General features: G+C 54.4%; 57 protein-coding genes (1 of these 57 running past the window's edge). 16 read left to right on the forward strand and 41 right to left on the reverse strand.

Annotated features, from left to right (window positions below):
• Positions 1-327: 327 nt before the first annotated feature.
• A complete protein-coding gene (locus K0B01_04010; protein MBW6485298.1) occupies positions 328-657 on the forward strand; it encodes a type II toxin-antitoxin system HicB family antitoxin in 330 nt (109 codons plus the stop codon).
• Between the two features lie 16 nt (positions 658-673).
• On the forward strand, positions 674-1,663 hold the full coding sequence (locus tag K0B01_04015) for an alcohol dehydrogenase catalytic domain-containing protein (GenBank protein MBW6485299.1): 990 nt from the start codon (positions 674-676) through the stop codon (positions 1,661-1,663).
• A gap of 336 nt (positions 1,664-1,999) precedes the next feature.
• Here the strand turns inward: K0B01_04015 and hutI are convergent, their stop codons facing one another.
• From hutI to K0B01_04055, 8 genes are all read right to left on the reverse strand, one after another.
• On the reverse strand, positions 2,000-3,271 hold the full coding sequence (gene hutI / locus K0B01_04020; GenBank protein ID MBW6485300.1) for an imidazolonepropionase: 1,272 nt from the start codon (positions 3,269-3,271) through the stop codon (positions 2,000-2,002).
• 6 nt (positions 3,272-3,277) lie between these two features.
• Positions 3,278-4,174, reverse strand: a complete 897-nt coding sequence (gene ftcD, locus K0B01_04025; protein MBW6485301.1) for a glutamate formimidoyltransferase — start codon at positions 4,172-4,174, stop codon at positions 3,278-3,280.
• A 74-nt stretch (positions 4,175-4,248) separates the two neighbouring features.
• Positions 4,249-6,297, reverse strand: a complete 2,049-nt coding sequence (locus tag K0B01_04030; protein MBW6485302.1) for a urocanate hydratase — start codon at positions 6,295-6,297, stop codon at positions 4,249-4,251.
• Between the two features lie 485 nt (positions 6,298-6,782).
• Positions 6,783-8,525, reverse strand: coding sequence for a choice-of-anchor D domain-containing protein (locus tag K0B01_04035; GenBank protein MBW6485303.1), 1,743 nt, complete (start codon positions 8,523-8,525; stop codon positions 6,783-6,785).
• Positions 8,526-9,170: 645 nt separating this feature from the next.
• Positions 9,171-9,368, reverse strand: coding sequence for a helix-turn-helix transcriptional regulator (locus K0B01_04040; GenBank protein ID MBW6485304.1), 198 nt, complete (start codon positions 9,366-9,368; stop codon positions 9,171-9,173).
• 74 nt (positions 9,369-9,442) lie between these two features.
• Complete coding sequence (locus K0B01_04045; GenBank protein ID MBW6485305.1) at positions 9,443-10,600, reverse strand: aromatic amino acid lyase; 1,158 nt, start codon at positions 10,598-10,600, stop codon at positions 9,443-9,445.
• Positions 10,601-10,635: 35 nt separating this feature from the next.
• Positions 10,636-12,078 carry an NAD(P)/FAD-dependent oxidoreductase gene (locus tag K0B01_04050; GenBank protein ID MBW6485306.1) on the reverse strand — a complete coding sequence of 481 codons (1,443 nt, stop codon included), beginning with the start codon at positions 12,076-12,078 and terminating at the stop codon, positions 10,636-10,638.
• Complete coding sequence (locus tag K0B01_04055; GenBank protein MBW6485307.1) at positions 12,075-12,626, reverse strand: DUF116 domain-containing protein; 552 nt, start codon at positions 12,624-12,626, stop codon at positions 12,075-12,077. Before K0B01_04055 ends, K0B01_04050 begins: the two co-directional genes overlap by 4 nt.
• A gap of 230 nt (positions 12,627-12,856) precedes the next feature.
• On the opposite strand from K0B01_04055, the gene K0B01_04060 reads away from it, so the two are divergent.
• Positions 12,857-13,789 carry a diacylglycerol kinase family lipid kinase gene (locus K0B01_04060; protein ID MBW6485308.1) on the forward strand — a complete coding sequence of 311 codons (933 nt, stop codon included), beginning with the start codon at positions 12,857-12,859 and terminating at the stop codon, positions 13,787-13,789.
• Between the two features lie 130 nt (positions 13,790-13,919).
• Here the strand turns inward: K0B01_04060 and gap are convergent, their stop codons facing one another.
• The 8 genes from gap to K0B01_04100 all read right to left on the reverse strand — a co-directional run bounded on the left by gap (position 13,920) and on the right by K0B01_04100 (position 20,832).
• Positions 13,920-14,933, reverse strand: a complete 1,014-nt coding sequence (gap, locus tag K0B01_04065; protein MBW6485309.1) for a type I glyceraldehyde-3-phosphate dehydrogenase — start codon at positions 14,931-14,933, stop codon at positions 13,920-13,922.
• A gap of 19 nt (positions 14,934-14,952) precedes the next feature.
• Positions 14,953-15,516 (reverse strand): GAF domain-containing protein, encoded by a 564-nt coding sequence (locus tag K0B01_04070; GenBank protein ID MBW6485310.1) that lies wholly within the window; start codon positions 15,514-15,516, stop codon positions 14,953-14,955.
• Positions 15,517-15,647: 131 nt separating this feature from the next.
• The gene (locus tag K0B01_04075) at positions 15,648-16,631 is read right to left on the reverse strand and encodes an MBL fold metallo-hydrolase (GenBank protein ID MBW6485311.1); all 984 of its coding nucleotides are present in this window, start codon (positions 16,629-16,631) and stop codon (positions 15,648-15,650) included.
• A 32-nt stretch (positions 16,632-16,663) separates the two neighbouring features.
• Positions 16,664-17,422 carry a 2-hydroxyglutaryl-CoA dehydratase gene (locus K0B01_04080; GenBank protein MBW6485312.1) on the reverse strand — a complete coding sequence of 253 codons (759 nt, stop codon included), beginning with the start codon at positions 17,420-17,422 and terminating at the stop codon, positions 16,664-16,666.
• Between the two features lie 46 nt (positions 17,423-17,468).
• A complete protein-coding gene (locus tag K0B01_04085) occupies positions 17,469-18,203 on the reverse strand; it encodes a J domain-containing protein (protein MBW6485313.1) in 735 nt (244 codons plus the stop codon).
• A gap of 141 nt (positions 18,204-18,344) precedes the next feature.
• Positions 18,345-18,689: a hypothetical protein gene (locus tag K0B01_04090; protein ID MBW6485314.1), complete on the reverse strand. Its 345-nt coding sequence runs from the start codon at positions 18,687-18,689 to the stop codon at positions 18,345-18,347.
• A 269-nt stretch (positions 18,690-18,958) separates the two neighbouring features.
• Positions 18,959-19,117, reverse strand: coding sequence for a hypothetical protein (locus K0B01_04095; protein ID MBW6485315.1), 159 nt, complete (start codon positions 19,115-19,117; stop codon positions 18,959-18,961).
• 83 nt (positions 19,118-19,200) lie between these two features.
• Entirely contained in the window at positions 19,201-20,832 is a 1,632-nt protein-coding gene (locus K0B01_04100; GenBank protein ID MBW6485316.1) for a peptide chain release factor 3, read from the reverse strand.
• Between the two features lie 237 nt (positions 20,833-21,069).
• On the opposite strand from K0B01_04100, the gene K0B01_04105 reads away from it, so the two are divergent.
• From K0B01_04105 to K0B01_04130, 6 genes are all read left to right on the forward strand, one after another.
• Positions 21,070-21,447, forward strand: coding sequence for a cupin domain-containing protein (locus K0B01_04105; protein MBW6485317.1), 378 nt, complete (start codon positions 21,070-21,072; stop codon positions 21,445-21,447).
• A gap of 3 nt (positions 21,448-21,450) precedes the next feature.
• The gene (locus K0B01_04110; protein ID MBW6485318.1) at positions 21,451-22,380 is read left to right on the forward strand and encodes a hypothetical protein; all 930 of its coding nucleotides are present in this window, start codon (positions 21,451-21,453) and stop codon (positions 22,378-22,380) included.
• A 134-nt stretch (positions 22,381-22,514) separates the two neighbouring features.
• The gene (gene pyrF, locus K0B01_04115) at positions 22,515-23,249 is read left to right on the forward strand and encodes an orotidine-5'-phosphate decarboxylase (GenBank protein ID MBW6485319.1); all 735 of its coding nucleotides are present in this window, start codon (positions 22,515-22,517) and stop codon (positions 23,247-23,249) included.
• 71 nt (positions 23,250-23,320) lie between these two features.
• Entirely contained in the window at positions 23,321-24,199 is an 879-nt protein-coding gene (gene rfbA, locus K0B01_04120; GenBank protein MBW6485320.1) for a glucose-1-phosphate thymidylyltransferase RfbA, read from the forward strand.
• A gap of 116 nt (positions 24,200-24,315) precedes the next feature.
• A complete protein-coding gene (locus K0B01_04125) occupies positions 24,316-25,770 on the forward strand; it encodes a HAMP domain-containing protein (GenBank protein ID MBW6485321.1) in 1,455 nt (484 codons plus the stop codon).
• Positions 25,767-27,206 carry a sigma-54 dependent transcriptional regulator gene (locus K0B01_04130; protein ID MBW6485322.1) on the forward strand — a complete coding sequence of 480 codons (1,440 nt, stop codon included), beginning with the start codon at positions 25,767-25,769 and terminating at the stop codon, positions 27,204-27,206. The genes K0B01_04125 and K0B01_04130 overlap by 4 nt, the downstream gene beginning before the upstream one ends.
• A gap of 136 nt (positions 27,207-27,342) precedes the next feature.
• Here K0B01_04130 and K0B01_04135 read toward each other — a convergent pair whose 3' ends face one another.
• The 3 genes from K0B01_04135 to K0B01_04145 form a co-directional block, all read right to left on the reverse strand.
• Positions 27,343-27,783, reverse strand: coding sequence for an MOSC domain-containing protein (locus K0B01_04135; protein ID MBW6485323.1), 441 nt, complete (start codon positions 27,781-27,783; stop codon positions 27,343-27,345).
• A 35-nt stretch (positions 27,784-27,818) separates the two neighbouring features.
• On the reverse strand, positions 27,819-28,199 hold the full coding sequence (locus tag K0B01_04140) for a response regulator (protein ID MBW6485324.1): 381 nt from the start codon (positions 28,197-28,199) through the stop codon (positions 27,819-27,821).
• Positions 28,200-28,489: 290 nt separating this feature from the next.
• Complete coding sequence (locus tag K0B01_04145) at positions 28,490-28,945, reverse strand: PaaI family thioesterase (GenBank protein MBW6485325.1); 456 nt, start codon at positions 28,943-28,945, stop codon at positions 28,490-28,492.
• Positions 28,946-29,088: 143 nt separating this feature from the next.
• On the opposite strand from K0B01_04145, the gene rfbC reads away from it, so the two are divergent.
• On the forward strand, positions 29,089-29,631 hold the full coding sequence (gene rfbC / locus K0B01_04150; protein MBW6485326.1) for a dTDP-4-dehydrorhamnose 3,5-epimerase: 543 nt from the start codon (positions 29,089-29,091) through the stop codon (positions 29,629-29,631).
• A 116-nt stretch (positions 29,632-29,747) separates the two neighbouring features.
• Here rfbC and K0B01_04155 read toward each other — a convergent pair whose 3' ends face one another.
• The 3 genes from K0B01_04155 to murI all read right to left on the reverse strand — a co-directional run bounded on the left by K0B01_04155 (position 29,748) and on the right by murI (position 32,473).
• On the reverse strand, positions 29,748-30,722 hold the full coding sequence (locus K0B01_04155; protein MBW6485327.1) for an alpha/beta hydrolase family protein: 975 nt from the start codon (positions 30,720-30,722) through the stop codon (positions 29,748-29,750).
• Positions 30,723-30,783: 61 nt separating this feature from the next.
• Complete coding sequence (locus K0B01_04160) at positions 30,784-31,611, reverse strand: MBL fold metallo-hydrolase (protein MBW6485328.1); 828 nt, start codon at positions 31,609-31,611, stop codon at positions 30,784-30,786.
• A 40-nt stretch (positions 31,612-31,651) separates the two neighbouring features.
• Entirely contained in the window at positions 31,652-32,473 is an 822-nt protein-coding gene (gene murI / locus K0B01_04165; GenBank protein MBW6485329.1) for a glutamate racemase, read from the reverse strand.
• 343 nt (positions 32,474-32,816) lie between these two features.
• On the opposite strand from murI, the gene aroQ reads away from it, so the two are divergent.
• Positions 32,817-33,290 carry a type II 3-dehydroquinate dehydratase gene (gene aroQ / locus K0B01_04170; protein MBW6485330.1) on the forward strand — a complete coding sequence of 158 codons (474 nt, stop codon included), beginning with the start codon at positions 32,817-32,819 and terminating at the stop codon, positions 33,288-33,290.
• Positions 33,287-34,288 carry an alcohol dehydrogenase catalytic domain-containing protein gene (locus K0B01_04175; GenBank protein ID MBW6485331.1) on the forward strand — a complete coding sequence of 334 codons (1,002 nt, stop codon included), beginning with the start codon at positions 33,287-33,289 and terminating at the stop codon, positions 34,286-34,288. The genes aroQ and K0B01_04175 overlap by 4 nt, the downstream gene beginning before the upstream one ends.
• Positions 34,289-34,334: 46 nt before the next feature.
• Here K0B01_04175 and K0B01_04180 read toward each other — a convergent pair whose 3' ends face one another.
• The 8 genes from K0B01_04180 to mce all read right to left on the reverse strand — a co-directional run bounded on the left by K0B01_04180 (position 34,335) and on the right by mce (position 44,585).
• Complete coding sequence (locus K0B01_04180; protein MBW6485332.1) at positions 34,335-35,846, reverse strand: malonyl-CoA synthase; 1,512 nt, start codon at positions 35,844-35,846, stop codon at positions 34,335-34,337.
• 29 nt (positions 35,847-35,875) lie between these two features.
• Complete coding sequence (locus K0B01_04185; protein MBW6485333.1) at positions 35,876-37,198, reverse strand: TRAP transporter large permease subunit; 1,323 nt, start codon at positions 37,196-37,198, stop codon at positions 35,876-35,878.
• A 255-nt stretch (positions 37,199-37,453) separates the two neighbouring features.
• On the reverse strand, positions 37,454-37,954 hold the full coding sequence (locus tag K0B01_04190; protein ID MBW6485334.1) for a TRAP transporter small permease: 501 nt from the start codon (positions 37,952-37,954) through the stop codon (positions 37,454-37,456).
• 24 nt (positions 37,955-37,978) lie between these two features.
• Positions 37,979-38,983 carry a TRAP transporter substrate-binding protein DctP gene (dctP, locus tag K0B01_04195; protein MBW6485335.1) on the reverse strand — a complete coding sequence of 335 codons (1,005 nt, stop codon included), beginning with the start codon at positions 38,981-38,983 and terminating at the stop codon, positions 37,979-37,981.
• A 393-nt stretch (positions 38,984-39,376) separates the two neighbouring features.
• Positions 39,377-40,027 carry a response regulator transcription factor gene (locus K0B01_04200; protein MBW6485336.1) on the reverse strand — a complete coding sequence of 217 codons (651 nt, stop codon included), beginning with the start codon at positions 40,025-40,027 and terminating at the stop codon, positions 39,377-39,379.
• Positions 40,024-42,228, reverse strand: coding sequence for a PAS domain S-box protein (locus K0B01_04205; protein ID MBW6485337.1), 2,205 nt, complete (start codon positions 42,226-42,228; stop codon positions 40,024-40,026). The genes K0B01_04200 and K0B01_04205 overlap by 4 nt, the downstream gene beginning before the upstream one ends.
• 187 nt (positions 42,229-42,415) lie before the next feature.
• Positions 42,416-43,969, reverse strand: coding sequence for a methylmalonyl-CoA carboxyltransferase (locus K0B01_04210; GenBank protein ID MBW6485338.1), 1,554 nt, complete (start codon positions 43,967-43,969; stop codon positions 42,416-42,418).
• 211 nt (positions 43,970-44,180) lie between these two features.
• Entirely contained in the window at positions 44,181-44,585 is a 405-nt protein-coding gene (gene mce, locus K0B01_04215; GenBank protein ID MBW6485339.1) for a methylmalonyl-CoA epimerase, read from the reverse strand.
• A 493-nt stretch (positions 44,586-45,078) separates the two neighbouring features.
• Here mce and K0B01_04220 point away from each other — a divergent pair, with 493 nt between their 5' ends.
• Both K0B01_04220 and K0B01_04225 read left to right on the forward strand, forming a co-directional pair.
• Positions 45,079-45,522, forward strand: coding sequence for an Hsp20/alpha crystallin family protein (locus K0B01_04220; protein MBW6485340.1), 444 nt, complete (start codon positions 45,079-45,081; stop codon positions 45,520-45,522).
• A gap of 11 nt (positions 45,523-45,533) precedes the next feature.
• Positions 45,534-45,935, forward strand: coding sequence for an Hsp20/alpha crystallin family protein (locus K0B01_04225; protein MBW6485341.1), 402 nt, complete (start codon positions 45,534-45,536; stop codon positions 45,933-45,935).
• Between the two features lie 97 nt (positions 45,936-46,032).
• On the opposite strand, the gene K0B01_04230 is transcribed toward K0B01_04225, so the two are convergent.
• From K0B01_04230 to K0B01_04275, 10 genes are all read right to left on the reverse strand, one after another.
• Complete coding sequence (locus tag K0B01_04230; protein ID MBW6485342.1) at positions 46,033-46,431, reverse strand: hypothetical protein; 399 nt, start codon at positions 46,429-46,431, stop codon at positions 46,033-46,035.
• Positions 46,432-46,508: 77 nt separating this feature from the next.
• Entirely contained in the window at positions 46,509-47,246 is a 738-nt protein-coding gene (locus K0B01_04235; GenBank protein MBW6485343.1) for a hypothetical protein, read from the reverse strand.
• Entirely contained in the window at positions 47,234-47,671 is a 438-nt protein-coding gene (locus K0B01_04240; GenBank protein ID MBW6485344.1) for a hypothetical protein, read from the reverse strand. Before K0B01_04240 ends, K0B01_04235 begins: the two co-directional genes overlap by 13 nt.
• Complete coding sequence (locus tag K0B01_04245; GenBank protein MBW6485345.1) at positions 47,668-48,969, reverse strand: hypothetical protein; 1,302 nt, start codon at positions 48,967-48,969, stop codon at positions 47,668-47,670. The genes K0B01_04240 and K0B01_04245 overlap by 4 nt, the downstream gene beginning before the upstream one ends.
• 373 nt (positions 48,970-49,342) lie before the next feature.
• Entirely contained in the window at positions 49,343-51,868 is a 2,526-nt protein-coding gene (locus K0B01_04250) for a hypothetical protein (GenBank protein MBW6485346.1), read from the reverse strand.
• Between the two features lie 417 nt (positions 51,869-52,285).
• Complete coding sequence (locus tag K0B01_04255; GenBank protein ID MBW6485347.1) at positions 52,286-52,801, reverse strand: hypothetical protein; 516 nt, start codon at positions 52,799-52,801, stop codon at positions 52,286-52,288.
• Positions 52,802-52,846: 45 nt separating this feature from the next.
• Positions 52,847-53,551 carry a SurA N-terminal domain-containing protein gene (locus tag K0B01_04260; protein ID MBW6485348.1) on the reverse strand — a complete coding sequence of 235 codons (705 nt, stop codon included), beginning with the start codon at positions 53,549-53,551 and terminating at the stop codon, positions 52,847-52,849.
• A gap of 85 nt (positions 53,552-53,636) precedes the next feature.
• Positions 53,637-53,735, reverse strand: coding sequence for a BrnA antitoxin family protein (locus K0B01_04265; GenBank protein MBW6485349.1), 99 nt, complete (start codon positions 53,733-53,735; stop codon positions 53,637-53,639).
• Positions 53,736-53,789: 54 nt separating this feature from the next.
• On the reverse strand, positions 53,790-54,134 hold the full coding sequence (locus K0B01_04270) for a type II toxin-antitoxin system PemK/MazF family toxin (protein ID MBW6485350.1): 345 nt from the start codon (positions 54,132-54,134) through the stop codon (positions 53,790-53,792).
• A 5-nt stretch (positions 54,135-54,139) separates the two neighbouring features.
• Entirely contained in the window at positions 54,140-54,412 is a 273-nt protein-coding gene (locus tag K0B01_04275; GenBank protein ID MBW6485351.1) for a hypothetical protein, read from the reverse strand.
• A 292-nt stretch (positions 54,413-54,704) separates the two neighbouring features.
• On the opposite strand from K0B01_04275, the gene K0B01_04280 reads away from it, so the two are divergent.
• Entirely contained in the window at positions 54,705-54,929 is a 225-nt protein-coding gene (locus K0B01_04280; protein ID MBW6485352.1) for a hypothetical protein, read from the forward strand.
• The gene (locus K0B01_04285; GenBank protein ID MBW6485353.1) at positions 54,926-55,219 is read left to right on the forward strand and encodes a PIN domain-containing protein; all 294 of its coding nucleotides are present in this window, start codon (positions 54,926-54,928) and stop codon (positions 55,217-55,219) included. Before K0B01_04280 ends, K0B01_04285 begins: the two co-directional genes overlap by 4 nt.
• Positions 55,220-55,488: 269 nt before the next feature.
• On the opposite strand, the gene K0B01_04290 is transcribed toward K0B01_04285, so the two are convergent.
• A protein-coding gene (locus K0B01_04290) for an ATP-binding protein (GenBank protein ID MBW6485354.1) crosses the window boundary here: on the reverse strand, positions 55,489-55,901 show its 3' portion. 826 nt of this gene lie beyond the right edge of the window; only the last 413 of its 1,239 coding nucleotides appear in the window; the start codon falls outside the window, past its right edge; it ends in the stop codon at positions 55,489-55,491.

Here is a 55,901-nt window from a genome sequence, read left to right on the forward strand (position 1 = left end):
ATGTACACAATGCTTCTATCGGGAATACGGTTTTTCAAGCAGTTAGAACCAGATTATGAACATTAAACTTCGTTTTCCCGCTTAAAATCATTGCGGGAATGACAGAATGTGAGAGTTTTGCAATTGCATCGGATGTTAGATTTTCTGAATTGAGCAAAGTCTGCATTTATTATTTTGGTCAGGCACGGCAGAAAGACGGAAGTCACCATGTTTACAAAACGCCGTGGCAAGGAGATCCACGGATCAACATACAGAATCATAAGGGAAAGGCTAAAGTTTGCCAGGTAAAGCAGGTGTTGCTGGCTATTGAGAAGTTGGAGGTTGAGCATGCCGTTGAAAAATGATCGTTATACGTACCGCGTAACCTGGTCTGAAGATGACCAGGAATATGTGGGATTATGTACAGAATTCCCCAGCTTGAGCTGGCTGGATAAAACGCCGGAATCGTCCCTAAAGGGCATCCGCTTGATTGTCGAGAGCGTTATCAAGGACATGACACATGGTGGGGAAGAGATACCTCAACCGATTGCCTGCAAAAAATACAGTGGTAAGTTTATGGTACGCGTCCCTCCTGAAATTCACAGAAATCTTGCCATTCAGGCAGCGGAATCAGGGGTCAGCCTAAACCGGATTGTTGGTTCGAAGTTAAGTCGATAGAGAAAAACCGGAAACCATGAGAAACAGGAAGGATATCGCCATGCGTGCCATGGGGGCTGCCTTTTTTGACGGCGCATTGACCTATCGGACGGATTACCCCGTGCCCGAACCGGAACCCGGCTGGGCTTTGATCAGGGTAAAACTTGCCGGCATCTGTAAAACCGACATGGAAATCATGAAGGGTTACCTCGGTTTTCAGGGGATTCCGGGGCATGAGTTTATCGGCTTCGTGGAACGCTGCGAAGATGGCGACTGGCTCGGGAAGCGGGTCGCGGGCGAGATAAACGCCGCCTGCGGTCACTGCGACTGGTGTGCGCGGGATATGGGCAGGCACTGCCCGAACCGATCCACCCTGGGAATCCGGAATCTGGATGGCTGCATGGCCCAATACTGCACGCTGCCTGCGGCCAACCTCATCGAGTTGCCGGACGATCTTCCCGACGAAAAGGCCGTTTTGCTCGAGCCGCTTTCGGCGGCTTGCGAGATATTTGAACAGATGCAGGTTCATCCAAACGACAAGGTAGTCGTCCTGGGCGATGGCAGACTGGGCATCCTCTGCGCGTGGGCGCTCTCCACGGTTGCGAAGGATGTAATCGTTCTTGGCCGCCACCCGGAAAAACTGGCGCTGGCCCGCTGGCGGGGTATCGAAACGACGCGCGACGAAATAGCCATTCCGCCGGGAGCGGATGTTGTGGTGGAGGCGACCGGTTCCGGCGAGGGGATCGCGACGGCCATGCGGTTGTGTCGACCGCGGGGAACGATTGTTCTGAAAACGACAGTCGCCGTTTCCGGCAGCGTCAATCTCGCCCCGCTTGTCATCCATGAGCAGACTCTTCTGGGATCGCGTTGCGGCCGGTTTCGCGACGGCCTGAAAATGATGATGGATTTTCCGGATATGCCGCTGGAGCGGCTCATCACGGCGCGCTATCCGCTGGCGCAGGTGGTGGAGGCATTTGAACGCGCCCGAAAAAACGATGCCTTGAAGGTCATTCTCGAAATGAGCTAACACCCCCCTTCGTTTTTTCCCAAAGTTGAGGCTTGACTTGATACTATCTGATACTATACTCCCATGATCGGCAAACATCAAAAAACGCTCTATGCCATATTTGCCGACCCGGTTCGCTCCAAGTTGGAGAAACCCAACGAGAAACCACGGAGAGCGATCCTCGCGAAGGTGGTAGCCGCACTGGGTATTGCTCTTGCCGAACTCGATGTTTAGAAGATTGGGGACTTCAAGGCGATCACCAACGTCGTCTATCCGGTCATCAGCAAATGTCTTGCCCTGGGTGACGGGGCGCGCGCCCTGCCCGGATCGCGGGTATTTTTCGTAAAACAGGCGCTTCTACGACAGCTTGTCGAAAACGACCGTTCCGTTTTTGATCACCTTTTCCACGGCGCTGACACCGATGTGGTAGGGGATAAACCGGTAGGAAGGGTTTTCCAGGATGAGCACGTCCCCCTGCTTGCCGCAATCGAGGCTGCCTGTGACCCCGGCCCGTCCCAGCGCGGCTGCGCCGTTGATGGTGAGCGCCGTGACGATCTCTTCCGGAGAGATATTCATGTACAGGGCCGCGGTTGCCGCCACCAGCGGGATAGATTCCGAAAAACAGCTTCCCGGGTTGAAATCGGTCGCCAGGGCGACCGCGCAGCCGGCATCGATCATGAAACGACCGCGGGCGTAAGGCTCGCGCAGGCTGAAGGCGGTGGCCGGAAGCAGGGTCGCCACCACTCCTGCCTTTGCCAGCGCCCGGATCCCCTCGTCGGAGGCGTGCAGTAGATGGTCGGCGGAGATCGCGCTTATCTCAGCGGCCAGTTGCGCCCCCCCCAGCGAAACGATCTCATCGGCGTGCAGCTTGGATCTCAGGCCGGACATTGCAGCTCTTGCCAACAGACGGTGTGACTGTTCGAGAGAAAAGACGTTTTTTTCACAAAAGACATCGCAGAATTCGGCCAGATGGCGCGAAGAAACCTCCGGCAGCACCTCTGCCAGCAGAAAATCGAGGTAGTCATCCGGGCGGCCCTTGTATTCGGGGGGGACGGCATGCGCCCCCATAAAGGTGGGGACAACGTCAACCGGGTGCAATCGGTTCAGCTCCGCCATGACCTCCAACTGTTTGATCTCGGTTTCGCGATTCAGTCCGTAGCCGCTTTTCCCCTCGACCGTTGTCACCCCGAAGGAGAGCATCGAGTCGAGCCGCTTCAGTCCCGTTTCGATAAGTTCTTCAGAAGAAGCGGCGCGGGTTGTCCTCACGGTGCCAAGAATGCCGCCGCCGCGCTCGAGGATTCCCATGTAGCTGTCGCCCTGGAGCCGCCAGGCAAATTCCTCGGCCCGGTATCCGCCGAAGACGAAATGGGTGTGGGAGTCGACGAAGCCCGGCAACACGGCCTTGCCCGTCGCGTCGATTGTTGCGAAGCGCAAGAGGTCTTTGCCCACCGCCCTCAGCTCCGCCATAATGGCTTCCGTAGGACCGACCTTTGTTATCCGGCCGTCTTCGATGACGATTGCCCCGGCGGCGATAACGCCGAGCTCGGACATTTCCCGGCCCTTTTTTGCGGCAAACCCGGCGCAGGTGACAAGTTCGGCAGCATTTTTTATGATGAGATTTCCGCTCATTCTTCCTTACTCATAGATTTTTGATTCCAGCACCTGCCCGGGGTTGAAGTCTTCGAGCTGGAGATAGTAAGCCGCCGTGTCGATCAGGGCGGCCATTGGCGTCAGGCCGATGATCTCGCTGCCGATTACCGGCGCCCCCCAGCGCTTGGCCTCGATGCGGATCAGCTCAAATACCCGGTAGAGGGAGGTTCTGGTGTAATCGGTCAGGTTGATCGACACCTGGACGAGGCCGCGTTCTTTGAGTTCAATCCCGATCGCCTTGCAGTAGCGCAGCCCGCCGCTGCTATGTCTGATTTTTCGGGCGATATCATTGGCAATAGCGAGCGAGGAGGTGCCGAGATTGACGTTGAAGGCCACGAGCGGCATCCGGGCGCCGATGGCGGCAACGCCGGCCGAAGGGTGAAGCGCGTCCGGGCCGAAATCGGGTTTCCAGCCGGGCTGTTGGAGCTTCCGGGCCATCCCCTCGAACTGACCCCTGCGGATGTCGGCAAGGTTGCGGCGATTTTCCGCCGAGGCTGATTCTTCGTAGAGAAAAACAGGCAGGTTGAATTTTTTCGCAACCTGCTCGGCGACCTGTTTCGATAGCTCGATTGCCTCCGGCATGGTCATGTTTTTCACCGGGATGAACGGAACGACGTCCACGGCGCCCATACGGGGATGCTGCCCCTTGTGGGTGCGCATGTCGATGAGCCCGAGCGCGACCTCCATCGCGTCCATGACGGCCGAAGCCAGCGCCGCAGGTTCGCCTGCCACGGTGACGACGGTGCGGTTGTGATCGTAATCCGGTTTGTAGTCGAGCAGCCGGACGCCTTCGTGCTCCCGGAAAGGCTGGACGATTTTTTCGATCTTTTCCGGATCGCGCCCCTCGCTGAAGTTGGGGACGCATTCGACGATTTTTTTCATTGTTGACATGAAGTTCTCCAGTCTATTGGTGCAGGGGCACGGCAGGCCTTGCCCCTGCCGGCTTTACGTAAAATTCATGATTTGGCTTTTTTCTTGAATTGCCGGGCCACGGCATCCGCCACCAGCCTGTCGTCCGCCAGGTAGGGCAGTGTAATATGGTCTAATCCGGCACGCAGTTTGTTGTAAGCGATACATGTTTCGAGGGCGCCCTCGTTGCGGGCCCAGGCACGGCGGGCTACCCCGCCCATCACATCCCAGGGGATTGCCGTGCGGATTATCGCATCCACCCGCGGGCTTCCGTCCAGCACCAGTCCGAAGCCGCCGTTGATCGCCTTGCCGATTCCCACCCCGCCGCCGTTGTGCAGCGAAACCAGGCTCATTCCTCGGGCGGCGTTGCCGGCAAAGCAATGGGTGGCCATGTCGGCCATGATGTTGCTGCCGTCGTGGATGTTGGCCGTTTCCCGAAACGGCGAGTCGGTGCCGCCGGTGTCGTGGTGGTCGCGGCCGAGCATAACCGGCCCGATTTCGCCGGTTCGCACCAGCTCGTTGAATCTGAGGGCAATTTTCATCCGGCCCTGCGCGTCCTGGTAGAGGATGCGGGCCTTTGTTCCGACGACCAGATGGTTTTTCCGGGCGTCGCGGATCCAGTTGTAGTTGTCGCGATCCTGGAAGCGGTGCGTGGGGTCGATGCACGCCATTGCGGCCTGGTCGGTTTTTTCCAGGTCATCTTCCTCGCCGCTCAGGCAGACCCAGCGGAATGGTCCGTAGCCGTAGTCAAAAAGCAGCGGCCCCATGATGTCCTCGACATACGACGGGAAGATGAAACCGTCGAGTGTATTTTCTCCGTTTTTGCAGACATCTTTAATGCCGACATCATAAACCGCCTTGAGGAAGCTGTTGCCGTAGTCAAAGAAAAACGCCCCGCGCGCGGAAAGGGTTTTGATGAGTTCATAGTGATGGCGAAGCGTGCCATCTACCATTTTCCGGAAGGCGGCGCTGTCGTCGTTAAGGAGTTTCGTGCGCTCCTCAAAGCTTATCCCCTCGGGGCAGTAGCCCCCGTCGTAAACGGCGTGGCAGGAGGTCTGATCCGTCAAGAGGTCTATCGCGACGTCTTTGCCAACCGCGTATTGGAGCAAGTCAACGATGTTCCCGTGAAACGCAATCGCCCGCCCCTGACCCTTTTTTTGCCAGTCGCGCGCGGCGGCGAAGGCCCCGGCGGGGCTGTCCGTCACCTCGTCCACCCACCCCTGGTCGAGGCGGGTTTTGATGCGGGAGGAGTCCACCTCGGCAATAACCCCGACCCCGCCTGCGATAACGACGGCTTTCCCCTGGGCGCCGCTCATGCCGCCCAGTCCCGAGCTTACGAAGAGCCGCCCCGCGAGGTTTCGCTCCTCCGGGATGCCGAGCTTGGCGCGTCCGGCGTTCAGGATCGTGCTGTATGTGCCGTGCACGATTCCCTGGGGTCCGATGTACATCCAGCCGCCGGCGGTCATCTGCCCGTAATTCGCCACCCCCAGCGCCATCGCGCGGCGCCAGTTGGCCTGATCGTCAAAGCAGCCCACCATCAGGGCGTTGGTGATGATGACGCGCGGGGCTTCCGGGGGGGAAGCGAAAAGACCGACCGGATGGCCGGAGGCCACAACCAGTGTCTGCGTGCGGGTGAGCGCTTCAAGGTAGCGTTTGACAAGCTGGTACTGCATCCAGTTCTGGCAGACCTGACCGGTTTCGCCATAGGTCACCAGTTCGTAAGGGTAGAGGGCGACAGCGAAGTCGAGGTTGTTATCGATCATCACCTGCAGGGCCCGGCCTTCGAGGCACTGCCCCTTGTAGTCGCCGACGGGCCGTCCGGTGATTTTCCCGGCAGGACGGAAGCGATAGCCGTAAATGCGCCCGCGTGTCGTCAGCTCCTCCAGAAACTCCGGGACCAGCGTCCCGTGCCACTTTTCCGGTATATAGCGCAGGGCGTTTTTCAGGGCGAGTTCGGTGTCTTTCGGGGATAGATCAAAGTGCCGGGTGGGCGCCCGGCGGATTCCCGGCGAGAACTCCGGGGGCGAAGGAAGCTCGTCAAAGATGGCGTCTATGCGGATCGTCATCGCCTTTACGAGGGAATCGTTTGAGATCATGGCGCCAACCTCCCAATATTTTTGTTCTTGTAGGCGGCGGCGCGCCGCCACGTCCGTTTGTTGCCATTTCGATCAAAAGCCTGCGGGCTGGAGTATAGGAGGCAGCGCCGAGTGGTGTCAAGATAAAATCCTTCTGCCGCCGGGATTGAAAGCCTCTTGCCTCATGTTGCCATTAGCGCCTTAAGCCGGAATCCTGTCGAAGAAACAACAAAATTGATCGGTCCGTAAAAAGTCTGAAATCCCCCTCCCTTAGGCCAGCACCTTGCAAGAAACCACCATTATTTATTGAAGTCGGTAACTGAGGAGGATGAATTTTTGTAGCAGCTTTGTACCCGTAATGCTTAGCCAAAAAGAGATTGCTTTTTACCTCCTTCACCTACTACTCATCAGTCCCAGACGGCCACACAAGATAAAGATTACAGGTAAAAAATGTACACAAAAAAAGGCAGGGCTAAGGACCCTGCCTTTGAAAGGATAGGACTACATCAGGGAATACTCGTGTCAACTAAGTTGTTGCTCTCATCCGATTCAGCAATACTTTTTAGAGAGTCTATAAAGGCAATCAAATGTCTTCCTGCCGGAGATGAAGTTGTCGTGAATCGGATGCTGGTCGCTTTACTGGAATTTGCGCTTAAGACCTTGTATTTATATGTCTTCACCAATAAATCATTGTCACTCAATGAACCATCATCGGAAAGAAAAAAATCAACCTGGACATTGCTGAAGTTCATTTGACTTGCGTTGGTGACAGTGAACGTGCCTGAAACGGTGTAAACACCTCTTTTCGGGCCAGTCCACGTAACATTTGACCAACTGCCCAAAAGGTCCACGGCTGTACCGTCGACGCCCGTTCCTGTCAGAGAAATGTTCAAAGGATTCTCATCGGGATCATTAGATTGGATAGTTATCGTAGCCGATTTTGCACCGGCCGAAAGCGGGGAAAATTGGGCCTGAAACGTACAACTCGACGAGGGGGCTATGGGCGTGGAGCAAGCTCCAGTGATACTGAATTCTGATGTGTCTGCTATGGCGATGGTTCCTATACTGAGGTCAGCCGATCCTGTATTGGAGACCGTAAAGGTTTTCGTGGAAGTGTCGCCGATGTTTATATTCACAAAATTATATGAACCGGGAGAAACGGAGATATCAGGTGTCCTAATAACATTTCCCGCAAGATTCACGATGCTTACGCTCAAGAGTTTCATCCCCGAATAACTGGTACCCCAAATCATCGTATGGTCGTTATTGTCCCAAGTGTCATGAATATAAACCGTTTTTGTGGAATCATCATAACCCACGCCAACGATCGAATGCCCCTGGAGATTTAGCAACACAGGCCGTCCAGCATCGATTTCCGCCTTGAATTGTGCAAATGAAAAGCCCCCGCGTTTGGCATTGTCCGTCGCCTGGGCATAGCAATCTGTAACCGTATATCCCTTCGCTTCATAAAACAGTTTTCTTCCGTAAGTCCCGTCCTCGTCGGCAATGCTAAAACCTTCCATGGCGCTGCAGCTGAGCGGGGTGGCTGAGCTACTATAAGAATAGAAACTGGTTGATCCGTCGTCATTGCCGTAAGCAGATTGGCTGGTTTTCATGAAATCGCCGATCGCATCACCCCAGGCATGTTGGGACCAAGGTTCCGTTATATAAGGATCGTCTTTGCCGCTCAAATAAGAATACCAATAATCATCTATTGAGCCGTAGGTTTTCCTTTCGTCCAATCCGAAATGAGAGGCGATTAACGGGTTGTCAGGATATGTATCTCCAGCCCTATCTGGCCAGATTCCCCAAGCGGCATCTTCAACTATAGGGATCATACCATCATCCGTAGGCCCTTTATAAATGTTCGGAAAGTCGGTTCGGTCATAATACCCGGCGATCATTGCGCCTGAAACTGCCGAGCAGCCAAAAACCCATCTGAATGCGGGAACCTGCGGCAATGAGCCGACCATCGATTCCACACTGATTTTCGGCAATGAAACGTGAGCGCGCTCACGTTCGTACCCTGGAGGTGGCTTCGGCGGGCCGTTAATTATACTACGTTCAAGAACAATTCCGTCACTGTAAGTCGTCGTTTGGGTACTGAAATGCTTGTTAATGATATTCAATGGTCCTTTTTCAACTGGAATCTTCAGGGCAACAGGTTGTCCATAAACCGTCAATGGGGAGGCAAAAATAAAAATTGATAAGACGCTCAATAAGAACAATGGCATCACAGATTTCTTCATGGTAGTTCCCTCCTTTCTATATTTCTTGAAATAAAATAATAACTCAAGGTACCTAAACAACGCCTCGCCCTCTGCTGGTCAATAACGGGGTGCCAAGAATCGCCTCATGGCACCACCCTCTCGTCAAGGGTTAACATCCATTGCGAACCTGCTAAAGTACCCGACGATGGTATAAAGATGGTCCTGTTTTCTCTCCAAGTCAAGAAAAATAATCTTATCGATAGCACTTTAAAGGGTGGATATCTGTCAAAATTACCGGACGCTTGACTACAGGAAGTAGACCTCAAATCGTCATCCCCGCCTTTTTAAAAGAACAATACGCTCTATTTCCGAACGAAAGCAAGCATTTTCCTCAAGGTTGACTTTTTGAGGACTACAGGAAGGAGGCTTCGATCCCGATCTTCCTCCCAAAATGCCATCTTTCAACCCGAACTCGGTAATATCCGTTGATTACCCCAATTGCAACTTGTATTTGGAGGGAATTTTCTGAGGATTTTGACTGAAGAGGGAATTGTATGGTAGTCAACCTTTCCACAAAAAATCTTTCTTGAGGGAAGCACAAGGATTATGTGGATTAAGTGCTGTTCGGCCCCCACCGGATTATTTGCACGATAGAGAATTTATGATAAATTGCCGCCTGATGGATTATGCGGCGACGAACTCGATTTTTACCCGCATTCCCGTTGATCCAGCGATCTTTTCCAATGTCTTGAGAGTGAAGCCCTCATACTCGCCGCTTTCGATCCTTGAAATTGCCTGCTGGCTGGTTCCCATAAGCTTTGCCAACTGCTGTTGCGATAATCCCTTCTTATCACGCAGCTCTGCAATCTTTATCGCCAGCATGAGAGCTTGTTTCTGCTTAACATCATGATACTGGTATTTTTTACCGCAGTACTATCCCGTTACGATTCGGCTCTCTATTTCTTGTCAGGGTGGGTGTTTGCATGTTTGAGCAGGCTTCCGTCACTCACCAGTTTGCGCATGGTTTCGATGTGCGGGTAGAGCGCCTCATCTTTTTCGAGGAACGGGATGTGGCTGCGGATGAGTTCGTAGGCCGGGGCGGTGCCTTTTCCCATTCTGGCTTCCGGACCGAGAATCTTGCGCCTGAAATCGATGCCTTGCGCGGCGGAAAGCAGCTCTATGGCCAGGATTGTTTCCACGTTCGTCGCAATCTCGCGGGCCTGACGCGCAGCTGCCGGCCCCATGCTGACATGGTCTTCGATATTGGCCGAGGTCGGGATGGTGTCCACGCTGGACGGGTGGGACAGCACCTTGTTTTCGGAGGCGAGCGCGGCGGCGGTGTACTGAACCAGCATGAACCCCGAGTTAACCCCTCCGTCGTTGATCAAAAATGGGGGAAGGATGTGATTATTGCTGTCCGCGTCCACCAGCCTCGCGATGCGCCGTTCCGAGATGTTCCCCAGTTCGGCCAGGGCAAAAGCCAGGTAATCCATCGAGATTGCCAGCGGCTCCCCGTGGAAATTTCCGCCCGAAAGCACGGTGGCGTTTTCGTTTTCATCAAAGAAAATCAAAGGGTTATCTGTTGCGGAATTCAGCTCGATGTTCATCACCCAGCGGGCGTAGGCGATTGCATCCATGATCGCGCCATGCACCTGGGGAATGCAGCGCAGCGTGTAGGCGTCCTGCACGTTGAGCGGGTCGTCGGGTCTGGTGAAGGTGGATCCCTCGATAAGCTGGCGCATGTAGGCGGCGCATTCCACCTGACGGGGATGGGGGCGGGCGGCGTGGATGCGCGCATCGAAGGCGCGCGGGGTGCCGTGCAGGGCCTCCAGGCTCATCGCCCCGGCAAGTCCCGCTATATGGGTCAACTGCTCGGCTCTGCAGGTGACCAGCACCCCTATCGCGTTCATCATGGTCGTTCCGTTGGTGATGCCGTAAACGACTTCGCCGCGGGCCACGAAATCCTGAACAGTCCGGGCCGCCCGCCTTACGTTATCCCAGGCCGCCGGGGCAATCGATACCTGAATTGCGGGATTATTGGCAACGGCAAGCACTCCTTCGATGGTCAGTGATTCGCCGTCCAGGACTAATTGGGACTGGTATGAGGTGGACATAATAATCTCCTGTTGTTTATCTTCCGCAATATTTGTTATTCAGGATCAGCGGCATCCTCCGGACGCTGTACGAAGGCGGCCGCCGATTCCCCGGCGAGGTGGCCGGTGGAGAAGGCGGCCTGGAGGTTGTAGCCGCCGGTATCGGCGTCGATGTCCATCACCTCCCCGCAGAAGAAAAGGCCGCCCACCAGCCGGGAGGCCATTGTCCGCGGATCGATCTCGGCAAGAGAAACGCCGCCTGCGGTCACAATCGCCGAGTTCAGCGGCAGCGGCCCCTTGATGGTAAAGCAGAGCCCCTTCAGCAAAGCGAGGAGCCGATCACGTTCCGGCGCCGTGATCTGACTTCCCGTCCGTTCCGCCGGGATGCTGCACATTTGGATAAACGGCTCGATCATCTTATGAGGGAGCAGTCCCGGCAGCAGGTTCCGAAAACTTCGCTTGCCGCCCGCGTCGAAATCCCGCTGCAGGCGGGCGCGCAGCTCCTCGAAGGAAAGGGCGGGTTTGAGATCGATCGCGACGCTGACCGGACCCTCCGCGAGGGCGTCCACCACGGCAAGGCTCATCAAGAGCGTGATCGGTCCGCCTATCCCGAAATGGGTAAAGAGCATCTCCCCCATTCGGCTTTCGATCACCACCCCTTTTTTCCGTATTCGCTCCAGGCCGCGCCCCACATCTTCCTGCGGGACAAAGGCTGGGGAAAAAAGGTCAATCTTTCCGCGAAAGGCGGTAAGCCGGACATTCTTTAGGCTCACCCCCTGCATCGCCTTGGCCTTTTCAATTTCAGCGACAATCAGTGGGACGAGGGCCGGCCTGGGCTTTACGATCTTGTGTCCCACCGCAGCCGCAAGCCGGAAACCGTCGCCGTTCGAACCTGTTTCCTGCCAACTGGCGCCGCCCGCCGCGAGGATTGCCGCCCGGGCCGACAAAAACCCCTTCCGCGTTTGCACCCCCGAAAGCTTGCCGTTTCCGATAACGAGCCTGCTTGCCGGGGAATTCAAGAGCAACTCCACCTTGCCCTCTTGCAGATAGCTCCGGAAGGCCCTTACTACATCCGCCGCCTCGTCGGAAACGGGGAAAATCCGCCCGCCCCGCTCGGTCTTTGTTGCGACCCCGAAACGAGCCAGGAAGGAAAGCAGGTCATCCCGGAAAAAGCGGTGAAAGGCTCCGTGTAAAAATCGGCCATTGGGGCCGTACATGGGCAGAAATTCAGCGAGGCTGCGGGCGTTGGACAGATTGCAGCGGGACTTGCCGCTGATCAGGATTTTCTTGCCCAGCCCCTCCATTTTTTCGAGCAGGACGACCGTTGCCCCCAGCTCTGCGGCCCGGCCGGCGGCCATCATTCCCCCCGCGCCCCCGCCGATCACGATCACCCGATTGCCCTTTGGCTCAGCCACGCCCGGCAAGAAGTTTTTCTGATCCTGTTTGATAATTGCCCGCCCGGATACTGGCTGGACGCGGCCTTGCCTTTCTGCCTTCAAACCCCGTCCCTCCCGGAGCTGATCATCTTGCGCAGCTCTTCCCAAGCGATATCATTGTGAAGACAGTCATAACGCTCCGCCACGATGACCTGGGGGATAAGCCGCCGCCCTTTCAGATGTACGCCTCTGCCGGTTATCCTTGTTGATTTGATGCCCCGTTCGATCTCGTAGGCGCAGGCCGCGCCGATCGCCGCCCGGATATCCTTTCTTTCGGTAAGTCGTTTCGTAAAATTGGTGCTGGGGGAGATGTAGAACTGCCAGCCTTTCTCCTTGCACAAAGCGAGAATCTCGCCGCAGCGGCAATCTCCGCACTTCATGCAGAGAACGCCCTCATTTTTGGAGAAATGGGCGCGGCATTTATCCCCGGTCAGGCAGTGGGGCAGGATGACCGCTTTTTCAGAGGGAGGAAGCCGGTCGAACTCTTCACGATAGCAGGAATTGACGTTACCGGCGAGGTCCAGGCCGATCCCCAGCCGGTTCAGAAAAGCCCGAAAAGGATAGAACAGCAGCGTAAAGAGCAGCCTCGACTTTTTTGAAATACTTGTCATCGGATATTACCCGTCCTCATGGAAAAATTTTTAAACTTGGAGAACCCGCTGAATCATGGACCTGAAAGTTTCACGGGAATAGCATAAAATAAATGGGGAAAGCAATTTTTTTAGCTCTTTATGACTACCATCGGGGCAACATCTATGTTATAGGTGCACCCGTTTACGTTTATTTGTGGCCATTAAGGTCACTATCCCCTTTAAAAGGCCTCGGAGCGCTGAATTTGGACTTGAATTCCAGAAAAATCGTCTTTGTGGTGAATCCCCATTCGGGAAACGGAAAAACGGGCAGGGAGTGGCCGCGGATCAACCGGCTGGCCGAGGAAATTCTGGGTCCGTTCCAAACCTGCCTTACCAGAGGACCGGGCGACGCCACTTGCTTGACAAGAGCTTGTCTTCTCGAGGGAGCGAACATTGTCGTCTGCGTCGGCGGGGACGGTACGCTCAACGAGGTTATCAACGGTTTTTTTGATGATGACGCGCCAGTTCGCACGGGGGTTTCCCTCGGGTTCATTCCCAACGGCACCGGCTGCGATTTTGCCCGCACCTTTCCCGCTGTGTCCGGAATAAGGGCCGCCCTGCAAGCGATAAAAACCGCTTCTACCAGAACGATAGACCTCGGACGCATCCGCTTTCGCAATCATCAGGGCGGCACAACCAGCCGGTATTTTCACAATATCGCGAGTTTCGGCATGGGAGGAGAGGTCGTCGAGCGGGTAAACCGCACGAGCAAGGCCTTTGGCCCTTTTGTCACCTTTATCTGGGGGACACTGCTGACGCTGTTTTCTTACAAAAAAAAGGCGGTCACGATCGGCGTGGATGACGGCAAAAAGTTAACAAAAGACATCTTTCATATCGCCGTTGCCAACGGCCGTTACCAGGGCGGCGGGATGCTGGTTGCACCCGATGCAGTCATGGACGATGGCTTTTTTCAGGTAACGATTATAGGCGCCATGAGCCTGCCGCTTGTTCTCCTGCGCTTGCCGAAGCTCTACAACGGAAAGATAAAAAGCATCCCCCAGGTCTTCGTTACAACCGGCAAGCGGGTAACCCTGTCCTCCGACGAACAGGTTCTGTTCGATATTGACGGCGAACAGCCCGGAATTTTGCCGGCGGTATTGGAAATTGTCCCGGCGGCCATCGCGATGATCGTGAAAAACTGACCAATAACTACCCTTCCCGGAAGACCTTTATGGTTGCCGCCGGCCAGGTTAACTGAGCAGAGCCTCCTGCAAAAACTCACAGGCCACGGCGTCGTCATCGACAACAAGGATGCGGATTGCCTGCGTTTTCTTATCCAAGCCCCTTTTCTCCCATGTAACTTGCCAAATCGGCCACGCGGCAGGAGTAGCCCCATTCGTTGTCGTACCAGGAAACGACTTTGGCCATATTGCCCCGGAGCACCTGGGTGAATTCGACATCGACGATCGAGGAGTGGAAATTCCCCTTGAAGTCCATCGAAACCAGCCCCTGCTCTTCGCAGTCCATGATTCCCTTGAGCTGTTTTTTTGCCGCTGCGCGGAGCGCGTCGCGGAGTTCCTCCGTTGTGGTCTTCTTCTTCAGCTCGGCGGTGAAATCGACGATCGATACCGTCGGCGTCGGCACCCGGAGCGAATAGCCGTCAAAGCGGCCGGCCAGCTCCGGAATGACGAGGGACAGTGCTCTGGCCGCACCGGTGGTGGTCGGGATGATGTTCACCGCCGCCGCGCGGGCCCGCCGCAGATCCTTGTGCGGGGCATCCAGGATGCGCTGGTCGTTCGTGTAGGAGTGAATCGTCGTCATCATCCCCTTTTCGATGCCGAAGGCCTTGTGCACAACCAGCACCGGGGGCGCCAGGCAGTTCGTTGTGCAGGAGGCGTTCGAGACGATATGGTGCTTCTGCGGTTTGTAATCCCTGTGGTTTACCCCCATGACAATCGTGATATCCTCCTCCTTCGCCGGGGCGCTGATAATCACCTTCTTGGCTCCGGCCTCAAGGTGCGCCGAGGCCTTAGGCCCGGTCAGGAAAAGCCCGGTGCTCTCGATGACGATATCTACCCCCGCATCGTCCCACGGGATGGAGGCGGGATCGCGAAAGGCAAAGCTCTGGATTTTCTTGCCGTTAATCAGCAGGGCCTCTTTTCCGGTGGAAACCTCCCCCGCGTAAATGCCGTAGTTGGTGTCGTATTTGAACAGATGGGCGTTTGTTTCGACATCGAAGAGATCGTTTACGGCAACCACCTGCAGGGTGTCGGGATAACGCTCCAGAACAGCCTTCAAAACCTGGCGCCCAATCCGGCCAAAACCGTTTATGCCAAGACGAATCATAAAAACCTCCCTCTTTATTTTAGTTGTCGTCAATCCGGTATTTGTTTTCCACCAGCAGATCGCAGCGCGTCTGGAGCACCTCGTGCATCCGGGCGTTGTCAATGGCGATCGCGCTGAGATTGGCCGCCGCCTTCAGAAACTTGAGTTCATCTTCATTGAACTCTCGCACCCGGTCGGAATAGACGCGCAAAACGCCGATCGCCTTTTTCTCCAGCAGCAGCGGCACGACGAGCACGGACTTGATCCCCTCCGCCCTGGCCTTTTCCCCATACTGGAAATCCTTGTCCGCCTGGACATCCTCTATCCAGGTGATCTTTCCTTTTATCGCCTTGCGGTCCAGGCCGCTCTCCTCGAGGAGAATCGGCCCCTTGTGGATGTACTCCCGGGAAAGGCCGTATGCCGCCCCCAGGACAAGCTGTTTTTTGCGCGCATCCAAAAGGCGGATGTTGCCCGCCTTGACCCCGACTGCTGCAACTACGCTCTGCACGATCTTCTCCAGAACCTTCTTCGTATCCAGAGAGCCATTGATCGCCTTGGCAACCTCGTACAGGGCAGCAAAATAATCGGTATTCCTCTCCTTCATGGCTTCACCTCCCTAAGTTATTCCGCTTGTAGCCCTTTGCTTGCAAACGCGGTTTAATGTTCATAAAATGCGTGCATGAATTTTTGACATACAATGATTCTTCGTTGCTACGGCGTGCCCGAATGAGCGTTTTATTTTGGCAAATGTTCAAAAAGACAGAGCCCGCCGGTACTCCTTCTGCCGATCAAGCCCCTTTTTTCCAGCGTGACAAGATGAACGTAGCTTTCGTTCAGGGCGAGCAGACGGTCAAAAACGGGCAGATTGTCGCCAAAGATAAACCGGGAAACCTGTCTGGCCGTTTTTGCGCCTTTATCGAGGGCCTGAAAGGCAAGCAGCGATCTTTCGGCGTGATGTTTGCGGACGTCGGCAATCCTTCCCCGGAGATTGGTAAAGGGGCGCCCGTGCGAGGGCCAGATGGTCTCTATCTTCAGTTTCTCCACCTTGGTCATGGAGTCAAGAAAGCTCTCCAGCGGATGAAATTTGGAGTCGATCAGATCAGGGCTCAGATTCGGCGTGATATGCGGGAGGATGTGGTCCCCGGAGAGCAAGGCGCGTTCCGCGGGCAGGTAAAACGAGAGATGACCGCGGCTGTGGCCCGGGGTTGCGACCACTCTGAGTTCCCGGTCGCCGGCAACAAGCTGTTCGCCGTCTTCCAGATGGCTGTCGGCGACAAAAGGCAGGGTTGCCTGCTCAAAGGAGGTGAAGGTGCGGGCAATTTCCCCAATCGTGGCTTTATCAAGGCCGTGCTCTTTGCAGAAGGCCTCCATCCGCCAAACGCGGCCGTCGTCCAGCGCAAACGTGCGAATCGTCTGCGCGTCAATTTCCGAGAGGCTGATCTTTGCCCCGGAACGTTCTTTGATGAGGCCCGCCAGACCGCAGTGATCCATGTGAAAATGGGTGATGAAAATCCTGCGACATTCCTCAAGCGTCAGCCCCGTCTGGGACAGCGCTTCCTCAAGCGCCGGCAGGACCCCGGGCAGGTTGGGGCCGGTATCAATCAGCGTGAAGCCCTTTTTTTCCGGGAACAAAAAAACGTTGACATGGGTCAGCCGAAAAGGCATGGGCAGCCTGATCAGAAAAATTTTCTTCGCCACTTCCCGCACCGCTTTATTCAAATGAACCTCCTTGAGGATTGCTCCTGATTTTTCTACAAAAGGGCGGCACCGATTGCCCCCGCCAACTGGGCGTAAGAAGAAACTATCAGCGGATAGCCAAGCGCCTTTTCCAGCGCCTGGACAACCCCCGCATTTTGAGAAACACCGCCGGTCATCATCACCGGCGCCCTGATGCCGATCCGGGTTGCCATTGCCGCCACCCGGGAGGCGATGGCCTCATGGATGCCGGCAATAATGTTTTCCCGAGTTTCCCCCTTGGCGATCAGCGAGATTACCTCCGATTCGGCAAAGACGGTGCAGGTGCTGCTGATCTTCGCCGGTTTTTCGGCGTTCAGGGAGAGCGCGCCGAATTCATCCAGATTGGCCTCGAGGGCGCGCGCCATTACCTCCAGAAAACGGCCGGTGCCCGCCGCGCACTTGTCGTTCATCGTGAAATTTATCATCCGGCCTTCTTCGTCCATGACGATGGCCTTGCTGTCCTGGCCGCCGATATCGATCAGCGAGCGCACCGAAGGATCGAGAAAACGCGCCCCGGTTGCATGGCACATCAGTTCCGTTACCATTTTGTCCGCGATTGCCACGCTCTTGCGGCCGTAGCCGGTCGCAATGATCCGCTCCACATCCGTCTGCGCCAGGGAAAGAGAAGTGAGCAGTTCATCAAGCACCCTGCGTCCCGCCGCCTCGGCGTTATAGCCTGCCGCAATCACGTTGGTTCCCAAAAGACGTCCGTCTTCCATCACTGCGGCCTTGGCCGTATTGGAACCGATATCGATCCCTGCCTTCAAACCCATAAAGCCTTGCGCCCCTTCCAGCTATTTCTCATCGCAAATTCTGTTGTCATTGTCCGCTTTTAGTCAAGAAAGACGGCTGGAACCAGCGTTCCTTGCCGCCTTCGTAGAACCACTTGTCCGGAAATCCGCGGCGGCTGATGAAGCTGGGGTTGTCGGCCCAATTGAGCAGTTCCTCATAGGCTTTGTATATTTTGCGAAACATCTCCGCATCCCCGCCGAGATCCGGGTGATGGATCTTGACCTGCCGCCGGTAGGCATTTCTTACTATCTTGTTCAGCTCTTCGGAACTAAGGCTGGATTTATCAATATCCAGATAAACCAGCGCCGTGGGATTGATATCCGGCATTTGCCGGATATGCGGTTTTACATCCAGCATTGTTACACGATTGCGGACGGCGTTATCGAGAACGTGGAGCGTTGCGAAGTGCCGTTTTTTTGTGCGTTGTTGCTCTTTCCACCATGTTTCTCCCAGAATATTGGCCATCACGCCGAAATCCTCACCGGGGCTTTTCCCTGCCGAACGGGGGTATAAAAAACTGTATATATCCCTCTGTCCCCAGGGCAATATATCCATGATTATCAGATGTTCGGAAAAGTAAAAGGTTGCGTAGCGGGTGTTTAACGCCTGCAAGAGGCCGCAGCGCATATCGAGCCGTTGGTGAAGCTTCTGTCTGCACTCAACGGAGCAGTATCTTTTTCTTCCCATGTTCTCGGTAGTCCCGCAGGACAGGCATCTCCTCGGTTCTTTGTCCTTGTTTGCCAAAACAGCCAGCGCCTTCATGTTCAGCAGCTTTTCCTCCAACCATGAATATTAAAAAGCTTTTTATAAATCCCGATGGCTGCGACGCGGCGCTGCTGTCGGGGGCAATCAGTAATTTGCACCGAGAGGGTCTTTTGGTACCCCCTAAGCATCCGAGACGGATCATCCCTGCCGGGATTGTCTCCGGATGTCATCGGATAGTCGGTACCATTTCTGGACTCCATTTTCGAGCCGGTAGTAATGAATCAGATACGCAACCGCCAGGACAATCAGCAGCCCGGCAAGAACGAAACACAAAACGGAAGGGTATAGCAGGGCATATCCGAGAGAAAGCAAGGCAAACAGGCAAACGAACAGTGTTACCAGTAGATGAACCAGTCTTTCGTGCTGCATCCACTCGATCCTTTTGTCGTGATGCGCAAGCAGTTCCCTTAACGCTTCGGGGGGGAGATTCCTTGCCAGTGCTTCTTGCACAAAGAGTTCATGACGCTTCATGGAGTCGATCATGCCATTCGCCTTTGTCAATGCCGGGGTCCATAATTCTCATTTTCCGGAGCTGATCATAATCCTGATTTGGGATGTTAACGCAACGCGCGATTTTTTGCCAGTCAATCATTGGAGGCAATTGCAAAACTCCCCATTCTTGTCATTCCCGCAACGATTCTGAGCGGGAATCTGGTTCTAACTGCTTGAAAAAACCATATTCCCGATAGAGACATTATGGACATTAAGCTGCGCTTTCGGGAATGACAAATGGTTTTGCAATTGGCTCATTGTCATGTATTTCCTCCGCGCGGGCAGATTGCGTCCAGAATATTCAGTTTTACAGCTACTTGGGCAATAAGCGCTCCGTCAACGCAGAGAGTGCCGTTGTAATCAGAGACGAGATGAAGCAATCTCCGTTGGCCGAAACCGGGGATTGTCAATTCTATCACGATTATTTCCTTATAGGGCCGCCGTTGTAAAAGAGAGAAGCAATGATGAGGCGGCCCGGAAAAAATGGCGGCAGCCTCATGGCTCAGTTGTGCTCGCGGGTTTTATTGAATGTTATTCCGGGCCAGTCCTCCTTGACAAAACCGAGGCGCCATTCGCTCGTGGTCAGATAGGTGAGGTGGCCGTCGGCGTCGAGGGTGAGGTTGTTCTGGTTCTTCTTTTCAAAATCCGCAAGCATTTTTTTGTCGTCGCAGGTCACCCAGCGGGCCGTTGTGTAGTCGATCGTTTCGTAGGAGGCGTCAACCCCGTATTCCGTCTTGAGGCGGGCCATCGTCACGTCGAACTGGAGGACGCCGACTGCCCCGAGGATGTAGTCATTGCCCGCGAGCGGCTTGAAGACCTGCACGGCGCCCTCCTCGGAAAGCTGGGTCAGCCCCTTCTGGAGCTGCTTGATCTTCAACGAGTTTCTGACGAGCACCCGCCGAAAATGTTCCGGGGCAAAGTTGGGGATGCCGGTAAACTGCATAACTTCGCCTTCGGTAAAGGTGTCGCCGGTCTGAATCGTGCCGTGGTTATGGATGCCGATGATGTCCCCCGGCCAGGCCTCTTCGACGTTGGTGCGATCCTGCGCCATGAAGATCGTCGCGTTGGCAAGGACGATTTCGCGGCCGATCCGGTGGTGCATCACCTTCATCCCGCGGGTGAACTTTCCCGAACAGATGCGGAAAAAGGCGATCCGGTCGCGGTGGGCGAGATCCATATTCGCCTGAATCTTGAAGACAAAGCCGGAAAAGGTCTCCTCGAGGGGTGAAACAAGCCGGGTTGTCGTCTGGCGGGGGCCGGGCGCCGGCGCCATTTCGACAAAGGCGTCAAGCAGCTCCCGCACGCCGAAGTTGTTGATCGCGCTGCCGAAAAATACCGGGGTCTGGCTCCCCTTGAGGTATTCCTCCATCGAAAACGGGCTGGAAGCCCCGGCGATCAGTTCGATATCCTCCCGGAGCCGCCCGGCTGAGCTCCCCAGCAGTTCGTCCAGCCGGGGATCGTCCAGATCGGTAATCGTGATTCCCGCCTCCTTGCGGCTGTCCTTCCCCGGGGTAAACAGGTGGAGGGAGCGCCGGTAGATGTTGTAAACCCCCTTGAAGTCCTTGCCCATCCCGATCGGCCAGGAAAGAGGGACGCACTCGATCTGGAGTTTGTCCTCGATGTCGGAGAGGATATCCATTGGCGCCAGTCCATCGCGGTCGAGCTTGTTGATGAAGGTAATGATCGGCGTGTTGCGCATCCGGCAGACCTCCATCAGCTTTTCCGTCTGCGGCTCGACCCCCTTGCCGCTATCGATGACCATCAGCGCGCTATCCACGGCGGTAAGCACGCGGTAGGTGTCCTCGGAGAAATCCTGATGGCCGGGGGTGTCAAGGAGATTGATCTCAAAATTCCGGTAGTGAAACTTCATCACGGAGGTTGTAACCGAGATTCCCCGCTCCTTTTCGATCGTCATCCAGTCGCTCGTCGCGTGACGTCCGGCCTTTCTGGCCTTCACCGCCCCGGCCAACTGGATCGCCCCGCCGAAGAGGAGCAGTTTTTCGGTCAGCGTTGTTTTCCCGGCGTCGGGATGGCTGATGATCCCGAAGGTGCGGCGCTGCTCGATCTCCTGCCGCCGCCGGCGCTCTTCATTGAATGTCGCAGCAGTCTCGGCGGCGGTTTCTTCAATTCCCATATGGTGTACCTGTCCCCATAAAAAATCCCCGATCGCCTCCCGGCACAGGGGACTAAAACATCGTAAATCCGCGGTTCTTCTATATGATGAGGGGAATATTGTCAAGACTTTTTCCTTGCTGCGGCGCTGCTTTCCCTGATCGTGATTTTTCACGGTTGCACAAAAGGCGGCAATGGTCTATTCAACTAAAAATAGGACAGTGAACTGACCCGGGGCGCATTTATTGAGGATGAAGGCATGATTAAAGTCATTAATCTTTTTGACGAAATTCCCTCGGAGCGAACAAAGGAGGCATTTCAGGACATTCTGCGGGCGGAAAACTTGCGGATCGAGCGGATTATCTCCCATGGCGAAGCATCGCCGGAGGGTTTCTGGTACAATCAGCAGGAAAATGAGTGGGTTCTGCTGCTTGCGGGAACGGCGGAACTTTCTTTTGCCGACGGCCAAAAGATCGCGCTTGCTCCGGGTGATTGTCTCCTCATCCCCGGGCACGTGCGCCACCGCGTGGAAAGGACCGATCCCGGGCAGGATACGATCTGGCTGGCTATCCATTTTGGCGGGGAACAGGCGGGGCTTAGTCTATTTGAGGGTGGACAATTCAAGACTGGAAAGTGATAAATGGCACAACTTCCATCCCCAATACTTGTTATCTTTGACTACTCAGGCACTCTGAGCAGCGAAGCGCCCGATTTCGGACGTCCGGAAAATCTTGCCAGCGCTCTTGCAGCAAGCGGTCTGGCTGCCTTCGGCGTTACGGATGCAAACATTTTCTGGGAGAAGATCATTTTTCCGACCTGGGCGGAGGGGAGCCGGACAACAATCGGCTATGCGCGGGTTATAGCAGACAGGATCGCTTCGCTCCATCTTTCCCACCGGGCGCCCGGCGCCAAAAACGAAGTTTCATGTTCTTCAGTTGAAGAGGCGGCGCAGCGTTTTGTAACCATGTATCTCGACCACTCCCGGATGGATCTTCTCTGGCGGCCGCTGCTCGAAAATCTGTATGCCGATCGTAATACTGCCGTCGTGATCGCGACTGACCATTACGCCGAGGCGACCGGCGCAATTATCCGATATCTGCGAAAGTGGGGCATAACGGCAACAAAGGCCGAAAGCAATGCCGCATCACAGCCAGAATCAAAACAGATGGTTACAGCCGCTGCAAGGGGGCGGGAGACGTTCCCGGGCAAATCGGAAAAGGAGGCGCGGTTCAGTTCCTTTATCGTCGCCAATTCCGCAGATCTGGGTTTCTGGAAGGCGGAGCGCCGTTTTTGGGAGCTGCTGGCGGCGCAGTTGTCGGGCAGGTTCCGGTCGGTTCTCATTGTTGACGACTTCGGCTTTAACGAGGCCGATGCCAACGGCTACGGAAAGCTGGCGCTGGTCCGGGACCGCCGGTTGAAGACAAAGGCCGTGCTGCGGGATGTTTTTCAGACCAGCGCATCAACCATCTCGTTCTTCCTGAAAAATGACGAAGGGAGCCGCAAGGGCGACCGGACCAGGAAGATTCGGGCAGCCATAAGGCGAATCAAGGCTGCGGTGCTGTCTTCATAACCGTTGCAGATGCTCGCAGTATATGTTAGAACCCATCGCAGCAATTGAGACATGATACTAAAATGATAAGCGATTTCGCAAATGTTCCGGATTGGCAATAGCTCAATAACAGGCGATGTTTAAAAGGGTGAATGATGGATAAAACGGAAGAAAAAGATTCATTTTTGTCTGAGAAAGATATCCTGCCGCGGGAGCGGCTGATCTTTGCGATGGATGTTTCCTCGGTTGCCGAGGCCAAGGCGCTGGTCGCCGAACTGGGCGATTCCGTCGTGTTTTATAAGCTGGGGCTCCAGATGTTCATGGCGGGCGGCTATTTTGAGCTCTCCGACTGGCTTCGCGAGCGGGGGAAAAAGGTCTTTGTGGATTTGAAGTTTTTTGACGTCCCGCAGACGGTCAAATCGGCGGTAAGCCAGCTTACGGAGCGCGACGTGCAGTTTGTAACGGTTCACGGCAACGACAAAATTATGGAAGCGGCGGCCGCCGCTAAAAAAAACCTGAAGATTCTGGCGGTGACAGCGCTGACCAGTCTCGATGCAGGCGATCTGAAGGACCTGGGGTTTGCGTGCAATGTTGAGGAACTGGTGCTTTCCCGGGCCAGACGCGCCCTGACTGTCGGCTGCGACGGCGTGATCTCCTCCGGTCTTGAGGCGGCGCAAATCCGGTGGGAACTCGGCGAAAAACTGCTGGTAGTAGCGCCGGGAATCAGACCGGTCGCGAATGTTGATGACCAGAAAAGGACGGTCGGGGTAAAAGAGGCATTTCTCAATGGCGCCGATTACATTGTGGTCGGGCGGCCGATCCGGGAGGCGCCGGAGCGCCGCGCCGCCGCCGAAAATATCCAGCAGATGATTGCCGATATTTTTAAATAAATCCCTTGCGCGACGTCTTTCCGTTATGTGAGTCTTACCGGGTTTTTACGAAAGTTTATGGAGAACAAGCTATGTCGGGTATTCAAAAGGGCATTGTCCTTGCGGGGGGTTCGGGGAGCAGGCTCTACCCGCTGAACATGGTGGCGAGCAAACAATTGCAGCCGGTATATGACAAGCCGATGATCTACTATCCACTGGCGACGCTGATGATCGCCGGCATCAGGGATATCCTGATTGTTTCGACGCCGCAGGACACCCCACGCTTCGAGGCCCTCCTCGGCGATGGCTCGCGCTGGGGGCTCAGGATTGCCTACAAGGTGCAGCCCCGGCCGCAGGGGATTGCCCAGGCCTTTATCGTCGGCGAGGAGTTCATCGCGCGGGGGCCCGTTTGTCTGATCCTGGGCGACAATATCTTCTACGGGAAGATGGGGCTCGATGCGATCATCGGGGGATTTACTGCTGGCGCCACGGTCTTTGGATATTATGTAAACGACCCGGAGCGCTACGGGGTTGTCGAGTTTGACGGAACGGGAAAGGCCGTGAGCATCGAAGAAAAGCCGGTTGCTCCCAAGTCCTCCTACGCGGTGCCAGGGCTTTACCTTTACGACGAACAGATAACCGGAATCGCCAAAGCGTTGAACCCCTCGGCGCGCGGGGAGCTGGAGATAACGGATGTCAACATGGAGTACCTGCGACGCGGAAAGCTGCAAGTTGTGCCCCTCGGCAGGGGCATCGCCTGGCTCGATACGGGCACCCACGCCAGCCTGCTGGAGGCGAGCCATTTCATCGGCACGCTGGAGGCCAGGCAGGGGCTGAAGATCGCCTGCCTCGAAGAGATCGCCTTTCGCAAGGGTTTCGTGGACAGGGCAGAGATGCGTAAAGTTATCGACGATACCCCGCGCTCAAGTTATCGCGACTATCTGGAAAGGATCTTCGGGGAGAAAGAGTAGCGGAACGTTATTCAGACCGGCATCCCGGAGCTTTTGGCCTCGTGATATCCCCGGCAAAGCGGCAAATGGCCAAGTCCGATTCCGGCATCCCAAGAGAACGGCGGTAGAACACTGCGATGAAAAAAAAGATTATTTTGGGTCTTTCCATCCTTGCCCTGATGTTTTTATTCGGCGGGCTCTACATCTTCAGGACCACGGAAGCGATCAGCTACGATCTGCATCGCATTACCCGGATGTACCAAACGATGGTTCTTAGGAATAACCTCCTTTTGAGCATCAAGAAAAACCAGGAAAAGATCATTCTCCGGGGCAAATGCTTGGTGCCGGAGAATTTGTCGGGTGCGGCCGGCATGGTGGAAATTGTCGAGAGGTGCGTCCTCTGTCATGCCTCTACTCACACACCCACCTACGGGAAGATGATCGCTTTGAAAGAGGAAATTCTAACCTACAATGCCGCGACGCTTAATGTTTTTGCCGCCGATCCCCTCTCGCCGCTCGCAGGACAGCGGGCGGATGCGGCGCTGACCTTGGGGGATAAACTAATAGGGACAACCGAGAACATGATCAAGGTCACCAGCATCAATCTGGAGAAGCAGGAGCGGAATGTTCTTCGGAGGATAAACCAGCGAAAGTTCACCCTGTTCGTGCTGCTTACTATAGGCCCGTTTTTTGCCGTGGGGTTGGCCTTTTTCCTGATCCGCGGGCTGACCAGACCCGTCAACAGCCTGCTGGACGCCACTCGCAGGCTCAAGGGCGGAGATTTGGAACATCGAATTGAAGGACTGAAGGATGAATTTGGGGAAGTGGCCGAATCGTTTAACGAAATGGCGTCATCCCTGAAAAAGCAGATGCTTGTCATGCAGCGGACGGAGCAATTGCGGGTCTGCGGGGAGATGTCGGCGGGGCTTGCCCATGAAATCCGGAACCCTCTTGCCGGGATGAAGGTGACGATCGAGGTGTTGTTGTCGGAACTGACGCTGGAGCCGCAGGACCGCGAGGCGCTCGAAAAGGTGGTCGAGCAGATACGACATATCGAGCTGCTGATGAAGAATCTTCTCAATTATGCCCGGCCGGCGGCAGCCCAGCCGACCAGCGTCGCTGTCAATAAACTCCTCGAGCAGCAGGTATATTTCATTATGAAGCACCCGTCGTTCGTCTCCGGCAATCCGCGCAAGCAGATAATCAAGGAATTTGCTGAGTCCCTGCCGGAAATTATGGGCGATCCCCAGCAACTGCAGCAGGTTTTTCTCAATCTTTTGCTGAACGCTGCCGACGCCGTCCCGGAGGGAGGAACCATAAGGATAACAACAGGGCAGGACACGCAGAAAAAGACCGTTTCCATCGGGATCAGCAATACGGGAAAAGGCATTCCTGCCGAATTGATGGCGAGGATATTCCTGCCCTTCTTCACAACCAAGGGGAAGGGCTCCGGGACTGGTCTGGGATTGGCCGTTTCCAAACGGATTGTCGAAGAACATGGCGGCGTAATTGAGGTTCACAATAATGTTCCTGATGGGGTTACGTTCACAGTTGCCTTGCCCGTCGGAAAGCAAGTAGAGAGATCAGTATGAAGAACCATGGACGTATTTATCTCGTTGATGATGACGAGCTGATTCTGGCAATGCTTGCCCGAACCCTGAAACGTGAGGGCTACGAGGTGCGCACCAATGCCGGTGATGCAAAACTCGTCGAAAGCATCGTCGAGTGGTCGCCGGATGTCGTTCTGCTCGATGTCAACCTGCCGGGGCAAAACGGCGTGGAGGCGCTTCAGGTTCTGAAAGGTGAAGCGGTTGCGATGGAAGTCATTATGCTGACTGCCGACGATTCGGCGGAGACCGCGGTGAGGGCCATGAAGATCGGCGCCTGGGATTACCTTACCAAACCGTTCAACGTCGATGAGGTCAAGATCGTCATCCGGAATGCAATGGAAAACGTCAAGCTCAAAAAAGAGGTCGAATATCTCAGAAAAATCAGTTCATCATTTTTTGAGAACGATTTTTGGGGTTTTTCCAAGGCAAAAAAAGAGTTGAAGGCGAAGGTGGAAAGGATAGCCGAGGCGCATGTCTCCAGCATCCTGATAACCGGGGAAAGCGGCGTCGGCAAGGAGGTCATAGCGCGCAATATCCACGGAATGATGCACGGACAGGCTATCAGCTCCGCCAGCCCCTTTATTCCAGTCAATTGCAGCGCCCTGCCGGATACCCTCCTGGAGAGCGAGCTTTTCGGCTACGAGAAGGGCGCCTTTACCGACGCCAAAAAAAGCAAGAAGGGGCTTTTTGAAGAGGCCGACGGGGGCACACTGCTGCTGGATGAACTGGGCGAGATGAAGTTGAGCCTGCAGAGCAAGCTCCTGCGCGCCCTGGAGGAGAGAGTGGTAAGAAGAATCGGCGGGCGGGAAGAGAGACCCTTCGACGTGACCGTCGTCGCCACGACCAACAGGGATTTGTCCGGAGCGGTGGAAAAGGGCGAGTTCCGGATGGATCTCTTCTACCGTCTCAACGCCTTTGCCTTGAACGTGCCTCCCCTGCGGGATCCGGACAGACGGGCGGATATCCTTGTTTTGGCCAACAATTTTCTTGCCTCCTTCGCGAAGGAGTACAAAAAGGGCGTTGAGGGGTTTTCTCCCGAGGCCGAGAAATTGATGCTGGCGTATGGGTGGCCGGGAAATGTCAGGGAACTCAAAAACGTCGTGCGGGGAATAGTGGTGTTTCATAACATGAAGCTCATCATGCCTGAACACCTGCCCGTGGAAATCATCGGTTGGGCATATCCCGAGACAAGCCAACGGGAAGAGAAATTCCTTTTGCCGGCGGCGGGGATCTCCCTTGATGAGGTGGAAAAAGACCTGATTGTGCAAGCGCTTGAAATGACGGCGCACAACAAGGCGAAGGCCGCCAGGCTTTTGAATATCAGTTACGATTCGTTTAGATATCAACTCAAGAAATTCGGCTTGGACTGGGGCAGTGAAAAAGAGGCGCACCCCCGGTACATCCCCCGCGAGTTATAAGAAGTTCCCTAATCTCCGTTAATCACAAGCTTGGAAAAGGCCCCGGAGGGAAGGGAGGAGGAGACTCCCCAGCCGGGGCCGGCGGGGAGGGCGCCCCACTTTCATCAGCCACGGTTCAACTTTTTGCCCCTGGTTTTTAGCCGATGACTTCTATCTCATCTTCGGGCTTTATCGTCCCTTCCCGAATAACTATGGCGAAGATGCCCTCGCGCGGCATCACGCAGTCCCCGACAAGCCTGCGGATCTCGCACTCCATGTGGCATTCCTTGCCAATTTGCGTTACCTCAAGCTCCACTTCGCTTCCCACCCGGAGTCTCGTCCCGATGGGGAGATTCATAACCGCAATCCCCACGGTTGTGATATTTTCTGCGAAATCGCCTGGTTGGAGCTGCATCTTAGTCAGCTTTGCCTGGAGCTTATCGATGCTTTCCCGGGCAAGCAGGCTTACCTGCCGATGCCATTTGCCGGCATGCGCGTCGCCTATGATGCCGTGATCGATAAGCAGTTCACAGGAGGGGACGGGATGTTTGCGGACGCCTTTTTCCGAACTGATATTTACCGCCAAGACCTTTGCCATAATCTTCTTTCTTAAGTATATAAAATTATTAAGAACTACTGTTCTTCGATGATTCGTTTCACAAGCATTCTTATCTGCATGAGGTCGAAGGGTTTGGGAACGAACATGTAGGCATTCTTCTCAATGTTTTCCCTCATGTCGTCGCTGATGATCCCCGCGCTCATCATGACCACCTTCGTCGTGGGGGAGACAGCCCTGATTTTTTTCAACACTTCCGTGCCGTCAGTGTCCGGCAGGAAAATGTCGAGGAAACACAGATGGCAGGGCGAAGAGTTAATTTCCGCAAGGGCGCCCTCACCCGTTTCCGCCGTGGCTACCTCGGCGCCCGCCTCCGTCGCATCTTTCTTGATGACCTTTGCCAATCCCTGGAGGATCAAGGCATCGTCATCGACGATAAGAATTCGTTTCCTGCCCATAGCTTTTCCCGATTCGCCGTCTAAAAATAGCATTTTCACACGAGCTGTCAACGGCAAAATGCAATTAACATACCATCGTTGAAGAAAACGTAAACTCCAGCAATAATGAAGCCCCGGGGGCGCAGAACAAAAAATTGGCTCTGCGAGGGGAAGAGATAATGGTTATTTCGCCAAGGCCATCTGGTTATTTAGCCATTTTTTAAGACCGCTGTTCCATGAAAAACGGTAATGAGTCGAATATTGCCAGGATTTGTCCTGCGGGGAGGGCCGTCCCCTCGGGAATGGATAATTTAGCGATTCAAGCCGACGGTTATGCCGTCCGCCTCGGAACCCTGTTCAAGGATTACCAAACGCACGCGGCCGGTCGCGATCAGCCGTTCGCGATCATCCGTTACCTGCCCCTCCCAAACCTGTGAGCGTTTTCCCGCAAAGACGGGCCGGGCAGTGCAGCGAATGGTTCCCGAGCGCACCGCTCGCAGGAAAGAGGTGGAATTATCCAGCCCAACCGCGCTTTTCCCCTCGGAATAAACGCTCAGCGCCGCTCCCAGGCTGCATAAAGTCTCGATTGTGGCGGAGTACACGCCGCCGTGCACTATCCCGTACGGCTGAAGGTGTCGCTCATCAACATCCAATTCGGCAACGTACTCTTCCGGGGTGGCCTTGACGAAACGAAGGCCCATTAACTTCTCAAAGCCGCCGGCAATTTCGTTGATCATCGTCAGGATATTTTCAGGTAATTCATTCATTATTTATCGCTCCTTGCTTGGCATTTTGAAAATTTCCCGTAAGATGAAACGGGGGGAGCTCTCTACTATGGGAAATATTTCTTGACAAGCAAAAAAAGCGCCCCTATACCTCCAGCGAAAGCAATACTTCAGGGGAGGAAGAGATGGACGTTGTTCAGACCGGCATTCCGGGGCTGCTAATTATCGAACCGCATGTTTTCGGAGATGAACGGGGATTTTTCTACGAGAGCTTCAACCAGCGCGTCTGGGAGGAAAAGACGGGACTCAAGACGACTTTTGTCCAGGACAACCATTCCCGCTCGAACCATAACGTCCTGCGGGGGCTGCACTATCAGGAAAAACAGCCCCAGGGCAAACTGATCCGGGTTATTATCGGCGAGGTTTATGACGTCGCCGTTGATATCCGGAAAAATTCGCCGACCTTCGGGAAGTGGGAGGCGGTTATTCTCACCGCCGAAAACAAACGGCTGCTCTGGATTCCGGAGGGTTTTGCCCACGGATTTTTGGTTTTATCCGATGTTGCCGAATTTCTTTATAAAACAACTGATTACTGGGCGCCCCAGTACGAGCGCGCCATCATCTGGAACGACCCCACCCTGGCTATCGCCTGGCCCCTTCAGGGGGAGCCGAAATTGTCCTCAAAAGACGAAGCGGGCAGAAAGTGGGCCGAGGCTCGGTTCTTTTAGCCGAATGCCGAGCGGGTGGATAGGCCGCCGCTTGGCAGAAGGAGCGGCGTCGTTTTTTGCCAGCAGAAAGACAGCATAACAGTACTTTGTCGGTTTCTCTTGCCGGGATAATTGCTCTACAGGTGGGCCAGGGCATTGCTGATCGCCGCCAGAAAATGACGACGATGAAAGAGAAACGCCCCGACATGGCCGGTGCGAATCCATTTTATTGTTGCTCCCGGCCAGTGGGAGTGAAGCAGGGCGGCCGACGCTCGCGGCACGTAGGCATCCATTTTGGCTGCAACAAGATATGCGGCTTCCGGTTTGCGGGGAGCGGGAAACCTTGTAAGATTTGTAAGATCAAGCATTTCCCTCATAAATTCGATAGCCTTTTCACCTTCGCCCAGTTCCCTGTTCAGGACGTCCCAGGCAAGATAACGGCTCAACACCCCTTCCGTGAAAACAACGCTGGCCGAATGGGCGGTAAGGCAGCCGATTACGGCGACCGGCGATTCCTCCAGCACCGCTACCCTGGCGGCGATGCTGCCCCCCATGCTGATACCGCAAACGCCCAGTTTTTTGTATCCCTCTTCCCGCAGCCAACAAAGCAGGGAGCGCCCCTCCTCGGCGGCGGCCCCGCCCATTGTCACCAGGTCGCTGAAATGATTAAGCATCTTTTTCTGCTGTCCAGCCGGTCGGCGTTTTCCGTAATAGGGATTTTCCAGGATCAGCGAACCGATCCCGGATTTTAAGAGCGGCAAGGCAAAAAGCGCGCGGCGTCGGGAAAAACCCTCGTCGCCGGTAGCGGCCAAATGAAGGCAGATCGGTGTTTCCGGGGATGCATCCGAGGGAAGCGCCAGTTCAAAAAAGGCCTTTTTGCTTGCCTCGGGAAGCGGCAGCGCGTTGTATGGGGAGAGAAATGCACCCTGCCGCAGGACAGCCTCCTTCGTCTCCAGCGTCTTTTCCCAGACAACATCTATGGGCCGGGGCGCGCCATTGTCATCGCCTTTTTGCATCAGTTCCCGCAGGCGCGGCAAGTCGCCCCATCCATCCTTGAAAAAAAGGCGCCGATTGGAATGTTTCGCATAGACGCGGTCAAGAATGCTTGTCATCTTTCCAATTTCTCCGGGAAGTCTTCCGCCTGCAGCCGGTCTTTCCGCACAGTAGCGTTGTTTACAGCGCTGCCCCTGTTTGCTTCAGGGAACTGATCACGGAGCGCACCAGGTTTTCCATGCTCACATTGCCCAGACACAGCAGTTTTATTCCCCAGGCTTCCTTAAGAGGCAGGGTTTTCATGATCCGGGAGGAGTCCATCCCCTGCAGCGCCAGCCCGGCTATTCTCCCGTATAAATCCTCAAGGTACTGCAATTTTTTGCCAAGGAAGTCCTTGCCATTTTTCGGTTTGGGGTGATGCGCGCAGAAAAGCGCGTCGAAATCCAGGGTAAGCGCCTTCCTCAGGGACTCGATCTGCTCCTTGATGCGTTCGTCGGCGCGAAAATATTTTATATGGCTGGAGAGGTAAAGATCGCCGGAGAAAAGCCAGCCCTCATCGGGCGCCAGATAGGCGATATGGTCCCGGGAATGACCGGGCGTGGGGATGGGCAACAAACGCAGGCCGAATTCCTCCCAGACATCCGGCAAGATTTTGAGCTCGACGGGAGGGGCGGCGCCCCACACCAGGTGCTGGTAAGGCAAAATCCGGGAGGGCCGGGAGAGCTTCTCTGCCGTAAGTTGCGCCCCGTAAATGGGTATGCCGAAGGTGTCTTTGATGGGCCGGGCGTTGCCGCTGTGATCCTCGTGACAGTGGGTCAGAAGAACGGTTTTGATTCCTTCTTGCTTAACCATCTCCAGCACCGCGGGCCGCATATGGGACAAGGCGGTGTCTATCAGTACCGGTCCGATCCGGTAGCTGCTTACCGTCATCAGGGGATGGCCCAGGGGCGACCATCCGAACTCCCAGCCCCGCACCTTGCCGAATTCATGCTTCTTTACAAGCTTCATAGCGCCTTTCTGACAATTTTTTCTTCCCGATTTCGGGAACCTACCATCTGACTATTTCCAGCGGCGCCAGCGGCCGTTTCAGGAAGCTTTCACCAGTCTGCTGAAAACGGTACGGGGCGTCGGTTACGAAAAAACGATGTTCGGGATTTTCCCGAGGGGGTGCTTCCAGCCCCTTTTCCTTAAGAAGACGGGCGGCCACTTCCGCGACCGCGATCGCCGAATCAACAAGCATGATTTCGGGTCCCGCCGTTTCCTGGAGCAGCGGCTTCAGCAGTGGATAATGGGTGCAGCCGAGGACAAGGGTGTCTATCTGCCGGGCGAGAACCGAAGCGAGGTATTCCCGGGCGATCAGGATGGTTGCCGGATGGTCGAGCCAACCCTCTTCGACGAGGGGCACAAAGAGCGGACAGGCCTTTGAAAATACGCTAATTTCATGATCGCGTCTGTGTATTGCCCGGGTGTAGGCATCGCTTCCGATCGTTGCCGGGGTGCCGATTACCCCGACTCTTTTTGTTTTCGTGGCTGCACAGGCCATCCCCGCGCCGGCCTGGATGACGTCGAGAACGGGAACGGCAGAGAGTTCGCTGATTGCCTCATACGCGACCGCGGACATGGTGTTGCAGGCGACGATCAGCAGTTTTACGTCCCTGGCAAGCAGGAATCCGGTAATCTGCCGGGCGTAACCGATAATGGTCTCCGCCGATTTGACGCCGTAGGGGACACGGGCGGTGTCCCCGAAATAGATGATTTTCTCAAAAGGGAGGCGCTCCAGCAAGGCGCGGACAACCGTCAGTCCCCCGACGCCGGAGTCGAACACCCCGAGCGGATTGCCGGTCTTGTTAAAGGCCGCAGCAGATTTCATCAAACAATTCCCCGCAAAGCATTCAAGCATCCCCCTGCCAAAGTTCCTTCACCCTCTCTTCGCCCCTTCGTTTCTCCTATACGCTTGTACTTTACGGAGCGGCTTTATCACAATCGGAACGGAGGCACAACGGGACCTTTAAAAAAAGTGCCTGCCCGGGCCATTTCTGCCGCTTCAAGGGTTACACCGGCAATGAATAATTTTCATCGGCTTCCGGATAAACCTGCATAATCCAAAAGGGTATGGATTTCCTCATCAATGTACGATATAAACCATCAGGCCCGGCGCAAGCAAAGCGGGGAAGGAACCTGAAGTGTATTTTAATGTAAAACAGAGGTGAAACATGAAAAAAATTATTGTCTTGCACGGGGTTAACCTCAATATGTGCGGGATGAGGGAACAAACCCACTACGGGGATTCCACCCTTGCCGACATCAACCGGCGGCTGGAGGAACTCGGCGCGGAACTGGGGTGCGGCGTTGAGATGTTCCAGACAAATTCGGAGGCTAAGTTCTGCGAAAAAATCCATCAGATCCATCAGGGAAAGTTTGACGCGGTTCTGATCAACGCCGGCGCCTGGACCCATTACAGCTATGCGCTGAGGGATGCGTTAGCCATTCTGCAAATCCCGATTGTGGAGGTGCATATGTCCAATATCCACGCGCGGGAAGAGTTCCGCCATTTTTCCGTGATAGCGCCGCTGGCAAAGGGACAGATTGCCGGCTTCGGCGTCCAGAGCTATCTGCTCGGCCTCCGGGCGGCATTCGCGCTGGTTGAGGAACCCCTTCCCGAAACAGGCAGGATCAAACAACCATGAAAGCAGCCGTCCTCCTGGAACCAGGCAGAATTGAAATCCTCGACGTCCCCATTCCCACCCCCCGCGGGGGCGAAGTTCTGGTGCGCATTGTCGGGGCGGGGATCTGCGGGACAGACTATGCAAAATACAAGGGGGACTTGAAGGGGAATTTCCCCGTCGTGGCGGGGCATGAAGGGGTAGGCCGGATTGTCGCCCTCGGCCCGGGCGCAGAGGGGAGCAGCGTCGGCGACATGGTGGCGATTCAGCCCAATTTTGCCTGCGGAAAATGCGAGACATGCCGGCAGGGGCGGGGAAACATCTGCCCGAACCGGATCAGGCTGGGGCTGGATGTGGACGGTGTTTTTGCCCAATACGCAACTGCCCCGAGCAGATACGTCTGGAAACTGCCGGAAGGCCTCTCCTGGGAAAGGGCGGCCTTGACCGAACCGCTCTCGGTGGCTCTGCATGGAATCGCGAAAATGACGCCCTCGGCCGCAGAGCGGGTGCTCGTTTACGGGACGGGCGCGATCGGTCTTCTGTACGTTCAGTTGGCTGTTCTGAAAGGGGCTAAAGTAACGGCGTTCAATCATTCCGAGGGACGTCTCGCCGCGGCCCGGAGGCTGGGCGCCGAAAAGACGATCAGTTCGCTGCCGCTTTTGGAGGAGGAAGGGGAAAAATTCACCGTAATTTATGAAACGAGCGGTTCCCCCGCCGCCCTCAACCAGGTCATCGGGCTTGCCGCCCCCGGCGCCCGGATTCTGCTGACGGGTCTGCCGGAAAGGGATTCGCCGGTCTCAACGGCGCTCATTGCCCGCAAAGAGCTGCTGATAGCCGGGGCGATGACCTATATAGACGAATTCGCCGTCGCAATCGAGATGCTGCAAGACGGTTCGATCGACTCGGAGGCGATTATCACCAACATATATCCGCTGGAAAATATCCCCGAGGCGCTTGCCGATTTCCGCTCCCCAGCGCGCATCAAGGACTTGGTGCTGATCGATGCCGGCAGTCAGAAATGAAATTCGGACATTTCCGCAAAAACGCTAAATTTGGAGACCTGACCCCCTAACTATAAATTTCCCGAAGGGCTTTTTTCTGGATCTTGCCCATGGCGTTGCGTGGCAGGGCGTCGAGGAAATAGACGCGCTTGGGAACCTTGAATCCGGCCAGCTCGCCCTTGAGGGACGCAATAATTCCCGCTTCGGTAAGCGCTAGTCCCGTTTCGTTGTTCTGGCGGATGACTACGGCGACTACGGCCTCCCCGAAATCGGCATGGGGCACGCCGATTACCGCCGATTCCGTCACCCCGGGGAGCATGTCGATCATCTCCTCGATCTCTTTCGGATAAATGTTGAGACCGCCGCTGATGACGAGGTCCTTGGCGCGACCGCTGATGGAGATGTAGCCGTCTTTGTCAATTTTCCCCAGATCGCCGGTTTTGAAGAAGCCGTCCGCGGTGAATTCCTCTTTGGTCTTTTCCGGCATCTTCCAGTAGCCGAGAAAGATGCTTTTACCCTTCACCTGGATGCTGCCGACCTCGTCCGTTGCCACAGGCCGATTTTCTTCATCAACGATCCTGAGCGACACCTCCGGAAGCGGAAAGCCGACCGTACCTCCCCGTCGCTCGCCCTGGTAGGGATTGGAGGTAAACATGTTGCCCTCGGTCATGCCGTAGCGCTCGAGAATCGTCTGGCCGATTCTTTTCTGAAATTCCTGGAATGTTTCCAGTAAAAGCGGCGCCGAGCCGGAGATGAAAAGACGCATCCCGGAACACAGCTTGCGGGTAAAGCCGGGATCGGCCAGCAGGCGCGTGTAATAGGTCGGCACCCCCATGAATACCGTGGCCTTCGGCAGCAGCGTCAGGGCGCGCTTGACGTCAAATTTAGGTTCGAAAAAAATGGGGCTGCCGTTCAAAAGCGAGGTGTGGATCGCAACGAAGAGGCCGTGGACGTGGAATATCGGGAGCATGTGCAAAAGCGCGTCGCCCGGCTGGAAGCCCCAATATTTGTGCAGCACCTGGGCATTGATGGCGAGATTGCGGTGGGAGAGCATTGCTCCCTTGGAGCGCCCGGTGGTCCCGGAGGTGTAGAGAATGGCGGCCAGGTCGTCGCCGTCGCGGTGAATTGTTGAAAACTGATCGGGCGCGCCCGCCACCCGCATTGTCAAATCCCCACCGCCCTCGTCGTCGAGTTCAAGGACATGGCTTACCCCTGTCTTTTCGGCAAGTTCATTTGCCAACGCCCGGACCTGCGGCCGGCAGACAAAGACGCGCGGCGTCGCATCCGTCAGGAAGTACTCGACTTCATGCCGTTGATAGGCATCGTTCATCGGCAGGTAAACGGCGCCTGCCCGCAGACAGCCCAGATAGAGGAACAGTGCCTGGGGCGATTTTCGGACCTGCACGGCCACGCGGTCGCCCGGTTTTACCCCCAGTGAAACAAGCAGATTGGCACAGCGGGCCGATTCCTCGCGGAGCCTTCCATAGCTGATTTCCGAGCCGTCCGGCAGAATCAGACACGGGGCGGCGGGGTTCTTTGGAAAGCGGGCCTGCAGAATTTCGTACATGTTTTCATTCATAAATCATCTTCTCCCGGTTGTGAAAAAAATTAATTGATCATCATGCCGGGAAGCCAAGTGGCGAGCTGCGGGAAAAAGCAAAGAATCAGCATTCCCAGAAAAAGCAGCAGAATAAAGGGTACTGACCCCCACAAAATGGTGTTGAGCGGGATGTTCGGCACAATCCCCTTGACAACGTAAAGATTCAGTCCGACCGGCGGCGTAATCAGCCCTGCCTCGAGATTCAACGTCATCAGCACTCCAAACCAGACGGGGTCAAAGCCCAGAGCCTTCACAATGGGGTGAATGATGGGAGAGACGATGAGGATGATCGCCACCGGCGGAAGAAAACAGCCCAGCACAAGCAGCAGGATGTTGATCATGAACATGGTAATCCAGCGGCTTACCTGCATGTCCATAATCATGTGGGTCAATGTCTGGGCGATGAAAAGGTTTGTAAGGACGGCGCCGAAAAGAAAAGAGGTGGCGATGATCATCATGATCATTGTACTTTCGCTGGTCGTTTTCAGCAGTATTTCCAGGATGTCCTGCGGACGGTACATTTTGTAGAAGATAATGGCGATGATGAGTATCAAAAAGGCGCCCACGGCGGCCGCCTCGCTGGGAGTGGCCCAGCCGGTGTAAAGGGAGCCCAGCACCATTAAAACTACCACGATAAAGGGCAGCACTTTTAACGTAGAGGAAAATTTCTGCGCTAATGTGTAGATTTCCCCTTTTTGCAGGGGAAAAGCGGCTACATCTTTTCTTCTGCCCAGCGTGTATCCAATGGGCACCCAGGCTGCAAACAATAAAGCAACAAGGAGGCCGGGAAAAATCCCCGCCATGAACAGTTTGCCGATGGATGTTTCCGTTGCTATTCCATAGATGATCATGGTGACGCTCGGCGGAATAAGTATGCCCAGTGTTCCTCCGGCGGTAATGATCCCCGTGGCCAGACCGTCCGGGTAGCCGCGTTTGCGCATTTCGGGAATTCCCATAGTGCCGATCGCTGCCGCCGTCGCCGGGCTCGAGCCGGTAAGCGCCGCAAAAACGGCGCATCCGGCGATGTTGCCGATTCCCAAACCGCCGGGAATCTTGTACAGCCAGCGATGAAAGCACTCGTAAAGGTCTCCGCCGGCGCGGGAGATGGCGACAATCATCCCCATGAAAAGAAAGAGCGGGATGGAAAGAAGACTGAAGTCGTTTACCCCCTCATAGATGGTTTCGGCCATCATCGAGATTTGATAGACATCCATGAAAAGGAAAATGGCGATCAGGGATGTGACTCCCAGCGCAAAAGCAATAGGCATTCCACTGAAAAGAAATACCAAGGCAGTAAAGGTAACGATACCCCCTGTCCAGAGTGGATTCATGATTAACTCTCCCGGTATAATGGCCGCTGCCGTTCTTTTATGCAAACAAAGGAGGCAATTGCAAAACTCCCCATTCTTGTCATTCCCGCAACGATTCTGAGCGGGAAAACGAAGTTTAATGTTCATAATCTGGTTCTAACTGCTTGAAAAAACGATATTCCCGATAGAGACATTATGGACATTAAGCTGCGCTTTCGGGAATGACAAATGGTTTTGCAATTGGCTCAAAGTTATAATTTTGCCCCTGCGCCGCTCTTACGTGTGCCGCTTTTTTACAAGTTCCATGATTTTTATCACATACTGCAGAGAGGTCAGAATCATACCCACCGGAATAATTGCGTAGGGATAAATGAGAGGGGTTGATAAAAGGGAAGAGGAAAGCCAGTTCCCTTCCCAAGCTTCCCACCACATGACGCAGCCTCGCCATGACAGTACAATGCAAAATAGCATCGCAATAAACGAGGTCGCTATGTCCAGTCTGCGGCGAAGTCGAAAAGGGAGCTTATATACGACCATGTCTATATTTATGTGGGCATGGTGCTTGAGCCCGTAGGGCGCGCCCAGAAAGGTGGCGGCGATCAGCAGGTAAACGGCGATCTCCACCTGCCAGATGGTTGCCGCATTCCAGACATAGCGAACCACTACCTGCTCGACAATAATGAGGGTCGCGGCCAGGATGGCAAAGCCGCTCAGATATCCCGATATCTCCGAGAGGCCGCCAATTATCCGGAGAGCCCTATTTTTGACTGGAGCCATCTTGCACCTCTTCCCTTAGGTTTCCTATGGTTTTGTTGCCAAATCCAGGAGCTCTTTGCCGCGCGGCACCTTTTCGGCAAATTGCTTCCAGGCCGTCTCTTCGGCCACCTTTTTCCAGGCCTGCCATTCATCCTTGGTCATCGCATGGACCTTGACTTTATTGGCAGTGAACACCTTTCCAACCTCTTTATTGGCGGCTACAGCGTCATCCCGGGCCTTCTTTTCCATTTCCACCCCCACCTTAAGGACGGCCTTTTGTTGAGACGGGGTCAGGGATGCCCAGGTTTTGGCGCTTATTACCAGTGGTTCTGCCATGTACCAGATGGCGTAGGTTTCCGGGGTGTTGAAATAGTCCAATTGTTCATAAAGGCGGTAGGAAATAAACGATTCCGCCGAGGTAAGGCAGGCATCCAGCACCTTTGTCTGAAGGGCCGTGTAAATCTCGGAGGAAGGCATGCTGGTTATCGAGGCCTTCCGGGTGTTCAGCAGGTGCTCAAAGAACTTGCCGGCGGCCCGGAATTTCAGCCCTTTGGCGTCCTGGGGCAGGATAACCGGTTTGCCGCGGCTGCCGATTCCCCCGCCATACCACAGCCAGGTAATGATCTTCATCCCCTTGTCTTCGGATATTTTGGCGACCCTTTTCCCGATCTCCCTGTCTTTCCAGGCCATCCCTTCATCCACATCCTTGATGATGCACGGCATGAGGGTGATTTCGAGTTCGGGGATTTTCCCCGAGGCGTAGGCCAAGGGAAAAATCGAAAAATCAAGCGCGCCTTTGGCCATGGCATCGTACTGGGCCGTCGCCTTGAAAAGCGCGGAGGAGGGGAAAATCTTGAAGGTAAGCTCTCCGTTGGTCGCTTTTTCCACCCCCTTGGCAAACTCGACGGCCAGGGCGTTGCGGGCGTCTGCTTCGGTGAATTGGTGGGAAATTTTCAGTTCTCGGGCCTCAACTGCACTTACAGTAAAGATTGTGCACCAGAACAACCCGACCAACAAGGCGCTGAAAACACGTTTTCCGAAATGGTTCATATCGCTCCTCCTTTTATTGTTGGAGATCTTGAAAGTATTGAAACATTTTCCGCTTTTTCCCGGGCGCCGCCCCCGGAGCAAACAATCAGGCAAAACCAGAGTTATCCGGTCAGATATAAAACGCTCCCTCTCCCCGGATCGAGGAGATAGAAAACACTCCCTCTCCCCCCGGGAGAGGGTTGGGGTGAGGGCAAAACGGTCCCTGCAATTCCCTAACCGGACAACACTGATTTTTTATATTAAGGCATGATAATCTTCGCTGCCCTTATAAAACGTCAGAGTCCATCCGTCTATCAGGAAAGCTTGATATTTTTGTGCTACATCCTTGAGAAACTCACATTGATGATTGTTGCTTGGCGAAGCGGCGGCAGTGTCTTGAAGGGGCTTTCTGCGTTAGATGGAGGTCAGCCCATGCTGGATGGCGAATTTGACAAGGCCCGGCAGGTCTTTTATCCCGAGCTTCTTCATCAGATGACTGCGGTACGTCTCCACGGTTTTCGGGGACAAAAAAAGAATTTCCGCAATCTTGTTGTTAGGGTTTCCTTCCACCAGCAGTTGGAGAATCGCCCGTTCGCGGGGGCTCAATCTGTCCAGGGGGCTCTTCGCTTCGGCAATTTCCCGCGACCGGAGGTAATCGGTAATGATCGTGTCGGACAGAGACGGGCAAAGGTAGGATTTTCCCGAATTAACGGAGATAATCGCCTGGATCACATCGGCGCCCGCCGATTCCTTCAGGAGATAACCCTTCGCCCCGGCCTTGAAGGCTCGGAAAATATGTTCCGCGGTGGAATACATCGACAACATGATAATGTTGGTTGCAGGACACGCCTCTTTGATCTGGGCCGTTGCCTCGATGCCGTTGAGAATCGGCATGGCGATGTCCATAAGCACTATGTTCGGACACAGGGACGCAACCTGACGGACGGTCTCCCGTCCGTCGCCCGCTTCGCCAACGACGCTGATTTTCGGGTTGGTATCCAGCAATAAGCGAAGTCCTTCCCGGAACATGGCGTGATCGTCCGCCAAAAAAACCGTGATGATCATAACGGCACCTCTACCGATACACGGGTCCCTTTGCCCTGAACCGAAGTTATGTCTCCCGCCCCACCCACCGCGATTGCCCGCTCAACCATCGTGCTGAGCCCCCATCCCCAGTGTTCGCTGCGTTTTTCACGCTCCTGTTGTTTGTACCCGACGCCGTTGTCGGCTACGGTAATGTGCAAATGATTTTCCCCGACGGTGATGGTTATGACCGCTTCCGTTGCCTGCGCATGTTTGATTACGTTGGTCAATGCCTCCTGAACAATGCGGAACATCGCATTTTCAATATGCTGGGAAAGGCGGGGGATCGCATCATTGATCTGGACAACCACCCGGATGTCGGCCCGGGAGGCGCATTGCTCGCCGTACAGGCGGATCGCGGCCTCCAGTCCATAATCGTCGAGGACGGGCGAGCGCAGCTCCTCCATCAAATTGCGGATGCTGTCCGTGGTCTGTTTGACGATTGTCAGCGAGTCGGTTATTCGCGAATGAAGCTGTTCCGAATATTTTTCCGGAAGCAGGGTCTTGAGCATATTGATGTTCATCCCCAGAATCGCCAGGTTCTGCCCTATCCGGTCATGCAGCTCGCGGGAGATGATTTTCCGGTTATTTTCCTCAAGTTCCGCCATCTCCCAGGTTAGCTCGCGGAGCTGGGCGTTTTTTTGCCGTATCTTCTCTACCGCCCGCTTGCGTTCCGTGACGTCATTGAGAACCGTTATCTCGCCTTCCTTGATGAAGATCGTGCGAAATTCGATTTCCCTTGCCTGTCCGTCCTTGCAGGCGACGGTGAATTCCGCATCGCCTCTGCGTCCAGGGGAGTTCTTTTTTTCTCTCCAGAAAGCCCTTACTTTTTTCAGGTAATCACTGTCCGGAAATGCCTGTTTCTGCCACTCCCGGACGACGGCAAAATCCTCGGCGGTATAACCGATGATGTCGGTGACCGCCGGATTCAAATACTGGAAGGCGCCCTGCCGGTCGATCAGGACGATGCCGCTGGGGTCGTTTTCAAGGATCGTGGAGAGGATGTTCCGTTCCTTTTCCAGCTCTCGGTCCGTCCGTTTGTGCTCCAGCAGTTCGTGCTGAAGGCTGGACAATGTTTCGCGCAACTGCTTGGCCATACGGGAAAAGCTGTCTGCCAGCGTGCCGATTTCGTCGCCCCGGGTCCTGACTGCTGAGAGTCGCAAGCGTACTGACTCAAGATCGCTGTCGCTGAAATTGCCGAACGTCAGATCCGTAACGGCCTCGGTGAGGACGTCAATCGGGAGCAGCGCCCACCTTATTGCCCACCAGGAGGCGACAACGAGGATGAGAAGCGCCCCGCAGATGATTGTCAACGTCATGTTCCGGAAGAAAATTATGTTGGAGAGCACTTCCGCTTTTTGCTGCTGCACAACTACTCCCCAGCCATTGTTAAGCAGATCGATCTGGGCGAACCATTCTTTGCCATCCTCTGCGCGGAAGGTGATCAACCCTTTCTCCCCGCGTCTGAGCGCCGTGATCGGCGAGGACGAACTCAGATCCCGGAAACTGTCGAAGAAGGCCGGATCGGGATGGGCGATCACCAGATTCCGGTTATCGACCAGATAGGCCGAGCCCGTTTTTCCGAGGCGGGGGACCTGCACCTGCCGGCTGAGATTGTCCAGATCCATTGCAAACATGCCGACCCCGACGATGCTTGCCGCACCGTTTTTGATCGGCATCGACACTACCAGCCCGGGCCGGTTGATGGTTCGGCTGATTACGCTTTCAAAGGTCACCGGTGCCCCCTTCCTGGCCTGCTGGAACCAGGAGCGGTCGCGATAGTCGATCGGTCTCTTGTCATCGCTGCGGGCGATATTCATGCCGCGCAGGTCGGTTGTGCTCAAAAGATACATATAAGGATAGGCGGCGGCCATCTTTTTCAGCAGCAGCTTTTGCCGGGTCGGGTTCATCCCGATCATGTCATTTTGGGAGATGAAGTACTGGAAGGTTTTTATCTGGGTATCCAGCCATAAAGATACCGAGAGGCCCAACTGGCGATTGGCATTGAGCAATTGCGTCTGGGCGTTTTGCTCCATGATGGACAGGGCGCGGCTGCTGATAAAAATCGCCGAGGTGACGAGAATCAGGACGGCGATTGCCAGCACCATGATGATCAGGCGGGTTTTGAGCCCCGCCTGACGGGAAATTTTGCCGAATGCCTTACGCCGTAAGCCTGAGATCATCCCTGCCTCCTTGGAAATTGCGAAGAAGGATATTTGTAACTATTCAGCGTACCCATCAAGTGATGTTATTCCCGAATGCTTCTATCGGGGATCCATGGTTTTTCAAGACATGAAAGCTGGATTCCCGATTACTAATTTCGGGAATGACAGTCTTTTTAAAGCGCTGAATAGTCAAGGTTATTCTTTGTTAAACCGGAATGTTGCCGTGCTTTTTGTATGGTCGCAATTCCTTCTTGGAACTCAGCATATCAAACGCCCGGATAAGCGTCGGGCGAGTTTCGCGGGGGGCGATGATCGCATCGACGTAGCCCCGTTCGGCCGCGATATAGGGGTTGGAAAAGAGATCACGGTACTCCTGTATCTTTTCCGCCTTTTTCGCCGCCGGGTCTTCGGCGGAATTGATCTCCTTGCGGAAAATGATGTTCGCCGCCCCTTCCGCGCCCATGACTGCGATCTCCGCCGTCGGCCAGGCAATGACGAAGTCGGCGCCGAGGTCCTTGCTGCACATCGCCAGATACGAGCCGCCGTAATCCTTCCGGGTGATCAGCGTGATCTTCGGCACGGTGGCTTCGGAGTAGCACCACAGAAGCTTCGCGCCGTGGCGGATGATTCCCTTCCACTCCTGGTCGCTTCCCGGCAGGTAGCCGGGGACGTCGGCGATCGTCAGAAGCGGGATATTGAAGGCGTCGCAAAACCGGATGAACCGGGTTGCCTTGTCGGAGGCGTCCACATCGAGACAGCCGGCAAGGTATTTCGGCTGATTGGCAATTATGCCGATCGCCCGCCCGCCCATCCGGGCGAAGGCGATGATGATGTTGCGGGCGTAGTACTGGTGCGGCTCAATGATTTCGCCGTTATCGACGATCGCGCGGATTACGCCCTTCATATCGTACATCCGGCGCGGGTTCTCCGGGACGATGCCATCGAGGGCCTCATCCATTCGGTCCGACGGATCCGGCGTTTCGATAAAAGGCGCGGTCTCGGTATTGTTGGAGGGAAGATAGCTCAGCAGTTTTCGGATTTCCCGGAGCGCCTCCGCGTCGCTCTCGCAGGCAAAGTGGGCGACCCCGCTTTTGGCGTTATGGGTCATCGCGCCGCCGAGGCTCTCAAAATCGATCTTTTCCCCGGTTACCTCCTTGATCACCTCGGGGCCGGTGATGAACATATAGGAGGTTTTTTTGGTCATGAATATCCAGTCGGTCATAGCCGGCGAATAGACCGCACCGCCGGCCGTCGGCCCCATGATCGCCGAGATCTGCGGGATTACCCCGGAGGCGCTGGAATTGCGAAAAAAGATGTTTCCGTACCCGGAGAGGGCATCCACTCCCTCCTGAATGCGTGCCCCGCCGGAGTCGTTGATGCCGACCAGGGGCGCTCCGGTTTTCAGCGCCGCGTCCATGACCTTGCAGATCTTTTTTGCATGCATTTCGCCCAGACTGCCGGCCCGGGAGGTGAAGTCCTGCGAATAGGCAAAGACGGTGCGGCCTTCGACCTTGCCGAAGCCGGTGATCACCCCTTCGGCTGGTATTTCGACGTTTGCCATGCCGAAACTGCCGCCGCGATGGCGGACAAACAGATCCAGCTCCTGGAACGTTCCGGGATCAAAAAGCAGGTCGAGTCGTTCGCGGGCGGTCAGCTTCCCCGACTCGTGCTGTTTTTTGATCCCATTTTCTCCGCCCATGGCCTCGGCCTTGGCTTTTCTGGCCTCCAGATCCCTAAGTTTCAACGGCTTTTCGCTCATTTTTTTCTCTCCTGATTTTAATGTGAACTCAATAGAGGCAATTGCAAAACTCCCCATTCTGTCATTCCCGCAACGATTCTGAGCGGGAAAACGAAGTTTAATGTTCATAATCTGGTTCTAACTGCTTGAAAAACCATATTCCCGATAGAGACATTATGGACATTAAGCTGCGCTTTCGGGAATGACAAATGGTTTTGCAATTACCTCAATATCACACCTTTTCGCAGAGCTCCACCAGAACCCCGCCGCTGTCCTTCGGGTGAAGAAACGCGATCTTTTTTCCCCCGGCCCCCATCCGCGGCTTATGGTCGATCAGCCGGAAATTTTTTGCCTCCAGCTCGCGCAGCGCCTCTTCCAGATTGTCCACCGCGAAGGCGATATGTTGGATTCCTTCACCTTTGGCCTCAATGAATTTGGCAATGGGACCGTCCGGGGCGGTGGACTCCAGCAGTTCGATCTCGACAGCGCCAAGGGGAAGAAACGCGGTCTTCACCTTTTGTTCGGCAACCGTTTCTTCGCCTTCCAGCTTGAGCCCGAGCAGCTCTGAATAGAATTTCAAGGACGCATCGATGCTTTTTACCGCAATGCCAATGTGGTCTATCTTGACGGCTTTCATAATTCCCCCCTGTTTTTTTCCGGAAATGCAATTTTTTGATGGCCGGCGAGGGATACCAGAAGGCGCATTTTATGTCAAGCGGGGATAGTCGGCCTTTTCTTTGTTTAAGGTGCCGAAAACACAAATATTATTTTATAACAAAAGAGCCAATTGCAAAACTATTTGTCATTCCCGAAAGCGGAGCTTAATGTACACAATGCTTCTATCGGGAATACGGTTTTTCAAGCAGTTAGAACCAGATTATGAACATTAAACTTCGTTTTCCCGCTTAAAATCATTGCGGGAATGACAGAATGTGAGAGTTTTGCAATTGGCTCAAAAGGCAGATTTTTGGTTTGTGAAACCCCGGAACCCTTGACAAGTTTTTAGTGATGCTTATATTACGCCAGAAAGAGCTAACGCAAATAATAACATGATGTTAGCTCAGTGCCATGGTCGTCTGCCCGGAATTTATTGCCGGGTAGTAATAAAAAACTCTTATGGAGGTGACGATATGTTTGAAACAGGCTTATGGAGATTTGGAGGTTTTGTGGATCCCTCCCGGGACGTGCGGCGTCTGCGGCAGGAGATGGATCGGATTTTTTCTGACTTTGCGCAGCCGGTTTCCCGGGAATTCCCTGCGGTAAACGCCTGGATTGGCGAGGCGGATGCGGTTGTGACGGCGGAGTTGCCCGGTATCGATCCGAGCGCTGTTGAGGTCTCGGTGGTTGGCGATACGCTGACCATAAGCGGCTCGCGCGAGGCGACGCCGCTTATGGAGGGGGAAAGCTACCACCGTCAGGAACGGGGAGTCGGCGGCTTCAGCCGCAGTTTGCAGCTCCCGTTTCATGTCGATGCGGACAAGGTTGAGGCGAAGTACGAAAAGGGGATAATCGGGATAACCCTGCCCCGTTCCGAGGCGGAAAAGCCGAGAAAAATTTTGGTCAAGAACCAATAGGGGGTGAAATTATGAAGAATATTGTTGAATATGAGAAGAAACCTGTTCAGGAGGCGGCCGGGGTGGAGCGCACCCATAACCGGCGGGTTTATGTCCCGAAGGTTGATATAATCGATACGAAAGAGTCCGTTATCCTGTATGCGGATATGCCCGGGGTCGATGAAGGTTCGGTGGACGTGACGATCGACAAGAACGTTCTCAATATTTCAGGCGTTGTCAACCTTCCTGAATTCAAGGGAATGAGCATTGCCTACGCCGAGTACGAGGTCGGCGATTATGATCGCTCCTTTACAATCTCCGACGATATTGACCGTGAAAAGGTGGAGGCGCTGGTAAAAAACGGGGTTCTAAAACTCGTTCTGCACAAGGCGCCGGAGGCCGCCGTCAAGAAGATAACCGTCCGGGCTGAATAGCCGGGCGCGCAAAAAAGCCGGAGGGAAAACCACCCGGCTTTTTTGTGTACGTTCCAGATGCTGACATTCCCCGCAGGTGCAGCCGGCAAAGAAGATATCACTTGCCATTCACCCTGAATTTTGTGACGAAATATACCTTGTCAAAGGTGCGATTCAAGGCTTTGCTCTTGAATTGTTCTACGAACGGCGCCTCGGAATATTCGATTTCGTCGCCGACATTGATCTTGGCCTGCTTGGCGCCCACCCAGATTTTTTTGCCATTTTCCACCACCTGCATAAAGGTGTAAGCGCCCCCGTTCAGGGTGGCTACAACCTTGCCTTTATGGTCTGACGCCGCCGGTTGGGACTGAGGCGCAGCGGCAGCGGTATTTTGCGCCGGTGCAGGCGCCGCGGCCTGCGGGACGGCAGTCGCAGGCGCTTCTTCCTGAGGCTTGTCTTTGCATCCCGCTGCGGCGATTGCCAATACTGCCGCTGCTGTCAACAACTGTCTTTTCATCATTTCTCCTTTGGTACGCTGTATAATTTATAAACGCTTCATGCTGGCCGTCGGCGATTATACCCTCATAAAATCAATCAGTGGCAGGCGCTGCAACCGGAACTGCCGGCGATTATCTGTGAGCCATGACACGCTAAGACACTGCAAGATGAAATGCCGTTGGCTGCAACGTATCCTTCATGCAGGCTGGAATTGTCCGACCATTCGAGCGGATGTTTGGATGTCGGCCCGCCGAGATGACAGTCGCTGCAGGAACGACCGCTTTGAAAAACCCCGTCCAGATTTGCGCCGTGGCAACTGGCAGTCGCGCAGCCGGCAGTGCCGTTCGTCTTGGCGTAGTTCCCGTGCGAGGTGCCGGGCAAGGTCGTCCACTCAGGTGGATGGTAGGCATTCGGCCCGCCGAGATGACAGGCGCTGCAGGAGGGGCCGCTTTGGAAAACCCCTGCCAGGTTTGTGCCGTGGCAACTGGCGGTCGCGCAGCCGGCCGTGCCGTTTGCCTTGGCGTAGCTGCCGTGGAGGGCATAGGCATAGGCTCCCCACTGGGTGGGATGGTAAGAAGCATGGTTGCCGATGTGGCAGGTGGTGCAGGATGTCTGGGCAATACCGCCCTGGTAATCCGCGCCATGACACTCGGCGCATGTTTCCATGTTAGCCTTGGCCGCCGTCTTATGGCCGGTGGGCAGCCAGCCGGTAGGATGCCCCGTAGAAGAATCAAAACTGGACTGGGAACTGGAGCTCCCGCATCCCGCCAGCGCGAAGACGGAAATAAACAGCAGCAAGGCAAAGGTCAAAGAGGTTTTTGTTATCTGTGACATGTCTTGCACCTCTCATTGTTTTGTCTTCCGTGGCATTTCGCGCAGGAAGCCGGGTTGATCCTGCCTTCGATGCGGTGGCGACTCAGGTAATCGCCGCGGTGGGGCAGGTTACGTTCAGGAGAAGTCTTGTATTTATCGCTTGGTTTGAGCTCCTCCTTGTAGGCATGACAATCTGCACAGAAGGATTCACGGTGGCAAGAGGAACATACAGCCCTCTGTCCCCCGGCGTAGTACTTGTGCTTGCGGAAAAAATCATCGGCCTTGTGATTCAAGGCGCCAAACTGATTCTCGTGGCACTCGCCGCAGTTGACAAGCCCCTTGACTTCCTGCGGGTGCTTCCTGGCGAGACTGGCGCCGTTGGCACAGGCATAAACAACCAATCCCATTATAATTATTCCTGCATACGCAAACAGTTTTTTCTTCACTTGCCCCCCCCTCCTGCACCGAACGTCTTGTCGAAAGAATAGGTGAGCTTTATCAGCCCCATTAAATTATGATCGAAATCAATGCTTTTTGAATAGTCAACAGCGACGGCCAATTGCAATTGCTCGGAAATTCCATACCCCACCCCCACCGAGGCACAATAGGTGTTTTTAATGCCGCTGATGGCGCTGTCGTACTTAACATCGAAAAAGTCGGCCATTAGAGATGCTTTCCCTAATGTTTTTGAGGCAAACAGGCGATACTCATCATAGGTCAGCCTGGCAGTTTCCCCGGCCATACGATGGAGGGAAAAGCCGACCATAAATGACTCGGAAGCTGTAAAGGTTGCTTTGCCGCCGAAGTATTTTGCCTCCCCGGCAATTTTATAATCGTAGTTTCTGTAGTCCACAACCAGCGCCAAACCCTCTATGGGGCTCACCTCAATGCCGCCTCCCAGGGAAAACTGTCGCTCATCGGGGTCAATGATACCTGTTGTCAGGCTGAAGACGCTTGTCGTCATCTGCTGGAAATAGTCCCGGTAATTTATACCTGCCAGGTCGGCGCTAATTCTCAGATTACCCAAGGGATTGAAGGTAAGCGCATAGGCATGCTCCATCCAGCCGGAGGTAACAGAATTGTAGGAAGAGCGGCCGGCTAAGTCAAGTTTCGGAAGCGGATGAAGCCAAAGGTCAAGGCCGGCTTCCTCCCTGATCCGGTTGCCGTCGTAATTCGTTTGCAGGATGCTTAATCCGAGCGAATAGTACTTGGGAACGCTGTGGGAAAAACGACCGCCGTAAGTCACATCGCCGCCCTTGAAATTAGGTTCGGTGACAACAGGCGCCCCTACATAGGCGGCGGCGCCGAATCCGCCGGCAAAATCACTGTGCAGATAAAGACCGTCGAGTCTTTCAGCAGCCACGCCTTCCGCGACAAACTGCCTGCCGGCGGTAAACTGGAGGTTGTTATTATTGCCCTGGTAACTTACATTGCCATACTGAAAAGCTCCCTCTGCGCGGCCTCCGGGTCTTCTATCACGGGTGTCCAGACGTCCCCAACCTCCGAAATCGCCGGACAGGGCGCCTTCTTTCAAATCGTTTTCAATTCCAAGGCTCAAATACTCGTAGATAGGCAAGAGCTTGCGGTCGTCCGCGGCCCGTTCCATGCGCAAAATTGTCTGGGATTCCCCGCTTACGGAAACGGCTTGCCCGACATTCGGCAGGAGAAGAAAGAGCAATAAGGAAACGCCGATGCACAAGGCAAAAATGATTGTACATCTTTTCTTTTCATCAGGGATCATCAAGACATAGCCTCCTTGATTAGAATTAGCCGACCGGGACGCCGGCAGTCTGTTTATTTCTCAATCCCGCTATACGGTCTAAATGCCCTTGCGCAATTATCTTCTGCTGTAAAAACGCAGACAACGATCGCGAGTTTGCTAAATGCATTAATTACCAAGCAAGCGATATTCTGTTGTTGCCAGCTTTTGACTATGTTCCTCCGCAGTTCTTTGCGTGGCGTTTGCGGACTATAGATAATGAAAATAAATAAAGCAAGTTCTTTGAACGCCAAAACATAAAAAAGGCGGGTCGCAACCCACCTTTTTTATTGTATTGCCTTTGTTGAGCCGCCTTCATTGGGAATAGAGGTGGGCCGAAGCCCACCTCCTGACCCTGCTATTTGAAGGCTGACATAATTTTGGTAATTACCGTGTCAAATACCGTGCTGTCGGTTGCGACCGTACGATAACCATTGTCCTTGGTGTGCTGGCTGAAAGATACCAGACCGCCTAGGTCATCTCTGTTGATCATATTGGTTCTGTGGCAAGAACCGCAGGCCCGGGCCGCAGGACCGGTTACATAGCTCGGTACGCCGGTGATGCTTCTGGTTCGGCCTTTAAGGGTGTCTCTTGAGGCCGAAAGTGTGCCGCCCAGTGATTTGGCTTGATCCGGCACATCAAACGTGCCCGCAGCGTGGCAGGATTTGCAGTTCTTCGTCGTGAACGTGGGATAGGAAAAGAACGTTTTGGCTCCCAGGTCGCCGGTTTCCAGTTTGTATTCCATCAGTGTGAACGGATCCGCGAAGTCGATATTATGAATATCGAACGGCTGGTTCGAATGGATCGCGTGTACGTAGGAATCGATGGATCTTCCCTGCATTTCCAAATGGGAACCGCCGGGGCGCGTGGTATGACACAACCGGCAACCCACGACGCCTGCATTCCCGTACTGGGCTGAATGGAAGGTGATTCCCAGCGCTCCGTGGCAGTTTTCACAGCCTGTTGCCACATTGACGATGGGGCTGGCGGAAGCGATAAACGCATTTGTAGCAATATTGAAGGTCTTCGAGGCGGTTGCCACGGGAACGTTATAATCCGCTGTTACCGGTGACGTCGCTTCGAGGTTGGTGCTATCATCAACATTGCCGACAACTTTTGTCAGCTTCGGAAGGACTGCAATTTCCATCCGCTTTACTGTGCCGTCGGTGATCAGGCTGGACCAATTAGCCAAACTTGCCTTGACTTCCCATTTGCCGGCAGCCGCGGAGATTGGCGTGAAACGAGCATTTGTCGTACCCCAGTCAAATTCCAGATTTCTGGCGGTATCGATGGTTCTGCCGTGGGCATCAACGATGAAATCTTTGGTGTTGTAGCCATACAACCCCACGATGACCTTGGGCACAATGTCCGTTACGGCCAGGGTGGTGAGGCTCCCGGGATCACTTTTGGCTGCGCTGAATTTGATCGTCAGATCCGTGCCGCTCAGCGTGGCGCTGTCGACGGTTACCGTGAAGATGTCCTTCCACTTTTTGGCTACCCCGGCAGTGACACCGGCATAGATCTTCTTGTCGTAGCCGGAGTGAATGGAGCTGAATGTCTTAGCAATGCCGGTAGCGCTGTGGCACGTATTGCACACTGCCGTAGTTGAGGTGATATTATGACCTGCCAGTGTTGGCAACGAAAGTTTGGAATCGCCCTTGAACGGGTGGCAGCTCTTGCATGTTTCAATCTTGAACTGGGCATCCGCCGTAATGGTGGCGGTTTTACCTTCGTGGCAGACGGTGCAGTTCGACATGGACTGCGGATAGAGGAATTCCATGGCATGAGGCATGTGCACGTCATTCATGAGCGTCGTTTTATAGCCGTACTCGGTTTTCTGGGCGGCCGTCAAGGCTGTCCCCGCGTTGTATGAAGCGGCCAAGGTAGGATCGTTCACGGCCAGGGGCCATTCGAAATGGCCGCCCGTGCCATCGTCCTTATGGCAGGGCTTACAGGTATAAAATTCCGTGGCTGAGGTTATCCCGATTGCTTTCGTGGCGCCCTGGATATTGCCATGCTTGCCGTAGGGTATGGTATGGCATTTTTCACAGCCGGCGACATTGGCGGCAGATGTGTAACCGACAGTGCCTATTTTCAGTACCGCCGCGTAGGGGTATTTCACCTGTTTGACGCGTCCACCCGGAACAGTGCCAAGCAACTCGTCGTAGCCATACACAGTGATCGTGCCATTGCTAGCCGCTAAATTGCCCAGGTCGATGGCGTTGTAAGTGCTCGTGCAAGTACCGGCGCCATCATCGGTGAGCGTACCTTTCATAGTTGTACGTCCTCCTGCTGCCGCCGTAACAGGATTGGCCGGGAAAGTCGCACCGTCATAATCTGACCAGTAAATATTCAGGTTGTCTGCATCTTTACACGAAAAGTCTGACCCCAATTTGGTCATTTTGAAAGTGACTGTGGTTGTGCCTGCGGCGTAGGCGTAGGTTATGTTTGACACCTGGATGCCCGCCGCATCAATCTTGTTTAGCTGATCATAGTACGCCTGATGGTCAGTGCCGGCGGTTTTATGGCAAACAGCGCATGATTCAGGGCTGACCGAAGCTGCAACGGACACTGCGGCATTGGCGGAAGTCTGCAGTGCCGACCATTGGGCTTCAGTCCCGCTATAACTCAGGGCTGCTGCACTTGCGTAAGATAACGACAGTAACTGCGCTTGAGTGCCGGTGAAGCCGGCAGCTTGCGCGGTTGCATATTGGCTGGCGGATGCGGCTAACGATGCGGCGTCAACTGGAGCCGCAGGGCCAGCGGGACCGGCAGGCCCGGCAGGCCCGGCGGCACCCGCACTGCCATCGCTGCCGCTGCAGCCAGACAGGGCAAAGACGCTTAAAACGATAAATAAAACAAATAACGGAAAGCTCTTTTTCATAAAAATCCTCCTTTTCGATTTAAATTGTTTAAGAAGAAGCTGATTTATTGCCCTTCATCTTTGCTCTTCGCCAATTAGAGCTGTATCCTGTAAAGCAATGAACATGCCACCTCTGCAATAACAAATTAACTCGTAATATTAGATATATGTTGATTTAATAAAATTCCCGTTGTCCGATAGGTGGTGAAATAACCAGATACCCCCGGTGATATTACCACCTGTTTATTCTTCTGCTGGCGGTCAGGACGGCATTCTTCCGCCCCAAAACCATTAAAACCTGAAAATCAAGTCATAATTGGTAAGAATGGCATATTAGGCGCTGTAAATTTGTTGAGGTGTTCTGAAAAGTACCAAACTCAGGGTTAAAAAATAGAATAAAAGGCTCATTAACGCCGGAAGCAAGCAATTGCTACATTATTAATCATTATCGGGACGGCGCTGGTTCCCAAATCTCCTTAATCCTCGCAAAGGTATGGGCACAGATTCATTTTCCGAGCTTTGCAGTTTGGGAGTTGATGCCCCGGTGCTGGAAACAGTTGGTGGTTGTCCCGCGGATGATGCTTGAGCCGGAAGGCGGGCGCCTGATTTCTGGGAGGAGAGGGCTGTGTCAAAAACGGTAACCACCTTCATTTTTTCATCATACATCAGCAACTTATTTTCAATGCCGATGCTATTCAAGATGGATCTTAACCCCTCGTCCATCGTAGCCTTGTGCAGGGCTTGCGTGACTGGTTTGTCCAGCCATTTGTCGGGGGCCTTGATCTTCCATCTGGTTGTTTTGGCGATTTTCCCCAGTACGCTGCGCAGCGGTTCATTACTGAAGTCCATGGTAATTGTGCCCGGAACCGCGGCTTTCTCCGCTCCCCAGCCGGGGGCTATTGCAAAAATGGCCGCCAGCAATCCAAAACAAACCAGAGTAAAAAATTTTTTCATTATTGCGATTGACTGGTTGAACATAAGTTTACTTTTCTGCTGAAATTATTGTTTCGTAACGATCTCGACCTTTGCCCTTTTGTTGAGCTCGTCGACCCAGGCTGCCCGGGTCATTCCCTTTTCCTGCGTTCCCTTGGCGACGAGCTTGGCAAGCAGAATATCCTTTTCCATCCGCTTCTCGAAAGCGGGCGGCGTCATACCGTGACTTTTCAAAAAGGCCTCGAAATCCTTGTCGGAAAGTTTGAGGTTTTTCTTGACGGCGCTGATTTTGTCGGCGATTTCCTGAGGGGACACGGTGATTTTTTCCTTGGCCGCCTCGGTCACCAGTATTTTATCATGGATTATTTTATTCAGAATCTGCCTTCTCAAATCCGCCGCGGCCGCTTTGCCCGCGGGGGTGGAATCAGACTGGCCGTTTATACCGGTCGTCTTTTTATAGAGGTCTAATTTCTTATCCACCTCCGCGATGGTGATCTTTTCCCCATTGACGATGGCGGCCGTGTTCCAGCCGCCTTTCAGCGGGTTCGGCAGCAGGCCGGTAAAAATCAGCAGGGCCGCGCCTGACAAAACCACCAGCACTATGGCTATGATCGCATAGAGCTTTTTCCTGCCCGGTTCCTTCTGCTCCCGGGAGGTCGCCGTTATTGAATCTTTCACTTCGTTTTCGTTCACTTCCTTCCCGCATGCGCCGCAGATCGCCAATCCGTTTGCCAGGGCGCCTCCGCAGTGGGGACATTGCTGATTTTCCATTTTCTTAACCTCCCGGTATTTTGATCAAAACCTCGGGCGGCCTATGCCATAAGAGACCGACAAAGTAAAGGAAAGAAAATCAAAGCTACCGGTCGCTGCTTTGGCGGCGTTGGGCAACCCACTCTTTCAGCGTGGCATCAATGCGCGCCTGCCAGCCGGGGCCGGTAGTGCGGAAATACTCCAAGACATCACGGCTGTAGCGAACGGTGACGAAGAGAAAAAAGGGACAGGCTCCTTATTATAGTGACAGGCTGTTTTTCAGCGCCATGTCCACCTTTTCCATGAGCTCGTCGGGGAGAGTCGCGAGCCTGGCTCCGGTCAACCTGCTTTTATCGAGGGTGTGGATCTGCGAGAGATTGACGATGGAATTCTTTTTCAGGCCGGAATCAGTGCCGATAACTACACAGATGGGGTAAGTGGCTTTTTTTTCGGAATATTCGGTGATGACGGCAACGATGGTCGTGGGTGAGTACTGATTGCCGACATCGTTCTGAACCATCAACACCGGGCGGGTTTTCCCTGTTTCGCTTCCCACCACTGGATCGAGCGCTGCGTAATAGACATCTCCTCTTTTGACCTGCACGGAAGTCATGGGGCAGCCTCGGGGAGATTCTCGGCATCAGAGAACTTGAAATCCTCACAGATGCGGATGTTTTCCTCGGCTAGCTCCTGATAGGCGGTTTTCATTTGCTGATTGAGGTTCTGCCTTTCGATCTGCATTAATTTTTCCTCGATGGACTCCCGCACGAGGGAGGAAACATTTTTCCCCTCACGGGCAGAGGCTTGGAAAAGCCTGACCTTGATCTCCGTCGGGAGTTGAATATTGATTCGCGTTTTTTCCTGCTGTGCCGTTGATAGCATTTTTACGCCTCACTTTTGTGTATAAAAGATGTGCGAGATCTTGTAGCAAAAACCGATGGAGAAAGTCAATTGATTTTCTCCATCCTCGCCCGCAGGCATAGGCCGCCGGTCAATGTGTGAGCATTAGTCTCTTCCGGCAAAATTCAGCAATATCAAAGACATCAGCGTCTGCTCATCCGTCCATCCCTGATGATGCAGGCATTCAATGAAATTACTTGACTTTAGATCCTCTTGGTCCGATATTATCGCCGTGGAAACACGCTGTCGGGATCAAAGAAAAGAGGAGTATTTTATGAGGACCGCAAATAATTTAGAGAAGATAGAAAATAAAATTATGGAGTTGTCTGTATCCGAGCAGATTCATTTGCTTGAACGCGTTGCCAGACGGGTCCGCACCGCTCAGATAAAATCAGGAATAGCCCTGAACTGGAACGATCTGTACGGTACGGGAAAGGGCCTATGGAACGGGAATGATGCCCAGGATTATGTGAATCGGGCGAGAGAAGAACGGATATGACCCTTTCCGAAGTCTTGCCGAAACCGGTGGAGACGGGTAATGACGAACTGGCGGAAAAATTCAAGACGTATCTCAAAAACGGACAGAACCTGATCCTGCTCCCGATTACGGAAGCCATTGGCGAAACCGCAGGCATTCTTCGGGGCAAATATCCGCAGCTTAAAACCGTTGACGCCGTTCAGATCGCTGCGGCGCTCGACGCCGGAGTGGACGCCTTTTTAACCAACGACAAGAAGCTTTCAGGAATCAAGGAAATCAAGATTCTTGTTTTGAACGATTATCTCTTCTGAGAAATCCTGGTACCCCCCAAACGAAAGGCGGACGCGCAAGGGAGGTAATTTCGTCATAATCTCCACCTTCGCCTTTTTGTTAAGCTCACCGATCCAGACCTCCCATCCCTTTTTCCTGCGTTCCCTTGGCGGCGCGCTTGGTAGGCAGAATATCCTTTTCCATCCGCTTTTCTCGGTCTTCTGGACACTCGCAATAAATCTGTCCCCTTATGGTAGGGCACGCCGTCAAATATTTATTCAATTTCAATGACGATGGGTTGTTACCGGCATTATCCGGTCAGCATCAAAAACTCTGCGGCGGGAATCAGAAAACAGTTGTCAGGGAATGCTTCTGCCCTGTCCAGATCGCGGACGATCTGGTAGCAGGGGAGGTTCAGCAGCCGACCAAAATGCCGGATAGCCGGGGTTATCTCGCGCCCGCTTTCCTTTGCCTCAAAAAGGGCCAGGGGCCGGTTGTCCTTAACCAGGACGAAATCGACTTCCCGTTTGGCTGTGTCGCGGATGTACATGACCTCGAAAATTCCGAGGCCCGTTTCCGTGAAGCGTGCCGCCATTCTCATGAGACTGACCGCCAGGAAGTTCTCAAAACGGGGCCCCTCCTCCGGCAGCATTGACCAGTCGTATAAGTAAAGTTTGGGCTCCTTCTTCAGCGAACGCTGGATCTGCCTGTGCCAGGGCCTGA

The organism is Syntrophobacterales bacterium (assembly GCA_019429105.1).
Taxonomy (GTDB): domain Bacteria; phylum Desulfobacterota; class Syntrophia; order Syntrophales; family UBA5619; genus DYTH01.

What these genes read in the sequence shown, in the direction of transcription:
- K0B01_04145 (MBW6485325.1), bottom strand. Translation starts at nt 28,945, where the DNA reads ATGAATGAATTACCTGAAAATATCCTGACGATGATCAACGAAATTGCC.
- K0B01_04010 (MBW6485298.1), top strand. Translation starts at nt 328, where the DNA reads ATGCCGTTGAAAAATGATCGTTATACGTACCGCGTAACCTGGTCTGAA.
- K0B01_04205 (MBW6485337.1), bottom strand. Translation starts at nt 42,228, where the DNA reads ATGATCTCAGGCTTACGGCGTAAGGCATTCGGCAAAATTTCCCGTCAG.
- K0B01_04035 (MBW6485303.1), bottom strand. Translation starts at nt 8,525, where the DNA reads ATGAAGAAATCTGTGATGCCATTGTTCTTATTGAGCGTCTTATCAATT.
- K0B01_04255 (MBW6485347.1), bottom strand. Translation starts at nt 52,801, where the DNA reads ATGAAAAAATTTTTTACTCTGGTTTGTTTTGGATTGCTGGCGGCCATT.
- pyrF (MBW6485319.1), top strand. Translation starts at nt 22,515, where the DNA reads ATGGATAAAACGGAAGAAAAAGATTCATTTTTGTCTGAGAAAGATATC.
- rfbA (MBW6485320.1), top strand. Translation starts at nt 23,321, where the DNA reads ATGTCGGGTATTCAAAAGGGCATTGTCCTTGCGGGGGGTTCGGGGAGC.
- hutI (MBW6485300.1), bottom strand. Translation starts at nt 3,271, where the DNA reads ATGAGCGGAAATCTCATCATAAAAAATGCTGCCGAACTTGTCACCTGC.
- rfbC (MBW6485326.1), top strand. Translation starts at nt 29,089, where the DNA reads ATGGACGTTGTTCAGACCGGCATTCCGGGGCTGCTAATTATCGAACCG.
- K0B01_04250 (MBW6485346.1), bottom strand. Translation starts at nt 51,868, where the DNA reads ATGAAAAAGAGCTTTCCGTTATTTGTTTTATTTATCGTTTTAAGCGTC.
- K0B01_04015 (MBW6485299.1), top strand. Translation starts at nt 674, where the DNA reads ATGAGAAACAGGAAGGATATCGCCATGCGTGCCATGGGGGCTGCCTTT.
- K0B01_04280 (MBW6485352.1), top strand. Translation starts at nt 54,705, where the DNA reads ATGAGGACCGCAAATAATTTAGAGAAGATAGAAAATAAAATTATGGAG.
- murI (MBW6485329.1), bottom strand. Translation starts at nt 32,473, where the DNA reads ATGAAATCTGCTGCGGCCTTTAACAAGACCGGCAATCCGCTCGGGGTG.
- K0B01_04210 (MBW6485338.1), bottom strand. Translation starts at nt 43,969, where the DNA reads ATGAGCGAAAAGCCGTTGAAACTTAGGGATCTGGAGGCCAGAAAAGCC.
- K0B01_04105 (MBW6485317.1), top strand. Translation starts at nt 21,070, where the DNA reads ATGATTAAAGTCATTAATCTTTTTGACGAAATTCCCTCGGAGCGAACA.
- gap (MBW6485309.1), bottom strand. Translation starts at nt 14,933, where the DNA reads ATGATTCGTCTTGGCATAAACGGTTTTGGCCGGATTGGGCGCCAGGTT.
- K0B01_04040 (MBW6485304.1), bottom strand. Translation starts at nt 9,368, where the DNA reads ATGCTGGCGATAAAGATTGCAGAGCTGCGTGATAAGAAGGGATTATCG.
- K0B01_04100 (MBW6485316.1), bottom strand. Translation starts at nt 20,832, where the DNA reads ATGGGAATTGAAGAAACCGCCGCCGAGACTGCTGCGACATTCAATGAA.
- K0B01_04090 (MBW6485314.1), bottom strand. Translation starts at nt 18,689, where the DNA reads ATGATCGACTCCATGAAGCGTCATGAACTCTTTGTGCAAGAAGCACTG.
- ftcD (MBW6485301.1), bottom strand. Translation starts at nt 4,174, where the DNA reads ATGAAAAAAATCGTCGAATGCGTCCCCAACTTCAGCGAGGGGCGCGAT.
- K0B01_04070 (MBW6485310.1), bottom strand. Translation starts at nt 15,516, where the DNA reads ATGAAGGAGAGGAATACCGATTATTTTGCTGCCCTGTACGAGGTTGCC.
- dctP (MBW6485335.1), bottom strand. Translation starts at nt 38,983, where the DNA reads ATGAACCATTTCGGAAAACGTGTTTTCAGCGCCTTGTTGGTCGGGTTG.
- K0B01_04185 (MBW6485333.1), bottom strand. Translation starts at nt 37,198, where the DNA reads ATGAATCCACTCTGGACAGGGGGTATCGTTACCTTTACTGCCTTGGTA.
- aroQ (MBW6485330.1), top strand. Translation starts at nt 32,817, where the DNA reads ATGAAAAAAATTATTGTCTTGCACGGGGTTAACCTCAATATGTGCGGG.
- K0B01_04045 (MBW6485305.1), bottom strand. Translation starts at nt 10,600, where the DNA reads ATGTCCACCTCATACCAGTCCCAATTAGTCCTGGACGGCGAATCACTG.
- K0B01_04235 (MBW6485343.1), bottom strand. Translation starts at nt 47,246, where the DNA reads ATGTCACAGATAACAAAAACCTCTTTGACCTTTGCCTTGCTGCTGTTT.
- K0B01_04140 (MBW6485324.1), bottom strand. Translation starts at nt 28,199, where the DNA reads ATGGGCAGGAAACGAATTCTTATCGTCGATGACGATGCCTTGATCCTC.
- K0B01_04055 (MBW6485307.1), bottom strand. Translation starts at nt 12,626, where the DNA reads ATGACAAGTATTTCAAAAAAGTCGAGGCTGCTCTTTACGCTGCTGTTC.
- K0B01_04190 (MBW6485334.1), bottom strand. Translation starts at nt 37,954, where the DNA reads ATGGCTCCAGTCAAAAATAGGGCTCTCCGGATAATTGGCGGCCTCTCG.
- mce (MBW6485339.1), bottom strand. Translation starts at nt 44,585, where the DNA reads ATGAAAGCCGTCAAGATAGACCACATTGGCATTGCGGTAAAAAGCATC.
- K0B01_04260 (MBW6485348.1), bottom strand. Translation starts at nt 53,551, where the DNA reads ATGGAAAATCAGCAATGTCCCCACTGCGGAGGCGCCCTGGCAAACGGA.
- K0B01_04180 (MBW6485332.1), bottom strand. Translation starts at nt 35,846, where the DNA reads ATGAATGAAAACATGTACGAAATTCTGCAGGCCCGCTTTCCAAAGAAC.
- K0B01_04130 (MBW6485322.1), top strand. Translation starts at nt 25,767, where the DNA reads ATGAAGAACCATGGACGTATTTATCTCGTTGATGATGACGAGCTGATT.
- K0B01_04200 (MBW6485336.1), bottom strand. Translation starts at nt 40,027, where the DNA reads ATGATCATCACGGTTTTTTTGGCGGACGATCACGCCATGTTCCGGGAA.
- K0B01_04230 (MBW6485342.1), bottom strand. Translation starts at nt 46,431, where the DNA reads ATGAAAAGACAGTTGTTGACAGCAGCGGCAGTATTGGCAATCGCCGCA.
- K0B01_04080 (MBW6485312.1), bottom strand. Translation starts at nt 17,422, where the DNA reads ATGGGTTTGAAGGCAGGGATCGATATCGGTTCCAATACGGCCAAGGCC.
- K0B01_04285 (MBW6485353.1), top strand. Translation starts at nt 54,926, where the DNA reads ATGACCCTTTCCGAAGTCTTGCCGAAACCGGTGGAGACGGGTAATGAC.
- K0B01_04275 (MBW6485351.1), bottom strand. Translation starts at nt 54,412, where the DNA reads ATGCTATCAACGGCACAGCAGGAAAAAACGCGAATCAATATTCAACTC.
- K0B01_04225 (MBW6485341.1), top strand. Translation starts at nt 45,534, where the DNA reads ATGAAGAATATTGTTGAATATGAGAAGAAACCTGTTCAGGAGGCGGCC.
- K0B01_04175 (MBW6485331.1), top strand. Translation starts at nt 33,287, where the DNA reads ATGAAAGCAGCCGTCCTCCTGGAACCAGGCAGAATTGAAATCCTCGAC.
- K0B01_04160 (MBW6485328.1), bottom strand. Translation starts at nt 31,611, where the DNA reads ATGAAGCTTGTAAAGAAGCATGAATTCGGCAAGGTGCGGGGCTGGGAG.
- K0B01_04030 (MBW6485302.1), bottom strand. Translation starts at nt 6,297, where the DNA reads ATGATCTCAAACGATTCCCTCGTAAAGGCGATGACGATCCGCATAGAC.
- K0B01_04220 (MBW6485340.1), top strand. Translation starts at nt 45,079, where the DNA reads ATGTTTGAAACAGGCTTATGGAGATTTGGAGGTTTTGTGGATCCCTCC.
- K0B01_04135 (MBW6485323.1), bottom strand. Translation starts at nt 27,783, where the DNA reads ATGGCAAAGGTCTTGGCGGTAAATATCAGTTCGGAAAAAGGCGTCCGC.
- K0B01_04110 (MBW6485318.1), top strand. Translation starts at nt 21,451, where the DNA reads ATGGCACAACTTCCATCCCCAATACTTGTTATCTTTGACTACTCAGGC.
- K0B01_04125 (MBW6485321.1), top strand. Translation starts at nt 24,316, where the DNA reads ATGAAAAAAAAGATTATTTTGGGTCTTTCCATCCTTGCCCTGATGTTT.
- K0B01_04155 (MBW6485327.1), bottom strand. Translation starts at nt 30,722, where the DNA reads ATGACAAGCATTCTTGACCGCGTCTATGCGAAACATTCCAATCGGCGC.
- K0B01_04085 (MBW6485313.1), bottom strand. Translation starts at nt 18,203, where the DNA reads ATGAAGGCGCTGGCTGTTTTGGCAAACAAGGACAAAGAACCGAGGAGA.